The organism is Nocardioides daphniae (assembly GCF_004777465.1).
Classification (GTDB): domain Bacteria; phylum Actinomycetota; class Actinomycetes; order Propionibacteriales; family Nocardioidaceae; genus Nocardioides; species Nocardioides daphniae.
In genome coordinates, this window is record NZ_CP038462.1 from 1 (window position 1) to 54,745 (window position 54,745).

58 protein-coding genes, 3 tRNA genes and 4 pseudogenes (1 of these 65 cut by a window edge) are annotated in these 54,745 nt (G+C 69.4%); 48 read left to right on the forward strand and 17 right to left on the reverse strand.

What is annotated here, in order from left to right; genetic code table 11:
- Positions 1 to 84: 84 nt before the first annotated feature.
- From dnaA to E2C04_RS00075, 16 genes and pseudogenes are all read left to right on the forward strand, one after another.
- A pseudogene (gene dnaA, locus E2C04_RS00005) lies at positions 85 to 1,574 on the forward strand (chromosomal replication initiator protein DnaA).
- A gap of 464 nt (positions 1,575 to 2,038) precedes the next feature.
- On the forward strand, positions 2,039 to 3,163 hold the full coding sequence (gene dnaN, locus E2C04_RS00010; RefSeq protein WP_135831026.1) for a DNA polymerase III subunit beta: 1,125 nt from the start codon (positions 2,039 to 2,041) through the stop codon (positions 3,161 to 3,163).
- 38 nt (positions 3,164 to 3,201) lie between these two features.
- Complete coding sequence (gene gnd / locus E2C04_RS00015; RefSeq protein WP_135831027.1) at positions 3,202 to 4,197, forward strand: phosphogluconate dehydrogenase (NAD(+)-dependent, decarboxylating); 996 nt, start codon at positions 3,202 to 3,204, stop codon at positions 4,195 to 4,197.
- Positions 4,198 to 4,203: 6 nt separating this feature from the next.
- On the forward strand, positions 4,204 to 5,364 hold the full coding sequence (gene recF, locus E2C04_RS00020) for a DNA replication/repair protein RecF (RefSeq protein ID WP_135831028.1): 1,161 nt from the start codon (positions 4,204 to 4,206) through the stop codon (positions 5,362 to 5,364).
- Complete coding sequence (locus E2C04_RS00025) at positions 5,354 to 5,974, forward strand: DciA family protein (protein ID WP_135831029.1); 621 nt, start codon at positions 5,354 to 5,356, stop codon at positions 5,972 to 5,974. The genes recF and E2C04_RS00025 overlap by 11 nt, the downstream gene beginning before the upstream one ends.
- Positions 5,975 to 6,272: 298 nt before the next feature.
- Positions 6,273 to 8,408: a DNA topoisomerase (ATP-hydrolyzing) subunit B gene (gene gyrB / locus E2C04_RS00030; protein ID WP_170213475.1), complete on the forward strand. Its 2,136-nt coding sequence runs from the start codon at positions 6,273 to 6,275 to the stop codon at positions 8,406 to 8,408.
- A 51-nt stretch (positions 8,409 to 8,459) separates the two neighbouring features.
- Positions 8,460 to 11,128 (forward strand): annotated as a pseudogene (gene gyrA, locus E2C04_RS00035) (DNA gyrase subunit A).
- Positions 11,128 to 11,649, forward strand: coding sequence for a DUF3566 domain-containing protein (locus tag E2C04_RS00040; protein WP_135831030.1), 522 nt, complete (start codon positions 11,128 to 11,130; stop codon positions 11,647 to 11,649). Before gyrA ends, E2C04_RS00040 begins: the two are co-directional and overlap by 1 nt.
- An 87-nt stretch (positions 11,650 to 11,736) precedes the next feature.
- A tRNA-Ile gene (locus E2C04_RS00045) sits at positions 11,737 to 11,813 on the forward strand.
- Between the two features lie 32 nt (positions 11,814 to 11,845).
- Positions 11,846 to 11,971: a DLW-39 family protein gene (locus tag E2C04_RS18920; protein ID WP_229721394.1), complete on the forward strand. Its 126-nt coding sequence runs from the start codon at positions 11,846 to 11,848 to the stop codon at positions 11,969 to 11,971.
- 22 nt (positions 11,972 to 11,993) lie between these two features.
- Positions 11,994 to 12,066, forward strand: a tRNA-Ala gene (locus tag E2C04_RS00050).
- Between the two features lie 102 nt (positions 12,067 to 12,168).
- Entirely contained in the window at positions 12,169 to 12,606 is a 438-nt protein-coding gene (locus E2C04_RS00055; RefSeq protein WP_145965121.1) for a hypothetical protein, read from the forward strand.
- Positions 12,607 to 12,704: 98 nt separating this feature from the next.
- Entirely contained in the window at positions 12,705 to 13,253 is a 549-nt protein-coding gene (locus E2C04_RS00060; protein WP_135831032.1) for a hypothetical protein, read from the forward strand.
- Between the two features lie 10 nt (positions 13,254 to 13,263).
- The gene (locus tag E2C04_RS00065; protein WP_135831033.1) at positions 13,264 to 14,046 is read left to right on the forward strand and encodes an SURF1 family protein; all 783 of its coding nucleotides are present in this window, start codon (positions 13,264 to 13,266) and stop codon (positions 14,044 to 14,046) included.
- 119 nt (positions 14,047 to 14,165) lie between these two features.
- Positions 14,166 to 14,477, forward strand: a complete 312-nt coding sequence (locus E2C04_RS00070; RefSeq protein WP_135831034.1) for a DUF3817 domain-containing protein — start codon at positions 14,166 to 14,168, stop codon at positions 14,475 to 14,477.
- The gene (locus E2C04_RS00075) at positions 14,474 to 15,301 is read left to right on the forward strand and encodes a patatin-like phospholipase family protein (protein WP_135831035.1); all 828 of its coding nucleotides are present in this window, start codon (positions 14,474 to 14,476) and stop codon (positions 15,299 to 15,301) included. Before E2C04_RS00070 ends, E2C04_RS00075 begins: the two co-directional genes overlap by 4 nt.
- A 91-nt stretch (positions 15,302 to 15,392) precedes the next feature.
- On the opposite strand, the gene E2C04_RS00080 is transcribed toward E2C04_RS00075, so the two are convergent.
- Complete coding sequence (locus E2C04_RS00080) at positions 15,393 to 16,058, reverse strand: hypothetical protein (RefSeq protein WP_135831036.1); 666 nt, start codon at positions 16,056 to 16,058, stop codon at positions 15,393 to 15,395.
- Positions 16,059 to 16,198: 140 nt separating this feature from the next.
- Here E2C04_RS00080 and E2C04_RS00085 point away from each other — a divergent pair, with 140 nt between their 5' ends.
- The 4 genes and pseudogenes from E2C04_RS00085 to E2C04_RS18925 all read left to right on the forward strand — a co-directional run bounded on the left by E2C04_RS00085 (position 16,199) and on the right by E2C04_RS18925 (position 17,709).
- Positions 16,199 to 16,711, forward strand: coding sequence for a peptidylprolyl isomerase (locus tag E2C04_RS00085; protein WP_135831037.1), 513 nt, complete (start codon positions 16,199 to 16,201; stop codon positions 16,709 to 16,711).
- A 37-nt stretch (positions 16,712 to 16,748) separates the two neighbouring features.
- Positions 16,749 to 17,087 carry a B-box zinc finger protein gene (locus E2C04_RS18170; protein WP_135831038.1) on the forward strand — a complete coding sequence of 113 codons (339 nt, stop codon included), beginning with the start codon at positions 16,749 to 16,751 and terminating at the stop codon, positions 17,085 to 17,087.
- Between the two features lie 42 nt (positions 17,088 to 17,129).
- Positions 17,130 to 17,426 (forward strand): annotated as a pseudogene (locus E2C04_RS21715) (rhomboid family intramembrane serine protease); the annotation flags it as partial.
- A gap of 52 nt (positions 17,427 to 17,478) precedes the next feature.
- A complete protein-coding gene (locus tag E2C04_RS18925; protein WP_238694365.1) occupies positions 17,479 to 17,709 on the forward strand; it encodes a hypothetical protein in 231 nt (76 codons plus the stop codon).
- 412 nt (positions 17,710 to 18,121) lie between these two features.
- Here the strand turns inward: E2C04_RS18925 and E2C04_RS00100 are convergent, their stop codons facing one another.
- Positions 18,122 to 18,589, reverse strand: a complete 468-nt coding sequence (locus E2C04_RS00100) for a cell division protein CrgA (RefSeq protein WP_135831039.1) — start codon at positions 18,587 to 18,589, stop codon at positions 18,122 to 18,124.
- A 62-nt stretch (positions 18,590 to 18,651) separates the two neighbouring features.
- On the opposite strand from E2C04_RS00100, the gene E2C04_RS00105 reads away from it, so the two are divergent.
- The gene (locus E2C04_RS00105; protein WP_135831040.1) at positions 18,652 to 19,410 is read left to right on the forward strand and encodes a DUF881 domain-containing protein; all 759 of its coding nucleotides are present in this window, start codon (positions 18,652 to 18,654) and stop codon (positions 19,408 to 19,410) included.
- Positions 19,411 to 19,509: 99 nt separating this feature from the next.
- Here E2C04_RS00105 and pknB read toward each other — a convergent pair whose 3' ends face one another.
- From pknB to E2C04_RS00140, 8 genes are read right to left on the reverse strand one after another with little or no spacing between them, the layout of a single operon-like run.
- On the reverse strand, positions 19,510 to 21,276 hold the full coding sequence (pknB, locus tag E2C04_RS00110; protein ID WP_202977945.1) for a Stk1 family PASTA domain-containing Ser/Thr kinase: 1,767 nt from the start codon (positions 21,274 to 21,276) through the stop codon (positions 19,510 to 19,512).
- A 16-nt stretch (positions 21,277 to 21,292) separates the two neighbouring features.
- Positions 21,293 to 22,837 (reverse strand): protein kinase domain-containing protein, encoded by a 1,545-nt coding sequence (locus tag E2C04_RS00115; protein ID WP_135831042.1) that lies wholly within the window; start codon positions 22,835 to 22,837, stop codon positions 21,293 to 21,295.
- Complete coding sequence (locus E2C04_RS00120; protein WP_275106528.1) at positions 22,834 to 23,580, reverse strand: penicillin-binding transpeptidase domain-containing protein; 747 nt, start codon at positions 23,578 to 23,580, stop codon at positions 22,834 to 22,836. Before E2C04_RS00120 ends, E2C04_RS00115 begins: the two co-directional genes overlap by 4 nt.
- Positions 23,544 to 24,302 (reverse strand): penicillin-binding transpeptidase domain-containing protein, encoded by a 759-nt coding sequence (locus E2C04_RS20450; protein ID WP_275106529.1) that lies wholly within the window; start codon positions 24,300 to 24,302, stop codon positions 23,544 to 23,546. The genes E2C04_RS00120 and E2C04_RS20450 overlap by 37 nt, the downstream gene beginning before the upstream one ends.
- Positions 24,299 to 25,714 carry an FtsW/RodA/SpoVE family cell cycle protein gene (locus E2C04_RS00125; RefSeq protein ID WP_135831043.1) on the reverse strand — a complete coding sequence of 472 codons (1,416 nt, stop codon included), beginning with the start codon at positions 25,712 to 25,714 and terminating at the stop codon, positions 24,299 to 24,301. Before E2C04_RS00125 ends, E2C04_RS20450 begins: the two co-directional genes overlap by 4 nt.
- An 11-nt stretch (positions 25,715 to 25,725) precedes the next feature.
- The gene (locus tag E2C04_RS00130) at positions 25,726 to 27,039 is read right to left on the reverse strand and encodes a PP2C family protein-serine/threonine phosphatase (protein WP_229721391.1); all 1,314 of its coding nucleotides are present in this window, start codon (positions 27,037 to 27,039) and stop codon (positions 25,726 to 25,728) included.
- Between the two features lie 10 nt (positions 27,040 to 27,049).
- A complete protein-coding gene (locus E2C04_RS00135; RefSeq protein ID WP_135831044.1) occupies positions 27,050 to 27,523 on the reverse strand; it encodes an FHA domain-containing protein FhaB/FipA in 474 nt (157 codons plus the stop codon).
- 1 nt (position 27,524) lies between these two features.
- Positions 27,525 to 28,256: an FhaA domain-containing protein gene (locus E2C04_RS00140; RefSeq protein WP_135831045.1), complete on the reverse strand. Its 732-nt coding sequence runs from the start codon at positions 28,254 to 28,256 to the stop codon at positions 27,525 to 27,527.
- Between the two features lie 233 nt (positions 28,257 to 28,489).
- Between E2C04_RS00140 and E2C04_RS00145 the strand changes: the two genes are divergently transcribed.
- Together E2C04_RS00145 and E2C04_RS00150 are read left to right on the forward strand one after the other, a co-directional pair.
- Positions 28,490 to 28,573, forward strand: a tRNA-Leu gene (locus E2C04_RS00145).
- Positions 28,574 to 28,836: 263 nt separating this feature from the next.
- The gene (locus E2C04_RS00150) at positions 28,837 to 30,039 is read left to right on the forward strand and encodes a tyrosine-type recombinase/integrase (RefSeq protein ID WP_135831046.1); all 1,203 of its coding nucleotides are present in this window, start codon (positions 28,837 to 28,839) and stop codon (positions 30,037 to 30,039) included.
- Between the two features lie 69 nt (positions 30,040 to 30,108).
- On the opposite strand, the gene E2C04_RS21720 is transcribed toward E2C04_RS00150, so the two are convergent.
- Both E2C04_RS21720 and E2C04_RS17495 read right to left on the reverse strand, forming a co-directional pair.
- Positions 30,109 to 30,420 carry a helix-turn-helix domain-containing protein gene (locus E2C04_RS21720; protein ID WP_371870074.1) on the reverse strand — a complete coding sequence of 104 codons (312 nt, stop codon included), beginning with the start codon at positions 30,418 to 30,420 and terminating at the stop codon, positions 30,109 to 30,111.
- Positions 30,363 to 30,605 (reverse strand): hypothetical protein, encoded by a 243-nt coding sequence (locus E2C04_RS17495; protein WP_158630526.1) that lies wholly within the window; start codon positions 30,603 to 30,605, stop codon positions 30,363 to 30,365. The genes E2C04_RS21720 and E2C04_RS17495 overlap by 58 nt, the downstream gene beginning before the upstream one ends.
- A 202-nt stretch (positions 30,606 to 30,807) precedes the next feature.
- Here E2C04_RS17495 and E2C04_RS21725 point away from each other — a divergent pair, with 202 nt between their 5' ends.
- The 14 genes from E2C04_RS21725 (at position 30,808) to E2C04_RS00220 (ending at position 42,529) form a co-directional block, all read left to right on the forward strand.
- The gene (locus tag E2C04_RS21725; protein ID WP_135831048.1) at positions 30,808 to 31,254 is read left to right on the forward strand and encodes a helix-turn-helix domain-containing protein; all 447 of its coding nucleotides are present in this window, start codon (positions 30,808 to 30,810) and stop codon (positions 31,252 to 31,254) included.
- Between the two features lie 463 nt (positions 31,255 to 31,717).
- Positions 31,718 to 32,269 (forward strand): SAF domain-containing protein, encoded by a 552-nt coding sequence (locus E2C04_RS00165; RefSeq protein ID WP_158630527.1) that lies wholly within the window; start codon positions 31,718 to 31,720, stop codon positions 32,267 to 32,269.
- Positions 32,270 to 32,272: 3 nt separating this feature from the next.
- Positions 32,273 to 33,112: a MinD/ParA family ATP-binding protein gene (locus tag E2C04_RS00170; protein WP_135831049.1), complete on the forward strand. Its 840-nt coding sequence runs from the start codon at positions 32,273 to 32,275 to the stop codon at positions 33,110 to 33,112.
- Positions 33,109 to 34,140 (forward strand): hypothetical protein, encoded by a 1,032-nt coding sequence (locus E2C04_RS18930; RefSeq protein WP_238694366.1) that lies wholly within the window; start codon positions 33,109 to 33,111, stop codon positions 34,138 to 34,140. The genes E2C04_RS00170 and E2C04_RS18930 overlap by 4 nt, the downstream gene beginning before the upstream one ends.
- Positions 34,041 to 34,787: a CpaF/VirB11 family protein gene (locus tag E2C04_RS00175; RefSeq protein WP_238694367.1), complete on the forward strand. Its 747-nt coding sequence runs from the start codon at positions 34,041 to 34,043 to the stop codon at positions 34,785 to 34,787. The genes E2C04_RS18930 and E2C04_RS00175 overlap by 100 nt, the downstream gene beginning before the upstream one ends.
- A complete protein-coding gene (locus E2C04_RS00180) occupies positions 34,784 to 35,725 on the forward strand; it encodes a type II secretion system F family protein (RefSeq protein WP_135831051.1) in 942 nt (313 codons plus the stop codon). The genes E2C04_RS00175 and E2C04_RS00180 overlap by 4 nt, the downstream gene beginning before the upstream one ends.
- The gene (locus E2C04_RS00185; RefSeq protein ID WP_135831052.1) at positions 35,722 to 36,912 is read left to right on the forward strand and encodes a type II secretion system F family protein; all 1,191 of its coding nucleotides are present in this window, start codon (positions 35,722 to 35,724) and stop codon (positions 36,910 to 36,912) included. The genes E2C04_RS00180 and E2C04_RS00185 overlap by 4 nt, the downstream gene beginning before the upstream one ends.
- A gap of 62 nt (positions 36,913 to 36,974) precedes the next feature.
- Positions 36,975 to 37,325: a TadE family protein gene (locus E2C04_RS00190; protein ID WP_238694368.1), complete on the forward strand. Its 351-nt coding sequence runs from the start codon at positions 36,975 to 36,977 to the stop codon at positions 37,323 to 37,325.
- 4 nt (positions 37,326 to 37,329) lie between these two features.
- Complete coding sequence (locus E2C04_RS00195; protein ID WP_202977829.1) at positions 37,330 to 37,770, forward strand: TadE/TadG family type IV pilus assembly protein; 441 nt, start codon at positions 37,330 to 37,332, stop codon at positions 37,768 to 37,770.
- Positions 37,767 to 38,411, forward strand: coding sequence for a TadE/TadG family type IV pilus assembly protein (locus E2C04_RS00200; protein ID WP_229721390.1), 645 nt, complete (start codon positions 37,767 to 37,769; stop codon positions 38,409 to 38,411). The genes E2C04_RS00195 and E2C04_RS00200 overlap by 4 nt, the downstream gene beginning before the upstream one ends.
- Positions 38,408 to 40,102, forward strand: coding sequence for a LysM peptidoglycan-binding domain-containing protein (locus tag E2C04_RS00205; RefSeq protein ID WP_135831054.1), 1,695 nt, complete (start codon positions 38,408 to 38,410; stop codon positions 40,100 to 40,102). The genes E2C04_RS00200 and E2C04_RS00205 overlap by 4 nt, the downstream gene beginning before the upstream one ends.
- 17 nt (positions 40,103 to 40,119) lie before the next feature.
- Entirely contained in the window at positions 40,120 to 41,664 is a 1,545-nt protein-coding gene (locus E2C04_RS00210) for an AfsR/SARP family transcriptional regulator (protein ID WP_135831055.1), read from the forward strand.
- A gap of 23 nt (positions 41,665 to 41,687) precedes the next feature.
- Positions 41,688 to 41,963, forward strand: coding sequence for a hypothetical protein (locus E2C04_RS00215; protein ID WP_135831056.1), 276 nt, complete (start codon positions 41,688 to 41,690; stop codon positions 41,961 to 41,963).
- Positions 41,960 to 42,529, forward strand: a complete 570-nt coding sequence (locus E2C04_RS00220; RefSeq protein ID WP_135831057.1) for a hypothetical protein — start codon at positions 41,960 to 41,962, stop codon at positions 42,527 to 42,529. Before E2C04_RS00215 ends, E2C04_RS00220 begins: the two co-directional genes overlap by 4 nt.
- A gap of 337 nt (positions 42,530 to 42,866) precedes the next feature.
- Here the strand turns inward: E2C04_RS00220 and E2C04_RS20455 are convergent, their stop codons facing one another.
- On the reverse strand, positions 42,867 to 42,995 hold the full coding sequence (locus E2C04_RS20455; protein WP_275106530.1) for a hypothetical protein: 129 nt from the start codon (positions 42,993 to 42,995) through the stop codon (positions 42,867 to 42,869).
- A gap of 162 nt (positions 42,996 to 43,157) precedes the next feature.
- Between E2C04_RS20455 and E2C04_RS00225 the strand changes: the two genes are divergently transcribed.
- Positions 43,158 to 43,418 (forward strand): hypothetical protein, encoded by a 261-nt coding sequence (locus E2C04_RS00225; RefSeq protein ID WP_135831058.1) that lies wholly within the window; start codon positions 43,158 to 43,160, stop codon positions 43,416 to 43,418.
- A 400-nt stretch (positions 43,419 to 43,818) separates the two neighbouring features.
- Here E2C04_RS00225 and E2C04_RS00230 read toward each other — a convergent pair whose 3' ends face one another.
- Positions 43,819 to 44,286 carry a methyltransferase family protein gene (locus tag E2C04_RS00230; RefSeq protein WP_135831059.1) on the reverse strand — a complete coding sequence of 156 codons (468 nt, stop codon included), beginning with the start codon at positions 44,284 to 44,286 and terminating at the stop codon, positions 43,819 to 43,821.
- 81 nt (positions 44,287 to 44,367) lie between these two features.
- On the opposite strand from E2C04_RS00230, the gene E2C04_RS00235 reads away from it, so the two are divergent.
- The 6 genes and pseudogenes from E2C04_RS00235 (at position 44,368) to E2C04_RS00255 (ending at position 48,478) form a co-directional block, all read left to right on the forward strand.
- Positions 44,368 to 44,652 (forward strand): hypothetical protein, encoded by a 285-nt coding sequence (locus E2C04_RS00235; protein ID WP_135831060.1) that lies wholly within the window; start codon positions 44,368 to 44,370, stop codon positions 44,650 to 44,652.
- Positions 44,646 to 45,041, forward strand: coding sequence for a Cd(II)/Pb(II)-sensing metalloregulatory transcriptional regulator CmtR (gene cmtR / locus E2C04_RS00240; protein WP_135831061.1), 396 nt, complete (start codon positions 44,646 to 44,648; stop codon positions 45,039 to 45,041). The genes E2C04_RS00235 and cmtR overlap by 7 nt, the downstream gene beginning before the upstream one ends.
- Positions 45,042 to 45,070: 29 nt before the next feature.
- Positions 45,071 to 46,990, forward strand: coding sequence for a heavy metal translocating P-type ATPase (locus E2C04_RS00245; protein ID WP_238694369.1), 1,920 nt, complete (start codon positions 45,071 to 45,073; stop codon positions 46,988 to 46,990).
- Positions 46,991 to 47,452: 462 nt separating this feature from the next.
- Positions 47,453 to 47,575: pseudogene (locus E2C04_RS20460) on the forward strand (thioredoxin); the annotation flags it as partial.
- A 110-nt stretch (positions 47,576 to 47,685) separates the two neighbouring features.
- Positions 47,686 to 47,868: a DsbA family protein gene (locus E2C04_RS20465; protein ID WP_275106590.1), complete on the forward strand. Its 183-nt coding sequence runs from the start codon at positions 47,686 to 47,688 to the stop codon at positions 47,866 to 47,868.
- A gap of 4 nt (positions 47,869 to 47,872) precedes the next feature.
- Positions 47,873 to 48,478: a vitamin K epoxide reductase family protein gene (locus E2C04_RS00255; protein ID WP_229721388.1), complete on the forward strand. Its 606-nt coding sequence runs from the start codon at positions 47,873 to 47,875 to the stop codon at positions 48,476 to 48,478.
- A gap of 48 nt (positions 48,479 to 48,526) precedes the next feature.
- Here the strand turns inward: E2C04_RS00255 and E2C04_RS00260 are convergent, their stop codons facing one another.
- Positions 48,527 to 49,378, reverse strand: coding sequence for a cytochrome c biogenesis CcdA family protein (locus E2C04_RS00260; protein WP_135831063.1), 852 nt, complete (start codon positions 49,376 to 49,378; stop codon positions 48,527 to 48,529).
- A gap of 110 nt (positions 49,379 to 49,488) precedes the next feature.
- Here E2C04_RS00260 and E2C04_RS00265 point away from each other — a divergent pair, with 110 nt between their 5' ends.
- The 4 genes from E2C04_RS00265 (at position 49,489) to E2C04_RS00280 (ending at position 52,266) form a co-directional block, all read left to right on the forward strand.
- Positions 49,489 to 49,845 carry a BlaI/MecI/CopY family transcriptional regulator gene (locus E2C04_RS00265; RefSeq protein ID WP_135831064.1) on the forward strand — a complete coding sequence of 119 codons (357 nt, stop codon included), beginning with the start codon at positions 49,489 to 49,491 and terminating at the stop codon, positions 49,843 to 49,845.
- 59 nt (positions 49,846 to 49,904) lie between these two features.
- Entirely contained in the window at positions 49,905 to 50,291 is a 387-nt protein-coding gene (locus E2C04_RS00270; RefSeq protein ID WP_135831065.1) for an ArsR/SmtB family transcription factor, read from the forward strand.
- A 225-nt stretch (positions 50,292 to 50,516) separates the two neighbouring features.
- Complete coding sequence (locus tag E2C04_RS00275) at positions 50,517 to 51,263, forward strand: cation diffusion facilitator family transporter (protein WP_338088795.1); 747 nt, start codon at positions 50,517 to 50,519, stop codon at positions 51,261 to 51,263.
- 43 nt (positions 51,264 to 51,306) lie between these two features.
- On the forward strand, positions 51,307 to 52,266 hold the full coding sequence (locus E2C04_RS00280; protein ID WP_135831066.1) for a M56 family metallopeptidase: 960 nt from the start codon (positions 51,307 to 51,309) through the stop codon (positions 52,264 to 52,266).
- A 233-nt stretch (positions 52,267 to 52,499) separates the two neighbouring features.
- Here E2C04_RS00280 and E2C04_RS00285 read toward each other — a convergent pair whose 3' ends face one another.
- Both E2C04_RS00285 and E2C04_RS00290 read right to left on the reverse strand, forming a co-directional pair.
- The gene (locus E2C04_RS00285) at positions 52,500 to 54,548 is read right to left on the reverse strand and encodes a bifunctional copper resistance protein CopD/cytochrome c oxidase assembly protein (protein WP_135831067.1); all 2,049 of its coding nucleotides are present in this window, start codon (positions 54,546 to 54,548) and stop codon (positions 52,500 to 52,502) included.
- Positions 54,545 to 54,745, reverse strand: partial view of a copper resistance CopC family protein gene (locus tag E2C04_RS00290; protein WP_135831068.1) — the final stretch only. The gene runs 444 nt beyond the window's last position; the window shows 201 of its 645 coding nt (coding positions 445-645); its start codon lies off the right edge, out of view — the gene reads right to left on this strand; the stop codon is at positions 54,545 to 54,547. The genes E2C04_RS00285 and E2C04_RS00290 overlap by 4 nt, the downstream gene beginning before the upstream one ends.

The following is a 54,745-nucleotide window of genomic DNA, read 5'->3' on the forward strand; positions in this document are numbered from 1 at the left end:
ACAACCTGTGGATAAAGTTGTGGAAGTCAGTCAGCCAACCGTGACGTCCACGCTTCGGCACCAGCTCAGTGGGGGGATGAAGAAGTGGAGAACGACCCGGTGGACCTGAACACCGTGTGGAGGAGCGTCGTCGAGGCCCTCCAGCCCAACCAGCGGGCCTGGCTGAGGGCCAGTGAACCGGTCACCCTCCACGAGAACACCGCGATCATCGCGGTGCCCAACGACTTCACGCGTGGGCAGCTCGAGGGCCGCCTGCGGGCCCAGCTGGAGGAGACCCTGACCGAGCGCTTCGGTCGCGAGATCCGCATCGCGGTGACCGTCAACCCGGCGCTCGAGGAGGAGTCGGCCCCGCTGCCGACGATCGAGGAGTCGACGCACTTCGCCGACCCCGCCCCGGAGACGTTCGCCGGACCGCGTACGAGTGAGCCCGCCGCCGGTGAGCCGGTCTGGATGCCCTCGCACAACGTCGTCGAGCTGCCCCCGACCCCGGCGTACGACGAGCGCGAGCGCTACGCACCTGCCGGTGCGGCCTCGTCGCTCGAGACGCGGCTCAACCCCAAGTACACCTTCGAGACCTTCGTCATCGGCTCGTCCAACCGCTTCCCGCACGCGGCGGCCGTCGCGGTCGCCGAGGCGCCGGGCAAGGCGTACAACCCGCTCCTCGTCTACGGCGAGTCCGGCCTGGGCAAGACCCACCTGCTGCACGCGATCGGCCACTACGTGCGCTCGCTCTACTCGGGCGCCAAGGTGCGGTACGTCTCGTCGGAGGAGTTCACGAACGAGTTCATCAACGCGATCCGTGACGACCGCCAGGACCGCTTCAAGCGCAAGTACCGCGACGTCGACGTCCTGCTGATCGACGACATCCAGTTCCTCGAGGGCAAGACGCAGACGCAGGAGAGTTCTTCCACACCTTCAACACGCTGCACAACGCCAACAAGCAGATCGTGCTGACCTCCGACCGCCCGCCCAAGCTGCTCGAGGCGCTCGAGGACCGGCTCCGCAACCGCTTCGAGTGGGGGCTCATCACCGACGTCCAGGCGCCCGACCTCGAGACCCGCATCGCGATCCTGCGCAAGAAGGCCGCCATGGACCGGCTCACCGCGCCGCCGGACGTGCTGGAGTTCATCGCCTCGAAGATCCAGACCAACATCCGTGAGCTCGAGGGTGCGCTGATCCGTGTCACGGCCTTCGCCAACCTCAACCGCCAGGAGGTCGACATGACCCTGGCCGAGATCGTCCTCAAGGACCTGATCCCCGAGGGCGGCGAGCCGGAGATCACCTCTCCGCTGATCATCGCGCAGACCGCTGCCTACTTCGGTGTCTCGATCGACGACCTGTGCGGCCCGAGCCGCGGTCGCCACCTGGTCATGGCCCGTCAGATCTCGATGTACCTGTGCCGCGAGCTGACCTCGATGTCCCTGCCCCAGATCGGCAAGGAGTTCGGCCGCGACCACACCACGGTCATGTACGCCGACCGCAAGATCAACCAGCTCCTCGCCGAGCGCCGCGCGGTCTTCAACCAGGTCTCCGAGCTCACCAACCGCATCAAGATGCAGGCCCGCAGCAGCTGAGCAGCTGCCCACAGCCCCCTCCGCAGCACCACCGCGCAGCCCGCCCCCGGTCCTCGACGCCCGTCGAACGACACGGTCGGCGGGCTGTGAAATTTCTTGTGGTTCAAGCCCGTGATTCATCCACAGACCTGTGCACCACCAGGGGCCGGCACGGAGGAACTGCGCTCCGTCCACATGGGCCCTAGAGAGTGCCGGTCGTCCTCCACACTCCATGCACGGGGTGATCTCCGGGCTGACCTGCAGGAACGAGAGTTCTCCACAGTTTCAACAGGCCCTACGACAACAACTCATCTATCCATTGACTCGACCCAGTGAAAAACCACTCGGCCCACGATCTGGGGACAACGCCGAGAAGTGGTGCGTAACTACATGGATGTCATTCTGACCATTGCGACAACTGTCGCCACCGCATGGCAGGATTCCTGTCCAGTCACCGCGAACTACAAGATCCGGAGGAACGAAGAGTGAAGTTCCGCGTCGAACGCGACGTCTTCGCCGACGCCGTCGCGTGGGCTGCCCGCAGCCTGCCCGTGCGTCCCAGTGCTCCTGTCCTCGCACGCCTTCTCGTGGAGGCGAGCGAAGCAGGCCTGGTCCTCTCCGCGTTCGACTACGAGACCTCCGCCCGCGCCGAGCTCCGTGCCGACGTCAGCGCCGAGGGGCGTGTCCTGGTCAGCGGTCGCCTGCTGGCCGACATCTGCCGCAGCCTGCCCAACAAGCCGATCGACTTCGAGCTCAACGGCCCCAAGCTCGAGCTCAAGTGCGGTGCCGGTCGCTTCAGCCTCCAGACGATGCCCGTCGAGGAGTACCCCTCGCTCCCGACCGTCCCGCCGGCCAGCGGCGTGGTCGCCGGTGACGAGTTCGCCAGCGCGGTCTCCCAGGCCGTGACCGCCGCAGGCCGCGACGACATGCTGCCGGTCCTCACCGGTGTCCGGATCGAGATCGAGGGCGACCGCATGTCGCTGCTCGCCACCGACCGCTTCCGCCTCTCCCACCGTGAGCTGACCTGGCGCCCGGCCGCCACCGACGCCTCGCTGGCCGCCCTGGTCCCGGCCAAGGTGCTCAGCGACACCGCCAAGACGCTCAGCGGCGACGTGACGATCTCCATCTCCGCCTCGGGCGGCGAGGGCATCATCGGCTTCGAGGGCAACACCCCCGACGGCGTACGACGCACCACCACGCGCCTGCTCGACGGCGACTTCCCCAAGGTCCGCAGCCTCTTCCCGTCGGAGCACCTCACGGTCGCCACCGTCGACAAGGCCGAGCTGATCGACACCGTCAAGCGCGTCGCGCTGGTGGCCGAGCGCAACACGGCCGTCCAGATGAAGTTCGCCGACGGCGAGATCGTCCTCGACTCGCAGTCGGGTGACGAGGCCCAGGCGACCGAGGCGGTCAGCGCCGACATCAACGGTGACGAGATCGTCACGGGCTTCAACCCGACGTACCTGCTCGACGGCCTGAGCGCCATCAACGGCGAGAAGATCGACCTGGCCTTCACCCAGGCCACCAAGCCGGTGGTCATCTCGGCCACGGACGGCGGCGGGGAGAGCACCTTCCGCTACCTGCTGATGCCGAGGCGCCTGCTCTCCTGACCTGCACGCCCCACCTGCCACCCCCACGGAGGAACCTCATGGATCTCGGACTCGTCGGACTCGGCAAGATGGGCGGCAACATGCGCGAGCGCCTGCGCCGCGGTGGCCACACGGTCGTCGGGTTCGACCGCAACCCTGACGTCAGCGACGTCTCCAGCCTCGCCGAGCTGGTCGAGGCACTCCCCTCGCCCAAGGTCGTGTGGGTGATGGTGCCGGCCGGCGACGCCACCCGCGCCACCGTCCAGGAGCTCGCCGAGCTGCTCGGCCCCGGCGACGTCGTCGTCGACGGCGGCAACTCGCGCTGGACCGACGACCAGATCCACGCCGCCTTCCTCGCCGAGAAGCAGATCGGCTACGTCGACTGCGGCGTCTCCGGCGGCGTCTGGGGCCTGGAGAACGGCTACGCCCTGATGTACGGCGGCGAGGCCGCCGACGTCGAGAAGGTCCAGCCGGTCTTCGACACCCTCAAGCCCGAGGGCGACTTCGGCGCCGTCCACGCCGGCAAGGTCGGCGCCGGCCACTTCTCGAAGATGGTCCACAACGGCATCGAGTACGCGATCATGCAGTCGTACGCCGAGGGCTGGGAGCTGCTCGAGAAGGTCGACATGGTCGACAACGTCACCGAGGTCTTCCGCTCCTGGCGTGAGGGCACGGTGATCCGCTCCTGGCTGCTCGACCTGATGGTCAACGCGCTCGACGACGACCCGGGCCTGGAGTCGATCCGCGGCTACGCCGAGGACTCCGGCGAGGGCCGGTGGACCGTCGAGGCCGCGATCGACAACGCCGTCCCGGTCCCGGCGATCACGGCGGCCCTCTTCGCCCGCTTCGTCTCGCGCCAGGACGACTCCCCCGCGATGAAGGCGATCGCGGCGATGCGCAACCAGTTCGGTGGCCACGCCGTGCACACCCCGCCCCCGGCCGGCGGCGACGTCGCCGGTGACGGTGGTGCCTCGCAGACCGAGGCAGCGAAGCAGGCCGGCGCCGGTCAGGCCAACGGCGCCAGCGGCGCCGGCCCCACCACCGGGGAGAGCTAGGCCGCGTTGCACGTCCAGCACCTCCTGCTCCACAACTTCCGGTCGTACGAGGACGTCGACGTGCGCCTGGAGCCGGGCGTCACCGCCTTCATCGGCCGCAACGGGCAGGGCAAGACCAACCTCGTCGAGGCGGTCGACTACCTCTCCCGGCTGGGCTCCCACCGGGTCGCCACCGACGCCCCGCTGATCAAGGCGGGTGCCGAGCAGGCGCTGGTGCGTGCCGTGGTGGTCAAGGACGGACGCGCCGCGACGCTGGAGGTGGAGCTCAACCCGGGCCGGGCCAACCGGGCGCGGATCAACCGCTCCGCGCTCCCCCGGCCCCGCGACCTGCTCGGGCTGGTGCGCACGGTGGTCTTCTCCCCCGAGGACCTGACCCTGGTCAAGGGTGACCCCAGCGACCGTCGACGCTTCCTCGACGACCTGCTGGTGCTGCGTACGCCGCGGCTCGCCGGGGTCCGCTCCGACTTCGACCGCGTGCTCAAGCAGCGCAACTCGCTGCTGAAGTCGGCCGGCGCCGCACGACGCGGCGGCAGCGCCTCGGAGTCGGCGATGTCGACGCTCGCGGTCTGGGACTCCCACCTGGTCGAGCTCGGCACCGAGATCCTGCTGCACCGGATGGAGCTGGTCGACGGGCTCGCACCCTACGTCGGCAAGGCGTACGAGGCGGTGGCCCGCGGTGCGTCGCGCGACGACGCCCAGGTCGAGTACAAGTGTTCCTTCGAGCTGACCGGGGGCCCCGGCGAGCGCCCCGACCGGGAGACCGTGAGCCAGGTCTTCGCCCTCGAGCTGGAGGCGCGACGCCGCGACGAGCTCGACCGCGGCATCACCCTGGTCGGTCCGCACCGCGACGACCTCCTGCTCACCCTCGGCAACGACGAGCTGCGCCTGCCGGTGAAGGGGTACGCCTCGCACGGCGAGTCCTGGTCGTTCGCGCTGGCGCTGAAGATCGCTGCGTACGACCTGTTGCGCTCGGAGGGCGACGACCCGATCCTGATCCTGGACGACGTCTTCGCCGAGCTCGACTCCGGTCGCCGCCAGCAGCTCGCCGAGCTGGTGGCCGGTGCCGAGCAGGTGATGATCACCGCGGCGGTGGCCGAGGACGTGCCGGAGTCGCTGGCGGGCGTGCGGTTCAGCGTCGCGGAAGGGGAGGTGACCCGTGTCGACTGACGAGCCGCTGGAGGGCGTCGCATCCTCCCCCGCGCCGACCGACTCCCCTGCTGACTCCCCCGCCGACCCCCCTCCCGAGGAAGCCTCGACGGCCGACTCCCCCGCTGCCGACGGCCTCGACCTGGCCCTCGCGGCCGCTCGCGCGGCCAGCCGCGCCCCCGGCGCCCCGGCCAAGAAGCAGCGCCGCGGCGGCGACGGGACCTTCGCCGCCCGCCGCCGGGGCCGCAGCCGCTTCTCCGGCGCGCACCCCGACGACCGCGACCCACAGCCGCTGGGGTCCACGCTCGACCGCCTGGTCGCCAACCGGGGCTGGGACACCGACCTCAAGGTGCAGGGCGTGTTCGGACAGTGGGCGAGCCTCGTCGGCACGGAGGTCGCCGACCACTGCACGCCCGAGACGCTCACCGACGGCAAGCTCGTCGTACGCACCGACTCGACGGCGTGGGCGACCCAGCTGCGCCTCCTCGCCCCCACCCTCGTACGCCGGCTCAACCAGGAGCTGGGCCACGGCACCGTGCTGGTGATCGAGGTGCTGGGCCCGCACGGCCCGAGCTGGAAGAAGGGGCCCCGCTCCTCGGGTGGTCGCGGGCCCCGCGACACCTACGGCTGAGACCGATCGTCCGAACGACGCTGATCGCCTCTCTGCCGATCTGGGAGCCCCCGGACCATGTGGGGAGTCATTCCACCCCCTGTTCGTCGCGCAGATCAGCGATTGCAGGGCGCCTGAGAGGGTTCTCGACGCATTCGTGGGCGTCCACCGAGGGTTGATCTGTGGTTTTGTCGCCCGGAACCGCTAAACTGGTTGACGGGTCGCCCGCCTGCCCCGCGTACGCGTGTGGGCACCGGCCAGAGGCGGCCCTTGCACGTGTGTCGACTCCGACACCCGGACGAGTGGAAAAGGACCTGCGTTGAGCGCTGAGACCCCGGCCGAAGAAGTTCCCACGACCGAGGAGACCGCCCCCGCGGCCCAGGGCTCTGGGGACACGTCTGGTGACACGAAGGTGAGCGGCGACTACGACGCCTCCGCCATCCAGGTGCTCGAAGGCCTCGAGGCCGTCCGCAAGCGGCCCGGCATGTACATCGGCTCGACCGGTGTCCGCGGCCTGCACCACCTCATCTGGGAGATCGTCGACAACTCCGTCGACGAGGCGCTCGCCGGTCACTGCGACCGGATCGTGATGACGCTCAACCCCGACCGCTCCGTCACGGTGACCGACAACGGTCGCGGCATCCCGACCGGCACCGCGCCCGGCCAGGAGCTGCCCGCGGTCACGCTCGCCCTCACCGTCCTGCACGCCGGCGGCAAGTTCGGTGGTGGCGGCTACAAGGTCTCCGGTGGTCTGCACGGCGTCGGCGTCTCGGTCGTCAACGCGCTCTCCAGCAACCTCGTCGTCGAGGTGAAGAACCGCGGCCACCTGTGGCGCCAGTCGTTCACCGTCGGCGTCCCCGACGGCGAGCTCGAGCAGGTCCGCCCCCTCGAGGACGGCGAGGAGACCGGCACGTCGGTGACCTGGTGGGCCTCGGAGGACATCTTCGAGACCACCGACTACGACCTCGAGACCATCACCACCCGCATCCGCGAGATGGCCTTCCTCAACCGAGGGCTCGAGATCGTGGTGCGTGACCACCGCGAGAGCGCCGCCGAGCTGGCCGAGGTGATCGAGGACAACACCACCGAGGCCGACCGGGCCAAGGACGCGATCCACCGCGACGAGGTCGGCATCGAGCAGGTCTTCAAGTACGAGCGCGGCCTGGTCGACTACGTGGAATACCTCAACCGCCGCAAGGACAAGGCCAACGCCACCGTCATCGCCTTCGAGGCCGACTCGGCCGAGTTCGGCGCCAAGGGCGACGACCGGCACATGAGCCTCGAGGTCGCGATGCAGTGGAACTCATCCTTCGCGGAGTCGGTCCACACCTTCGCCAACACGATCAACACCCACGAGGGCGGCACCCACGAGGAGGGCTTCCGTGCAGCCCTCACCTCCCTGGTCAACAACTGGGGCGAGGAATGGGGCCTGATCAAGAAGAAGGAGGACAGGGTCTCGGGTGACGACATCCGCGAGGGCCTGACCGCCATCATCTCGATCAAGCTCGGCGAGCCGCAGTTCGAGGGCCAGACCAAGACCAAGCTCGGCAACACCGAGGCCAAGGGCTTCACCCAGCGCGTGGTCAACGACCAGCTCGGCGCCTGGCTCGAGCAGAACCCGGCCGAGGGCAAGGAGATCATCCGCAAGGCCCAGGCCGCGGCGTCCGCCCGCATCGCCGCCCGCAAGGCGCGCGACCTGGCCCGCAACCGCAAGGGCCTGCTCGGTGGCGGTGGCCTGCCCGGCAAGCTGGCCGACTGCCAGTCGACCAACGCGGCCGAGTGCGAGGTCTTCATCGTCGAGGGTGACTCCGCAGGCGGCTCCGCCAAGTCGGGGCGCGACCCCCGCATCCAGGCGATCCTGCCGATCCGCGGCAAGATCCTCAACGTCGAGAAGGCGCGCATCGACAAGGTCCTGGGCAATCAGGAGGTCCAGGCGATCATCTCGGCGCTCGGCACCGGCGTGCACGAGGAGTTCGACGTCGAGAAGCTGCGCTACCACAAGGTCGTGCTGATGGCGGACGCCGACGTCGACGGCCACCACATCAACACCCTGCTGCTCACGCTGCTCTTCCGCTTCATGAAGCCGCTCATCGAGCACGGCTACGTCTACATGGCGATGCCGCCGCTCTACCGCCTGCGCTGGAACAAGCCGGCCGAGCACGAGTTCGTCTACTCCGACGCCGAGCGTGACGCGCTCATGCGCGAGGGCCTGGAGAACGGCAAGAAGCTCCCCAAGGACAACCCCGTCCAGCGCTACAAGGGTCTCGGTGAGATGAACGCCGACGAGCTGTGGGAGACCACGATGGACCCCGACCAGCGCCTCCTCCAGAAGGTGACCCTGGACGACGCCGCCCGCGCCGACGAGATCTTCTCGATCCTCATGGGTGAGGACGTCGAGCAGCGACGGGCCTTCATCCAGCGCAACGCCAAGGACGTCCGATTCCTCGATATCTAGTTTTCTATCCCAGAACCTAGACATCGATAGAACGAATCAGAGAGAGCAATCGTGACTGAGACCCCGAACGGCGACAACGTCTACTCGCAGGACGCCATCGGCGGCAACCGCATCATGGAGGTCGACCTCCAGGAGTCGATGAAGGCCTCCTACATCGACTACGCGATGGCCGTCATCGTCGGCCGCGCGCTGCCCGACGTACGCGACGGTCTCAAGCCCGTCCACCGCCGCGTCCTCTACGCCATGTACGACGGCGGCTACCGCCCCGACCGCGGCTTCTCGAAGTGCTCGCGCGTCGTCGGTGACGTGATGGGTCAGTACCACCCGCACGGCGACACCGCGATCTACGACACCCTCGTACGCCTCGCGCAGCCGTGGGTGATGCGCGCGCCGCTGATCCACGGCCAGGGCAACTTCGGGTCGCCGGGCAACGACCCCGCGGCCGCCATGCGTTACACCGAGTGCCGGATGGCGCCGCTGGCGCTGGAGATGGTCCGGGACATCGACAAGGACACCGTCAACTTCCAGCCCAACTACGACGGTCGCTCCTCGGAGCCGACGATCCTGCCGGCCCGCTTCCCCAACTGTTGGTCAACGGCTCCGCCGGCATCGCGGTCGGCATGGCCACCAACATCCCGCCGCACAACCTGCGCGAGGTCGCCGAGGGCGCCGTGTGGGCGCTCGAGCACCCCGACGCCAGCCGCGAGGAGCTGCAGGACGCGCTCGTCGAGCGGATCAAGGGCCCCGACTTCCCCAACGCGGCGATGATCGTCGGACGCAACGGCATCGAGCAGGCCTACCGCACCGGCCGCGGCTCCATCCAGCAGCGTGCCGTCGTCGAGATCGACGAGGACGCCAAGGGCCGTACCTGCCTGGTCATCACCGAGCTGCCCTACATGGTCAACCCGGACAACCTGGCCCTGAAGATCGCTGAGCTCGCCGACTCCGGTCGCGTGCAGGGCATCTCCGACGTGCGTGACGACACCTCCTCGCGCACCGGTCAGCGTCTGGTCGTCGTGCTCAAGCGTGACGCCGTCGCCCGCGTCGTGCTCAACAACCTCTTCAAGCACACCGAGCTGCAGACCAACTTCTCGGCCAACATGCTGGCCCTGGTCGACGGCGTGCCGCGCACGCTCACGATCGACCAGTTCATCTCCAACTGGGTCACCCACCAGATCGAGGTCATCGTCCGGAGGACGAAGTTCCTGCTGGTCGCCGCCGAGGAGCGCGCGCACATCTACCGCGGCCTGGTGAAGGCCCTCGACATGCTCGACGAGGTCATCGCGCTCATCCGTCGCTCCCCCGAGGTCGACGACGCCCGCCGCGGCCTGATCGAGCTGCTCGACATCGACGAGGTCCAGGCCGAGGCCATCCTCACCATGCAGCTGCGTCGCCTGGCGGCGCTCGAGCGCCAGAAGATCATCGACGAGCTCGCCAAGATCGAGCTCGAGATCGCCGACCTGCTCGACATCCTCGCCGACGAGGCGCGTCAGCGCCGGATCATCGTCGAGGAGCTCACCGAGATCGTCGACAAGTTCGGTGAGGACCGTCGTACGCAGATCATCGCCGCCGACGGCGACCTCTCGATGGAGGACCTGATCCCCGACGAAGAACTCGTCGTCTCCATCACCCGCGGTGGCTACGCCAAGCGCACCCGCGCCGACCAGTACCGGACCCAGAAGCGCGGCGGCAAGGGCGTACGCGGTGCCTCGTTGCGCGGCGACGACGTCGTCGAGCACTTCATCGCGACGACCAACCACCACTGGTTGCTCTTCTTCACCTCGGCCGGTCGCGTCTACCGCACGAAGGCCTACAACCTGCCCGAGGCCGGCCGCGACGCCAAGGGCGGCCACGTCGCCGGCCTGCTGTCGTTCCAGCCGGACGAGAAGATCGCCCAGGTTCTGGCCATCCGCGACTACGAGCAGGCGCCCTACCTGGTGCTCGCCACCCGTCAGGGCCTGGTCAAGAAGACCCGCCTGGGCGACTACAACAGCCCGCGCCAGGCCGGCGTCATCGCGATCAACTTCCGCCACGACGACGACGAGCTGATCGGCGCCGAGCTGGTGCACCCCGACGACCACATCCTGCTGGTCTCCCGCAAGGGCCAGTCGGTGCGCTTCGAGGCCTCCGACGACCAGCTGCGGCCGATGGGTCGCGCGACCGGAGGTGTCACGGGCATGAAGTTCCGCGACGGCGACGCACTGCTGTCGATGTCGGTGATCCGAGCCAGCCAGGTGGCGGCGGAGGTCGTCGACGGCGAGGTCGTGCCGGGTGAGCCCACGCAGGCCGAGGTCGAGGGCGAGCAGGTCGAGGAGCTGCACGAGCAGTTCGTCTTCACGATCACCGACGGCGGCTTCGCCAAGCGCACCCCGATCCCCGAGTACCGCGTGCAGTCGCGTGGCGGCATCGGCATCAAGGCGATGAAGCTGGCCGACGAGGCGCGCGGCGTCCTGGTCGGTGCGTTCATCGTCGAGGAGGGCGACGAGGTCCTCTCGATCACCGAGGGTGGACAGGTCGTACGCAGCCCCATCGACGAGAACTTCCGGCCCACCGGGCGCTCCACGATGGGCGTGAAGTTCGTCTCCCCGAAGAAGGGGGACTCGGTGGCCGTGGTTGCCCGCTCGGTCGAGGCTCGCGATGATGCTGCGGACGAAGAGGCCCCTGACGAGGCAGACGCCGAGGCCGGGGCCGTCACCGAGACGACTGAGGATGATTCCTGATGGCCAAGAGCAACGGATCCACCTCCGCCGAGGACACCGCGGTCAGCCCCGGGTTCTCGACGCGGGTGAAGGAGACGCTGGCCAGGGCGAGTCGTGAGCACAGCGACACCGCCGCCATGGCGCCGACGACGCAGGCCGGCAAGCCTGCGCGTCGGGCCCGGCTGCGACTGACCCGCATCGACCCGATGTCGGTCATGAAGACGTCGTTCCTGCTGTCGGTCGCCTTCGGCGTGGTCACCTTCGTGGCCGTGCTGATCGTGTGGACGATCCTGGGCGCCGCCGGCCTGTGGGACGCGGTCAACGACACGGTCGCCACCGTCATCACCAGCGGTGACCAGGCCAGCACCTTCGACATCCGTGACTACGTCGGGATGGGTCGCGTCCTCGGCTTCACCCTGGTCGTCGCGGTCATCGACGTCATCCTGCTGACCGCGATCGCGACCCTGGGCGCGTTCCTCTACAACATGGCGGCAGCCCTGCTGGGCGGCATCGAGCTGACCCTCTCGGAGGACTCCCACTGACCCGTTTTGTCGTGAGGGTGAGGCGTCGGGTAACGTTTCCCCTCGGTTGTCACCTCGGTGGCAGCCTCGCTCGGTCTGACCGAGGGAGGGCCTATAGCTCAGACGGTTAGAGCGCTTCCCTGATAAGGAAGAGGTCACAGGTTCAAGTCCTGTTAGGCCCACCAGTTCTTGCACACACTGCCGGACAGGGGACGAGATGAAGAAGATCCTTCTGCTGGTCCTCGCCGCCGTAGCGGCTCTCTTCGCCAAGAAGAAGCTCGACCAGGGCAAGGCCGAACAGGCGCTCTGGGCGGAGGCGACCGACACCGTGGGCAAGGCCTGACCGACTCCTTCCGGAGTCATCCGGGGCCTTGGCGCAATTGGTAGCGCATCTGCTTTGCAAGCAGAGGGTTGGGGGTTCGAGTCCCCCAGGCTCCACTGAACAGGCTCGGAGGCTTCCCTCCGGGCCTGCTCTTCATGTGGCCGGCCGTTCGGGCTCTTCGCCGGCGGTGAGCACCGGCGTACGCCATCATGGCGCGCATGATGACCACCGCGCCGGCCGGCACCTCGTACAGCGTCACGCGGCGCTGGCTCCCGTGGCGGCGCAAGGCCAAGGACCTCGACATGACCGGAGACTTCCCCGGCGGTGACTTCGGCGGGGCCGACGACCTCCTGGGCGTCGTGCTCGTCGTCGTGCTGGTGCTCCTGCTGCTGCCGATCCTCGCGTTCGCACTGGTCGTTGCCCTCGAGGTGATGCTGCTCCTGCTGCTGCTCCCCTTCTACGTGGTCGCGCGCATGGTCCTCGGCGTCCACTGGGAGATCGAGGTCCGACTGCGCACGGGGCTCATCTGGCCGGTCGTGCACACCGAGAAGGTCCCCGGCTGGGGTGAGTCGGGGCTGCGGATCAACGAGCTGGCCACGGAGATCCGCGACGGCCGGGTCGTCATGCCGGCCACGGTCGAGGAACTGCGGAGTTGATGCGCGGACGCGCCGCCTGAGGCGCGTCTTCTCCACAGTTGCCGAGGGAACCCGCAGCCGCCCGGCGGCGTCCCATCTCCAGACCTCAGGAGGCTCCCGTGCTCTTACGCCTGCCGGCCGCGCTCGCGGCCCTCGCCCTGCTCCCCGCGCTTGCGCTGGCGGCCGCCGCGCCCGCGTCTGCGTCCTGCGCCGAGGCGGAGTCTCCGCCCGAGTCGAGGCCGATCATCTTCTCCGGCACCGCCGTGGAGAACCGCACCGGCTACACCCGCTTCGAGGTCGACCGGGTCTGGGCGGGCCCCGACCTGGCCGACGAGGTGTGGGTGCAGGGCGGCCAGGACCAGGCGTGGTGGCCGCTCAACCTCGTCCAGCAGGTCGAGAGCAGCGTCGACACCGACTTCGTCGTCGGCGAGGAGTACGTCGTCGGCGCCGGCGACGACTTCAGCACCAACCTCTGCTCCGTCACCGAGGCCGCCGGGCACGAGCCGCCGGCCGACGCGCGTACGCCCGTAGACGACGGAGCGCGAGGGGCCGACGTACCGCTGAGCCCGCTCGCCCAGACCGCGGTCGCCGGAGGCGTCGTCGCCGCCCTCGTGACCGGGGTCATGCTGCTGCTGAGGTGGCGCCGGCGCCACCCACGCCCCGCCTAGACTCGGGGACGTGCCCGCCCCCGTCCTGCTCCGCCCTGTGGCGATCGGGGCACACCTCTTCGCCCTCTTCTGCGTCGGCGTCGCGGTGACGCTCGGCTTCTGGCAGGTCGGCTCCTGGCAGTCGCAGCGCGACGAGGGCACCACCGACCGCTCCACGCAGGAGCCGGTCCCGCTCGACGAGGCACTCGGGCCCGACGACCCGTTCCCGCAGGCCGCCGTCTCGCTCCCGGTCACCGCGAGCGGCACCTGGCTGGGCGACTCGACCCTGTACGTCGAGGGGCGCGACCGCGGCGACGCCAGCGGCTACTGGGTGCTGACGCCGCTGGCCGTCGGGGACGCCACCGACGCGGCGACCGCTCCGGCCCTGCTGGTGGTCCGGGGCTGGGTCGCCTCCATCGACCCGCGGCCCCCGGTCCCGACCGGCACCGCCGAGGTCACCGCCTGGCTGCAGCCGCCCGAGGGCACGGCCGGCGTGACCGACTCCGACCGCTCCGACGACGTCATCCCTCAGGTGCGCCTGGCCGACGCGATCCAGCACGTCGACCAGGACCTCTACGGCGGCTTCGCGGTCGTCGACACCGACGCCGACAACACCAACGCCGGCGCCGAGGGCCTCGAGCCCGTCGGGGTGGAGGAGGTGCCGGAGGTCGCGGCCACCACCGGCCTGCGCAACCTGCTTTACGGGCTCGAGTGGTGGATCTTCGCCGGCTTCGCCGCCTTCATCTGGCTGCGCTGGTGCCGTGACGAGGTCGTCAACGCCCGTGAGCCCGACCCGGTTGCCGTCGACGGGTAGCCTCACCGTGTGAAGAAGGCTCTGACTCGTTACCGCGTGATGGCCTACGTGGTGGGCGTGCTGTTGATCGTGCTCTGCCTCATCGGCGTCCCGCTGTCGAACTTCGACGGCTCCCCGATGTGGTCGGTGACAAGATCCCGACCCCGAACTGGTTCGACGAGGGCAGCCGCGCCAACAACATCGGCGAGTTCATCACCAGCATCCTGGGCACCGCCCACGGCTGGCTCTACATGATCTTCCTGGTCTTCGCCTTCTCGCTGGCCCGCAAGGCGAAGTGGACGATGGCCTTCACCCTCGGCATCCTCGCCGCCGGCACCATCCCGGTCGTCTCTTTCTGGGCCGAGCACAAGGCCACGCAGCGCATCAAGCGCGACCACCCGGCCGACTTCGGTGCACGAAGTGCCGACCAGGTGGGACAGTTGCAGTCGTGAAGACTGCGTTCGTGCTGGGGGGCGGCGGCATCCTGGGTGCCGTCGAGGTCGGCATGCTGCGGGCGCTCCTCGAGCGCGGCATCACCCCCGACCTGGTGATCGGCACGAGCATCGGCGCCCTCAACGGCGCCATCGTCGCCCACGAGCCCACCCTGACGGCCGTCGACCGGATGACGACGCTGTGGCGCGGCACCGAGCTGGCCCGAGAGCTCTACGGCGACTCCCCGCTGCGGACGGTCAAGCGTGCGGTCTCCAGCGGCACCCACCTGGCCGACCCCGAGCCGATCCGCCGGCTGCTGCGCGCCGAGCTGGGCGACGCCGACTTCTCCGACCTCGCCGTGGAGTTCCAGGTCTGCGCCTCGAGCATCGAGCGCGCCGCCGAGCACTGGTTCATCGACGGTCCCGTCATCGACGCCGTGCTGGCCAGCGCCGCCGTGCCGGGACTCCTGCCGCCCGCCCGGGTCGGCGACGAGCACTACCTCGACGGCGGCATCGTCAACTCGATCCCGCTGGGTCGCGCCGCGGCGATGGGGGCCACCCGGATCTTCGTGCTCCAGGTCGGGCGCATCGACCGTCCGCTGACCGTGCCGAGCAAGCCGTGGGAGGTCGCCCGCGTCTCCTTCGAGATCGCGCGCCGGCACCGCTTCGTACGCGAGCTCGCCGAGCTGCCGCCCGAGGTCGAGGCGCACGTGCTCCCGGCCGCCGGGACGTCGCCGCGCGACGACTCGCTGCTCGCCTACCGCGACTTCTCGAGCGTCGAGGACAAGATCGAGGCCACCTACCTGGCCTCTCTGCTCCACCTGGAGCGCCTGGGCATCAGCTGACGCGCTGAGCCCGCACACCCAGTACGCAGTCGAGGCGGCACCCCTCCGGTCTCCCGGTGAGGTGCCGCCTCGGCGCGTGTGGAGGCGTACGTCAGACGCGCGGCCCGTCCGTGCCGTCCGCGTCCGGGTTGGTCACCGACGGCGACTCCGGGACGTCGACGACGTCAGCCGGGTTGTCGGGCGTGGTGACCGGGTGCGGGGCCTCGGTGGCGTCGGCGAGCGCCTCCGCGGGGTCAGCACCGGCGGGGTCGTCGGTCGCCGGGGCGGCAGCCGGGGTGGTCGACGCGGCCCGGGCGGGCGGCGGGGTGGGGGTGGCGGGCGTCGCAGCAGGCTGCCACTTGGCGGCCTCCTTCTGTCCGGTCAGCTTCTTGGCCACCACACCGGCGACGGCGGCGAGGCCGCCGAACAGGATGAACTTGCGCAGCTTGCTGCCCTTGGACTTCGGCTCCTTCGGGGTGAGCTCGGCTGCCTTGGCATCGGCGAACTCGTGCGCTGCACCCGCGGCTGCGGCTGCGGCACCGGCCGCCTGTGCGAGCCCGGCAGCGGTCCTGGCTTTGCCCTGCTCCACGAGGGGTGCGGCCTGGGCGAGGCCGGCAGCGGTCTTGGCCTTGCCCTGCTCGATGAGGGGTGCGGCCTGCTTGAGGCCCTCCTGCGCCAGCTCGGCCGCCTGCTCCAGCGCCGCCTCGACCTGCGGCTTCACCTGGTCGGCCACGTCATGTGCCTTCTCGATCAACGACTTCTGCTTGCGCAAACCCATCTCGATCCCTTCCTTCGGTTGGTGCGTCCATCTCACCACGCCACGCAAACGACCACCAGAGGCCACGGCGCGGGCGGGGCTGTCGGCCCTGCGTGGCAGGATCAGGGGGCAAGTTCCCACCACTGATCGAGAGGCGCCCCATGGCTGACCTGCAGGCCACCCTGAAGACCAACAAGGGTGACATTGTCATCAACCTGTTCCCCAACCACGCTCCCGAGACCGTGGACAACTTCGTCGGTCTGGCCGAGGGCACCAAGGAGTACAAGGACGACGCCGGTCGCTCGGGCGTCCCCTACTACGACGGCCTCGGCTTCCACCGCGTCATCGCCGACTTCATGATCCAGGGTGGTTGCCCGCTCGGCACCGGCACCGGAGGCCCCGGGTACACCTTCAAGGACGAGCCGCACCCTGAGCTGGTCTTCGACAAGCCCTACCTGCTCGCCATGGCCAACGCCGGCCCGGGCACCAACGGCTCGCAGTTCTTCATCACGCTGGCCCCGACCACGTGGCTCAACTTCAAGCACACCATCTTCGGTGAGGTCGCCGACCAGGCGTCGCGCGACGTCGTCGACGCCATCGGCTCGGCCCCGACCGGTCGCATGGACCGTCCGACCGAGCCCATGGTCATCGAGAGCGTCGAGATCACCCGCTGATCCAGCGCGCGGACGACGAGACGGCACGAGGAGACCTGTGAACGACCAGTCGGCCCAGCCTCCCGTCGATCCCACGCAGTCCTCGTCCGGGGTGCCGCAGTGCTACCGGCACCCCGGACGGGAGACCTACATCCGGTGCCAGCGCTGCGACCGGCCGATCTGCCCGGAGTGCATGCGCGACGCCGCCGTGGGATTCCAGTGCCCCAGCTGCGTCAGCGAGGGCGCCAAACAGACCCGTAGCGGCCTCACGCCCTTCGGGGGCCGGCGCTCGAGCAATCCCCAGACCACGACCATCGGGCTGATCGCGGTCAACGTGGCGGTCTGGGTCGCCGTCGTGGCCACCGGCGCGCCTCGTCGTGGCTCGCGGAGAAGCTGATGCTGACCCCCGTGGGTCGTTTGCATCAGCGGCGAGCAGGGGTTGTGGTTCCCCAACGCCACCGACTCCGCGCTCTGCTCCCAGGTCCCCGGCGCCACGTGGCACCCCGGCCTCTCCGACGGGGCGCTGTGGCAGGTTCTGACGCACGGCTTCACGCACGTCGACATCTGGCACATCGCGCTCAACGCGCTGGGCCTGTGGATCCTCGGCCCGCCGATCGAGCAGGTTCTCGGACGGTGGCGCTTCCTGGCCGTCTACCTGCTCTCGACGCTGGCGGCCGGGGCCACCGTCTTCGCCTTCGCCGACGAGCAGTCCTCGACCCTGGGTGCCTCGGGTGGCGTCTTCGGCCTCATGGGGGCGTTGCTGCTCATCTCCTGGCGTCGGTGGCGACATGCGCGGGCTGCTGATGCTGCTCGCCCTCAACGCCTTCATCACCCTCACCGTCCCCGGGATCTCCTGGCAGGGCCACCTCGGCGGGTTCGTGGGTGGCGCGCTCGCCACCGCCGCCATCGTGCTGGCACCGAAGGGCAAGAAGCGGTCGTCCTGGCAGTGGCTGGGGCTCGGCGTGCTGACCCTGCTGGTGGCGGTCGCCTTCGCTGCCCGCGGCCTGGCGCTGGCCTGACGGCGTACGCCCGTCGGTCGCTGCCGGGGCCACGGGGCGCCCGCGAACGACAGCTCGGCTCACCGCCCGAGAACCACGCGGACAACGCCAGAGAACCCGCCCCTCGGGGCGGGTTCTTGTGGTTCCGGGGAAGCCTGTGGAGGGAGCCTCCCGAAACGGCCACCGGAGCTCTTCAGCCTGTGGAGAACCAAGGCATTTCGGGCTGGAGGAGTCGGAAAATCATCCACAGATGGGGATGAGCCTGTGCATAACTACAGGGGTGTAATTCGTCCACAGAGTTCTCCCCAGTTGTGGAGAAGGGAGTGCCCCGCCACAGGGGTGCCCAAACCACACGAGGGGGTCCAGGACGCAGCGAGGGCCGCACCCGTCGGAACGGATGCGGCCCTCGCGAGGTGCGGGTGTGGAGGAGGTGTCACTCCCAGCGGGTGGCGAACGAGAAGCCCGCCGCCATGAAGCCGATGCCCACCAGCAGGTTGTAGTTCTGCAGGTCGTTGAAGACCCACATGTCGTAGATCTTGTCGCCGCTGAAGATGTAGAACGTGCAGATCCACAGCAGCCCGATCAGGAAGCAGCCGAGCATCCCGACGACCACGCCGCGGCCGCGGCCCAGCGGGGTGGAGGGGTGCGCGGAGACCATCAGACCGACGATGATCGCGCCGAAGCCGATCAGGTAGTTCCACTTGCCGAGGTCGCCGACGAACTTCGGCCCACCCGGCTTCTCCGCGGGGAAGACGGTCGGGTCGGGACGCACGCCCGCGTAGTAGTACGCGATCCAGGCGATTCCCGCCACCAGCAGCAGCACCGCGATCAGCAGCCGGACGGAGAACAGCTTCTCCTTGTGTTCGACCAGCGACTCGTTCTTGGCCTTGGGCTTGGACACCGCCGTGCTCCTCGTGGTGTGTGGTGAGACGTGTGTTGGTGGGCGCAGTTAGCGTAGTCGCCATGACGCACGGATCCCACGCTTCCCCCCCACGCCGGGCATGGCGTTGGGGGACGCCCGTGGTCTTCCTGCTCAGCGGGACGCTCTTCATGGTGAGTGCGCAGAACAGTGACGGTACCGACCTGCGCCCCACCCGCTACACCGACATGGCCTCGATCGTGGAGGCCGAGACCGAGGAGCTGGAGGAGCTGAACGCCCGCGCGGCCGAGCTCGACGCCGAGGTCAAGGCTCTCACGGCGTCGGTCGGGGACCGCAAGGCGCAGCGTACGAACGCCCGGGTCAAGACCATGGAGGACCCGGCCGGCTTCACCCCGCGGTCGGGTGCCGGCGTCACGGTGACCCTCGACGACGCCCCGGAGGAGGTCATCGCCACCGCGCAGACCAGCGACGAGGTCAACGAGATGGTCGTGCACCAGCAGGACATCCAGGCCGTGGTCAACGCGATGTGGCGCGGCGGCGCCGAGGCCGTGACGATCCAGGGCCAGCGCCTGATCTCCACCACCGGCATCAAGTGCAGCGGCAACACCGTGCAGCTGCAGGGACAGCCCTTCTCGCCGCCCTACGTGATCACTGCCGTCGGCGACCAGCTGGAGATCTACAACGAGATCCAGACCGACCGCGCCATCGGCATCTACCGCGAGGCGGTCGCCGACCCCGAGATCGCCGTGCGCTGGGACCTCCAGCTCGAGGACTGGGTCACTGCCCCCGCCTTCAGCGGTCCCGTCACCTTCCAGTACGCCGCCCCGCTGACGGACTCCTGACCAGACCCCGCAACAGCTGAACGACCCCTGACCGGACGTGCCGGGCAGGGGTCGAACCAGTTCAGGGCGGGTCGGGACCAGCTCTGGGTCAGGGCTGGGTCACGGCCGGGTCAGGCCCGGCGGCACGCCCGGCGGGGTGCCGTCGGGCGTCGGCGTCTGGCTGGGGGTCGGGGAGGTCGACGGGGGCGTCGGGGCCTCGTACGTGGAGACGAAGATCGTCACCGTCGTCTCCGACGGCGCCTCGCGGCCGGCGACCGGGCTCTGGCGGATGACCGTTCCCTTCGGCTCGGTCGTCTCACCCGTCTCGAACACGTCGACGGTGAAGCCCGCCTTGGTGAGTGCGTCCGTCGCCTCCTGCTGCGTCAGGCCGACGACGTCCGGGATCTTCTCGGGCCCGTCGGAGACGAACAGCGTGACCACGGTGCCCTCGGGCACCTCCTTGTAGGCGGCCGGGTCGGTGCGCACCACCTGGTTGACCGGCTCGTCGGACTCCGCCGTCTGGAAGCGCACCTCGAGGCCGCGGTCCTCCAGCACCTCGCGGGCCGACTTGCGGTCCTGGCCGATGAGGAAGGGCACCTCGACCATCGGGGCGCCGGTGGAGACCACGATGTTGACGGTGGATCCCGGGTCGACGTAGATCGCGCTCGGGTCCTGGCTGGTCACCTCGTCGGCCGGGGCGTCCTCGTTGGCCTCGTAGTCGACGCGGCCGACCTTGAGCTCGGCCTCGCCGATCGCCTCGCGCGCCTCGGCCTCGGTCATCCCGATCAGGTTCGGGACCCGCACCTGGTCGTCTGCACTCTCGAAGATCCGCGGCAGCACGAAGACGGCCGCGGTGATCAGGACGACCAGCAGGCCGAGGATCAGCAGGAAGAGGCCGCTGCGCTCACGACGGTTGTCCTTGGCCGCGGTCCGCGTCGCGGTCCGGTCGTCGCCCAGCGCTGCCTGGACGGCGGGCGTCGCCACGGCGGTCTGGCCGGTCGCCGGCGGCTGCGGGGTCGGCGCCACGAAGACGGCCTGCCCGGCCAGGTAGCGCTCGATGTCCTGGCGCATGGCCGCGGCGGACTGGTAGCGGTCCTCGACGCGCTTGGCCAGCGCCTTGAGCACGATCGCGTCGATCTCGGGCGGCAGGTCGGCGTCGATCTCTGACGGCGGGGTGACCGGCTCGCGCACGTGCTGGTAGGCCACCGAGACCGGGGACTCGCCCACGAACGGCGGACGGCCGGTCAGCAGCTCGTAGAGCAGGCAGCCGGTGGAGTAGACATCAGAGCGGGAGTCGACGGTCTCGCCGCGGGCCTGCTCGGGGGAGAGGTACTGCGCGGTGCCGACCACGGCCGCGGTCTGCGTCATCGTGGAGGAGGCGTCGGAGACGGCACGCGCGATGCCGAAGTCCATCACCTTCACGTCACCCGAGGGGGTGAGCATGACGTTGGCCGGCTTGATGTCGCGGTGGATGATCCCCGCGCGGTGGCTGTAGTCGAGCGCCGCCAGGACGCCGCTGGTGATCTCCAGCGCGCGCTCGGGCAGGATCTTGCGCCCCTCCCGCAGGATCTCGCGCAGGGTGCGCCCGGCGACGTACTCCATGACGATGTAGGGCTGGGCGACTCCGCCGTCGGCCGCGTCGCTCCACTCCTCGCCGGTGTCGTAGACGGAGACGATCGCGGGGTGGTTCAGGGAGGCCGACGACTGCGCCTCACGCCGGAAGCGGGCCTGGAAGGTCGCGTCGGAGGCCAGGTCGGTGCGCAACCTCTTGACCGCGACCGTGCGACCCAGGCGGGTGTCGACACCCTTGCGGACCTCGGCCATGCCGCCGCGACCCAGCAGCTCGCCGAGTTCGTAGCGGCCGCCGACCGTCGTCGGCTCGGACATGCTCATCACAGGCCTTTCAGGACTGGGGGGCCGGAGTCAGGCCCTCGTCCGCGGGGGGCGTGTCGCCCTCCGTCGGGGTGGGGGTCGGAGTCGGTGTGGGGGTCGGCGTCGGTGTCGGCGTCGGTGTGGGGGTGGGCGTCGGTGTCGGCGTCGGTGTGGGGGTGGGCGTCGGGGTCGGCTCCGGCTCGGGAGCGGCGCCCCAGTAGGAGACGGTCACCCGGTCACCGCGCTCCAGCGTGCCGGAGGGGTTCACGTCGATGACCTCGCCGGCGCGCTCGTCACCGGGGTTGTCGCGCTCGTCGCGGGTGACCCGCAGACCCTGGGACTGGAGGGCCGCGATCACGGACTCGACCTCGCGCCCGATGTAGTCGTCCGGGTCGATCTCGACCCGCTCCGGCTCGTCGGTCCGGTCGACGGTCGGGCTCTGCGTCGGCGTCTCGGGCGTCGCCGGCGGCTCGGTGTCGTCGCTGGCCTGCCACCACAGGAAGCCGCCGACCAGCAGGGCCACGAGCAGCAGCACCACGATCGCGGCGATCGCACCGCCGCCCGACTTCTTGCCGTCACGCCGCGGCGGCGGGTTGCCGGCCGTCGGCATCGCCCCGGTGGGGGTGGGGGTCAGCGCGGTGGCCGGCACGGCCTGCGTCGCAGGCATGACGGTGGTCGCCTCGGTGGGCCACGGCCCGGGCACGGCGGCCTGCGCGGCGGTCTGGGGCGGGAGGGCGACGGCGTACGTCGCCGGGTCGCGCAGGGCGGCCGCGAACTCGGAGCCGTCGGCGAACCGGTCCTCGGGCCTCTTCGACAGGGCCCGGCGTACGACCGCGGCCAGGTCGGCGGGCACGCTCGCCGGCAGCTCGGGCACGGGCGCCCGCAAGTGGGCCAGCGCGGTCGCGACCGGGGAGTCGGCCTCGAAGGGGCGCCGGCCGGCCAGGCACTCGAAGGCCACCACGCCGAGCGAGTAGACGTCGGAGGCCGCGGTCGCGCGCCCACCTTCCGCCTGCTCGGGGGAGAGGTACTGCGGGGTGCCCATCACCTGACCGGTCTGGGTCAGCGCCACCGCCTCGGCCGCCCGGGCGATCCCGAAGTCGGTGACCTTGACCTGGCGCTGCGGCGTGACCAGCAGGTTGGCCGGCTTCACGTCGCGGTGCACGATGCCGGCGCGGTGCGCGGCACCGAGGGCGTCGCCGACCTGGGCGAGCAGGTCACGCACGGCCTCGGGGGCCATCGGGGAGCTGGGCCGGATCAGGTTCGACAGCGGCTGCCCGTCGACCAGCTCCATCACCAGGAAGGGGCGCGGCGGTCCGCCGTCGGGGTTGTTGGCCTCGCCCACGTCGAAGACCGCGGCGATGCCGGGGTGCGACAGGGCCGCGGCGTGCTGCGCCTCGGACTCGAAGCGGTGCCGGAACATCGCGTCGTCGGCGTACTCGGCCTTGAGCAGCTTGACCGCGACCTCGCGACCGAGGGAGGAGTCGGTGGCGCGCCAGACCTCACCCATGCCGCCGGTGGCGATCCGGGAGTCGAGGACGTAGCGCCCGCCGGGGCCGACGCTGCTGAGCGTGCTCATCGGGAGATCACCGCCTCCATCACTGCCTTCGCGATCGGGCCGCCGAGGCGACCACCGGCGACCTCGCCGCGGGGGATGTCTGCGCTCTGGATCATGACGGCCACAGCGACCTCGGGGTCGTTGGCGGGGGCGAAGGAGACGAACCACGCGTAGGGCGGGACGTCGTCGATGCCGGACTGGGCGGTGCCGGTCTTGCCGGCCACCTTGACGCCGGGGATGGCGGCCGGGCTGGCGGTGCCGTTGTCGACGGTGGCGACCAGCAGGTCGGTGAGCTCACGGGCGGTGCGTGCGGAGACCGCGCGGCTGAGCTGCTCGGGGTCGGTGGTGTCGAGGACCTGGAGCTGGGGCGTACGCAGCTCGTCGACGAGGTAGGGCTTCATCACCTTGCCGCCGTGGGCGATGCCGCCGGCGACCATCGCCATCTGCAGCGGCGTGGCGGCCACCTCGAACTGGCCGAGGCCGCTCTGGCCGGTCTGCGCGGCGTCCATCTCCTTGGGGAAGACCGAGACGGCCTGTGGCACGTCGGAGAGGTACTCCTGGTTGAAGCCGAAGCGCTCGGCGCGCTCCTGCATCTCGTCGGCTCCCACCTCGACGGCGAGCGCCGCGAAGGTGGTGTTGCAGGAGTTCTGCATGGCCTGGCGGAAGCTGACCTTCTTGTCGCCGCACGAGCGGCCCTCGTTGTCGATCCGGCCGGACTCGCCACGCGTCAGCGGCAGCTGGTAGGAGTCGCCGCCGGGCACCATCGAGTCGGCGTTGTACTTCTCCGACTCGATCGCCGCGCGCGCGCGGTGACCAGCTTGAAGGTCGAGCCGGGCGGCAGGCGCATGCCGGTCGCACGGTTGATCAGCGGCTCGGCGTCGTCGGCCTCGAGGCGCTCCTGCTCCTTGATGATCTCGCCGAAGCGGTGCGAGGCCAGCTTGTTGGGGTCGTACGTCGGCAGCGAGACCGAGGCGAGGATCTTGCCGGTCGCCGGCTCGATCGCGACCACGGCCCCTTCGACGTTGCCCGGCAGCGCCGCGAGGCCGTCGTACGCCGCCTGCTGGGCCGCCTGGTTGATCGTCAGCTGCACGTTGCCGCCCTTGGGGGCGCGGTTGCTGAGCATGTCGATGACGCGGTTGACGAAGAGGCGCGAGTCCTGGCCGGAGAGCAGGTCGTTCTGGGTGCGCTCCAGGGCCGTCGTGCCGAACCAGTTGAAGCGGCCGGTGAGGTGGGCGTACAGCTTGGGGCGCGGGTACTCGCGCTGGAACTCGTACTGGTCGTCGGTGGGCACCGACTGCGCCACCGGCTGGCGGCCGACGAGGATCGCGCCGCGCTCGCGGGAGAAGTTGTCGGCGATGACGCGGTGGTTGTTGCCGTTCTCCGCGAGGGAGTCGGCCTTGAAGACCTGGAGCCAGGTGACGTTGACCAGGAGCAGCAGGAAGAGACCCAGGCAGAAGATGGAGATCATCCGGATCGGCTTGTTCATCGCAGTCTCACCACCTGGGTGGTCTCGTTCTGGTCCTCGTCGGTGTCGGGGGTCAGCTCCGGCGGTGGCTTGCGGGCGTGGTCGGAGACCCGGGCCACCAGGGCGACGATCACCCAGTTGGCGATCAGCGACGAGCCTCCGTAGGAGACGAACGGCGTGGTCAGACCGGTCAGCGGGATCAGGGCGGTGACGCCACCGACCACCACGAAGGTCTGCAGGGCGATGACCGAGCCCAGGCCGACGGCGAGCAGCTTGCCGAAGCCGTCACGGCAGATCAGGGCCGTGCGCAGCGAGCGCTCCACGATCAGGCCGTAGCAGAGGATGACGGCCATGACCGCGGTCAGGCCGAGCTCCTCACCGATCGCGGCGAGGATGAAGTCGGACTCCACGACCGGGATGCGCCACGGCATGCCGTCGCCGAAGCCGCGCCCGATCAGGCCGCCCCAGCCCATGCCGAAGAGGCCCTCGACGAGCTGGCCGGACCCCGGGGTGGCGTCGATGTAGGCCATCGGGTCCTGCCAGATCCTTACGCGGTTGCGCACGTGCCCGAAGAAGAAGTACGCGAGCGTCGCGCCGACGGCGAAGAGCAGGCTGCCGATGATCAGCCAGCCCGGGCGCTCGGTGGCGACGTAGAGCAGCACCAGGAAGAGGCCGAAGAAGAGGAGGGCCGAGCCCAGGTCGCGCTGCACGGCGAGGATGCCGAGGCTGATCAGCCACATCAGCAGGATCGGGCCGAGGTCGCGGCCACGCGGCAGGTCGATGAAGAGGATCCGGCGACCGGCGAGGGCGAGCGCGTCGCGGTGGCGCACCAGGTAGCCGGCGAAGGCGACGACCAGGAGGACCTTGGCGACCTCACCGGGCTGGAAGGTCATGCCGGCGACCTTGATCCAGATCTTCGCGCCGTAGTTGCTGAAGCCCAGGCCGGGGACCATGGGCAGGAGCAGCAGCACCACCGCGGCCAGCGCCGAGGTGTAGGTGAAGCGCTGCAGGAGGCGGTGGTCGCGCACCAGCCAGAGCGTGCCCACGAAGAGGGCGACGCCGAGCGTCATCCAGATCAGCTGCTGCTGGGCCAGGCCGCCGATCTCCTTGCCGCGGGCGAGGTCGATCCGGTAGATGACCGCGAGCCCCAGCCCGTTGAGCGCGGCCACCACCGGCAGCAGCACGGGGTCGGCGTACGGCGCCAGGAAGCGGAGCGCAATGTGCGCGGCGAGCAGCAGCGCGGTCAGCCAGCCGCCGTATCCGACGATGTTGACCGGGACCTCGCCGTTGACGCCAACGCCGACCGCGGCGTACGCGCCGAGGCCGACGGCCAGGGCGAGGATCAGCAGGAAGAGCTCGGCCCCGCGGCGGCTGCGGTGGACGAAGCCCATCAGCGAGCCGGACGTGGTGGCGGAGTGGGTCAGCTGTGCCATGTCTCTTCCCGTCACTCCCCGAACTGCTGGGCAGCGAGGTTGTCGACGGTGGTGCGGGCGGCGTCGAGGTCGGCGGCGTCGATGCCCTCGCGGACCAGGTCGGCGTCGTAGTCGGAGAGCCCGTCGACGACGACGTCGGTGGTCTCGTAGGGGTGGAAGAGCTCGAAGCCGCCGGGCAGCGTGGTGTCGACGCCGCGGAAGATCGTCACGACGCCGTCGTGCTCACCCACGAAGAACTGCTGCTGCGACCACGACCAGGCGGCGACGCCGACCACCCAGGCGACGCCCGAGAGCGTGAGCACGATCAGCAGGGTGCGCAACCAGGTGAAGCGGCGCGGCGGGCGCGGGGCGTAGCGGGCGGCCTCGGGGTCGAGCGGGTCGGTGGCGATCGCGCCGTCGGCGCCCTCGGGCAGGGAGGTGGCCGTGCGCGAGGTGCGTGCCTTGACCGTCGCCTCGCCGAGCGGGGCTCCGGCCGTACGCGGCAGGTCGGCCGCCGCTCCCACGAGCAGCGGGTCGGCCTGGGCCGGGGCGTCGGTGGCGCGTACGACGTCGGCGACGACGCAGGTCACGTTGTCGGTGCTGCCGGCCTCGAGGCTGGCGCGGACGAGCTCGACGGTCGCGAAGTCGGGGGTGCCCTGGCCGAGGATGGCGCCGAGGCGCTCGTCGTCGAGGACGCCGCTGGCGCCGTCGGAGCAGAAGAGCAGCCGGTCGCCGGGGTTGAGGGCCAGGGTGAAGAGGTCGGGCGCGGGGTCGCGCACGCCGTCGAGCGCCTTGAGGATCAGGTTGCGGTGCGGGTGGACCCGCGCCTCGGCGTCGGTGATCCGGCCCTCGTCGACGAGGCCCTGGACGAAGGTGTGGTCGTGGGTGAGCTGGCGCAGCTCGCCGTCCCGCAGCAGGTAGGCCCGCGAGTCGCCGACGTGGCCGAGGCCGAGCTGACGGCCGTCGAAGAGGCCGACGGTGGCGGTGGTGCTGGTGCCGTCGAGGCTCTGGTCGTCCTCGGCGAGCTCGGCGATCCGGTCGTGGGCGCGGTGCAGGGCGCCGGCGAGCCGCTCGAGGAGGTCGTCGGAGGAGGGCTCGTCGAGGCGGCGGAGCACCTGGACGGCGGTGGAGGAGGCGATGTCGCCGCGGGCGGCGCCGCCGACGCCGTCGCAGACGAGCAGCAGCCACGGGCCGGCGTAGCCGGAGTCCTGGTTGTCCTTGCGGACCCGGCCGACGTCGGAGAGGGCCGACCACTGCAACCGGAGCATCGGAGCGCCACCCTCGGGGCCGTCCGCGTCGGGGCGGACGACGGGCCTGAGAGCGGTGTCGGTGTCGAGCTCGGTCACGGGTGTGCCCTTACTTCCGGAGCTCGAGGAGCGTCTTGCCGATCCTGACCTGGGTGCCGACGCTGACCGCGAGCGGCTCGGTCAGGCGGGTGGAGCCGACGTACGTGCCGTTGGTGGAGCCGAGGTCCTCGACGTACCACTGGTCGCCGGAGAGGGCGATGCGCGCGTGGCGGGTGGAGACGTAGTCGTCGTCGAGGCGGATGGCGGCGTCGGAGCCGCGACCGATCAGGACCGGCTCGCCGTTGAGCTCGGCGCGCTCACCGTTGTTGGCGCCCTCGACGACCAGGACGTGGGTGGGTGAGCCCCGGCGGCGCGGCGCCTTGGCGGGCTTGGCCTTCGCACGCGGGCCGCCACGGGCGGCGCGCGGCTCGGGCACGCGGGCACCGAACATGTCGGAGCGCACCACTGAGATCGCGGCGAGCACGAAGATCCACAGCACCGCCAGGTAGGCGAAGCGGATCAGGAAGAGGGTCAGCTCGGACACGTCAGCTCCTCCCCGCGCCGGGCCCCGAGTGCTCGTCGGTGAAGAGGACGCGGATGTCGGTGCTGCCGATGCGCACGGTGGAGCCGTTGCCCAGGCGGGCGCGGTCGACGCGCTGCCCGTCGACCAGCATGCCGTTGGTGGAGCCCAGGTCGGTCACGGTGACGTAGGGACCGTCGCCGCGCTCGGTGCAGTCGAACTCGACGTGGCGGCGGCTGACGCCCGGGTCGTTGATGCGTACGTCGGACTCGGTGCCGCGGCCGACGACGACGCCGGGCGGCAGGAGCGGGTGCTGGGTGCCGTTGATCTCGAGCACGGCGCGCGGCTTGCGGGCACGCAGGCGGTGCTCCTCGCCACCGGTGACGCTGGCGCGGGCGGAGCTTCGGACGCGCATCTGCCCGGTGGGGAGGTCGGAGGCCTGCTCGAAGGAGATCTCGATCGGACCGGGGAAGACGTAGCCCTGGGCCTCGGCGTGCTCCTCGAGCTGCTCGGCCAGGTCGCGCGCCATCGCGTTGTCGTAGGGAGCGAGGCGCTCCAGGTCGCCGTCGGCCAGCTCGACGTGGAACTCGTTGGGCACCAGGCGTCGGTCGCGGCTCAGGATCTGCGAGTTGTTGTCGACCTCGCGCTGGAGCGCGGCCGAGATCTCGACCGGCTGCACGGCGCTGCGAAAGGCGCGGGCGAAGGCGCCGGAGATGAGGTTCTCCAGGCGCTGCTCGAATCGTTGCAGGGCGCCCACGCGACCTCCTTCTCCTCTGTGTGGCGGTCGGACAAGGGCTGCACGACCTGTGGCGATGCTATCGGGGTGGGGTGACGAACCTCCGTTCCCACGGCGCCGACCGTGTGAAACCTGCGTGCGGGGAGTGTGGGCGTACGCCGTTGTGCACGGCTCGTGGCGGTCCTGCCGTTGGCGTGCGTCGTTCCCGGTTTGGGCTGTGGCGACGCCGTGGGATATGTTTCATCTCGCTTCACGCGCGAGTGGCGGAATAGGCAGACGCGCACGGTTCAGGTCCGTGTGTCCGAAAGGACGTGGGGGTTCAACTCCCCCCTCGCGCACGTGAGGAGCCCCGGGGATGACCTGGGGCTTTACTCATTTCCGGAGTTAGCCTGATCGCCCAAGGGCGCACGAAGGGTGCACCAGCCTCTACTCGGAGAGGTTTGGACATGGCATACATAGAGAAGCGACACCGTACAGACGGCGGGATCTCGGCGCGCGTGAAGTGGCGTCTGGGAGGCACCGAGACGGTGCGATACAGCTCGAGGTCTTCAGTGCCGGGACCGACGCACAGAACCTCGCACGGGCCGACGGCTTCAAGAAGATGGTGGACGCTGCTGGCCAGCGGTGGCCGGCCGGCTGGGTAAAGGGCGAGGGATTCGTCCGACCGGCCAGCGAGGCGGACCCCCTAACCGAGCCCCCGCGGTTCGTTGACATCGGCGAGGAATACGTCCGCCAGATCGTCGACCTCTCGCCCGGCCAGCGCAAGCGCTACCTGGGCCACCTCCGCGTGCTGGAAGAGACCAGGATCCGAGGATCACTGATCTTCACAAAGCCGGTGACCGCAATCACCGAGGCAGACCTCAAGGATTGGTTGATCGACTGGGACCGGTCACTCAAGACGAAGGCGAACTATCACGGCCTGATCTACGGAGTCTTCGGATACGCCGTCAAGCGCGGTTGGCTGCCTGCGAACCCTGCCGTCGGGACGGCACCACGGATGTCCAGGGTGAAGCAGTCAAGACCTGAGCTGCGCTTCCTCACCGAACGAGAACTGCAACGTGCTGTCGATCTGGCCGGACCATACGCCGACCTACTGACCGTCGCCGTGGGCACCGGCATGCGGTTCGGCGAACTCGGAGCTCTCTGGGTCTCCGACGTGGACCTCGAGCGTCGCACGATCCGAATCAACAAGGCGTGGAAGCGCAATGGAGAGGACGACGCAACTGACGTGCCCGGGTGGCTCGCCAAGCTGTTGAAGGCCAAGCACACGATGCGCGATCACCACCTCGGCGTACCAAAGACCACGAAGTCGCGCCGGACGATCACCATCTCGCCTGCGCTCGTCGCCGTCTTGCGCAAGCGGATCAGAGGCAAGGCAGCTGACGACTTCGTCTTCGTGTCGAACGCTGGATACCCGCTGCACAACGGGGACTTCAGCACGCACGTGTGGCGAAAGCTGATGACGGCCCTCGAAGCCGAGGGCATCAGTCGATTCAGGTTTCACGACCTGCGGCACACCCACGTCGCGTGGTTGATCGCTGGCGGTGCACCATTGCCCCACATCCAGGCACGGTTGGGGCATGAGTCGATCACGACGACGATCGACACTTACGGCCATCTGCTTCCCGCCGGTGACGAACTCATCTCCGGCATCATCGACACTGCGCTGACCGGAGGGACAATCCGCCCCAGCTCTGGGTCGTCCACGGGAACGAAGGCGAAGGGAAAGAAGTCCAAGAAGCGCGCCAAGGCGGCTTCGGGCCAGGGCTTGTCGCCTTTGGCCGAGAAGAGCGTCGGGACTTGAGGCCGACCCGCTGTGGTTCACCGGACCCGAGCTTGCACAGGCTGGCGCCGCCGCGGGACCGCACACGGATCAGAGCTTTGAGCGGCGACGGTTGGATCCCGGCGGCCGGACGACAGTCAGCGCGTGGGGTGAGGCGGAGACTGGCTGCTCTCCCGCCTCGATCAGTTCGTCGAGGTGCTCTGGGCGAAAACGGACATGTTTGCCGATTCGTGTGCATCGCACCCTCCGCTCCCGAACAGCATCCGCGACCCACCTCGTCGGAACGTTGAGATAGGTAGCCGCCTCCTCGATGGTGAACAGCGGACGCCAGCTCGATGCCTCGCTCACAGCCGTCCTCCGGTTTCTCGAACGTCCATGACGACGGTCGACGGAGCGGTCCATCGCCGCACCTCGTCGACCGTCGTATAGAGCCGCCCATTGCCGTTGAACCTCCAGAATCGCGGGCCAGACCCTCGTGATTGCCAGGCATGCACCGTCGCCTGCGGCAGTCGAGCAAGACTGCAGAACTCGTCGATGGTCAGCAGCGCGCTGCCATTCCAGTCGGCAGGGATTTCGATGGGCTGCACGAGGAACGCTCCTCTCAATGTCCGGACGGTCTCCTAAGTCCGTGCAGCTCCTCGGGGCGATCAAATCCGGCCAAACTTGCTTGAAGAACGACACCGCCGGGTACGTCGGTCGCATCGCAGCTCCCCATCGTGCGTTGGTCGTCTGAGGCGCTTCCGACGAGCAGACACGCGCTACGACAGTGGGCGGTAGAGTTCGCCGCTGATGGTCTCCGCCCTTGACCCCTCAGAACTGCGCGCTGCTCGCGAGAAGGCGGGCCTGACTCAGCACGAGTTGGCACGTCTCGTTGGTGCTGCTGGCGGGGAGCGAGTATCGCGCTGGGAGCTCGGCACGTCCGTTCCCCGGCCGGACTTCCTCGTCAGACTCGCAAGGGCCCTCGATATCCCGACCCTTCGTCTCATTCACATTGACGGCGAGATGCCCGACCTCAGGGCACTTCGTCTTCAGGCTGGGCTAACGGTGCCGAGGCTGGCCGCGGCCGTAAACGTGGCTGTGCCTACCTACTACGCGTGGGAACAGGGTCGCTGGGCTCGGCTCCCTGCGTCCAAGCAGCTCGACAAACTCGCCCTCGCGCTGGGGCAGCCCCTTGATGTCGTTGACGCCGCCTTTCATGAGGCTCAACGTCAGCGCGCGCGGGGAACGGAGAAGTAGCCGCAGGCCGGAGTTCCGACGCGGTAGGGCACACGCCCCAGGTTTTGACGGATATCCACAAGGAAAAGTCCTTCCGGGAGAGCCGGATGATTTGTGGTCCCATGGATCCGGACGTTCGGTGCGCGAAGAGCAGGTCAGTCCCATCGGGGGGACTGACCGCGCAACCGCTTCCGGTCAGGACTCGGGCGATGACATCTCGGAACTGGTCACCTGTGGACAGCAGTCAAGTCGATAGAAATGCACTAGTGTGTTTATGTCGAGTTGGGTTGCTGTTGACCGTTCCGGGCCCGTCTTGACACGTAGGTGATCGAGACAGGAGAGGACTCGGGAACCCATGTCGATGAACATCACTCAACAGCACTCGGCCGAGGCGCCCGCGAACAGCTCAGGGACGCCGCCCGTTAACCACTTCCCACGGCTCCGACGACGCCGCAGGCGTTGGGTGTTCGCAGTCTGTGCAGCATTGGTCGCTGCCGGAGCGCTGGGCACTGCATTCGCCTTCACCTCGGTCAACGACACCCACGAGGTCCTCGTCGTCGCCAACGACATCAAGCGCGGCGAGACCATCGACGCCGGTGACCTCGCCGTCGTCCGAGTCAGCGTCGACCCCGCGCTGACCCCGGTCCCCGGCAGCCAGAAGGCCCAGCTGGAGGGCAGCCGCGCGGCGGTCGACCTGTGGGCCGGCACCCTGCTCACCGAGCAGGCCGTCACCGACAGCCTGGTGCCGGGGCAGGGGGAGTCCCTGGTGGGCATCAGCCTCACTCCCGCCCAGATGCCCTCGGAGCCCCTCTACAGCGGCGACATCGTCAGGATCGTCACCACGCCCGGCGACCAAGGCGAGGTGACCGACAAGGAGCCGGTGACGATCGAGGCCACCGTGGTCGGTGTTAGCCGCGTCGAGGAGACGGGGGAGACCGTCGTCGACGTCTCGGTGCCCGAGCGCGAGGCCGCCGACCTGGCCGCCCGCGCCGCCACCGGACGCGTCGCGCTCGTCCTGGACGCCCGGGAGCGCTGAGCCATGGCGCTGATCGTCCTGGCCTCCGCGAGCGGCTCGCCCGGCGTCTCCACCACCGCGCTCGGGCTTACCCTCAACTGGCACAGCCCCGTCCTCCTGATCGACGCCGACCCGACCGGATCGTCCGCGGTGTTCGCCGGCTACTTCCACGGAACCCAGGAGCCAACCGGCGGGCTGATCAACCTCGCCCTGTCCCTGCGCGAGGGGACGCTGGCCGACACCCTGCCGCGCGAGACGCTGCTGCTGGACCCTGAGGCGCCGGCCGAGCGGTCGGCGTGGTTCCTGCCCGGCATCCGGGCCCACGAGCAGGCCCCCAGCCTGCTGCCCCTGTGGGATCCGCTCATCGAGCAGCTGCGGGCGCTGGAGCGCAACGGCCAAGACGTCATCGTCGACGCCGGCCGGCTCGGCCTCGCCGGATGGCCCCAGCCGCTCATCGCCGCCGCCGACCTCACCCTGCTCGTCACCCGCAACTGTCTGCCGGCACTCGCCGGCGCGACCAGCTGGGCCAAGACCCTGCGGGCCCAGTTCGCCGCGGTCGGTGGCCTCTCCCGCCTCGGAGTCCTCCTCGTCGACGAGGACCGCCGCTGGCCCACGGTGCCCACCGGAGCCCGAGTCCGGCCCTACACCGCACGCCACATCGCCAAGGCCCTGCAGATCCCCGTGGTCTCCTCGGTCGACTGGGAGCCCGAAGCCGCGGAGGTCTACTCCCACGGCGCCCGCAAGCCCCGCAAGTTCGAGTCCTCCGGCCTGCTGCGCGGCTACCGGGCCAGCGCCGCGGCCATCCAGTCCATCCTCGCCGCCAACCAGGCCGCCCTCGCCCCCACGAACGGAGGCCGAGCATGAGCATCAACGGCACCAACGGACACCAGCCCAGGACCAACGGCCGCGACCCGCTGCGCGCCGATGAGTGGCTCGAGGCACGTCACGCCGCGACCAGCGACCGCACCTCACCGTTCGCCCGCGGCCGCAGCACCCAGCCGCCTCCGCCGACGCCGCCCGCGGAGGACCACGACCCGACCTCGCTGCCGATCTTCGCCTCCGCCTGGACCAGCGAGGAGCAGCTGCCGGGGCGGGCTCGCTCCGAGTTCAGCCTGCGCCCTCTCGTCGCGCCCGCACCGGAGGAGCCCCACGACCTCCGGGCCGCGGCCGGCGACGTCGAACTGGACTGGGAGCTGATCGCGCAGTACCGCGCCGAGATCTCCTCGCGCCTGACCGCCCGGCTCGACAAGGAAGGCGGCCGCGTCACCGAGGAGGACCGCGAGCAGATGGGCCTCGACGTGATCGAGGAGCTCATCAAGTCCGAGGCCGAGACGCTCGTCTCCACCGGCCGCCCGGCGTGGACCAAGGACCAGGAGAAGGCACTCAAGACCGCCCTCAAGGCCGCGCTGTTCGGCCTGGGCCGGCTGCAACCGCTGGTCGAGCGCACGGACGTGGAGAACATCATCGTCATCGCCCGCGGCCCGGTGGTCTCGGTGTGGCTCGAGCTGGTCGACGGCACCCTGGTCGAGAACGACCCGATCGCCGACTCCGAGGATGAGCTGCGCGAGTTCCTCGCCGACCTCGGCTCTCGGCAGAACCGGCCCTTCACCGAGGCCCGTCCGCACCTGGACCTGCGGCTGCCCGGGGGAGCGCGGCTCGCGGCCGGCTCTTGGGTGATGGCTCACACCTCGGTCGTGATCCGCGCCACGGCATGCGCGAGGTGTCGATGGACGAGATGGTCTACGACCGCAAGGCCTGCGGCGCGGTCCTGGCCGACTTCCTCGCCGCCTGCGTGCGAGCCGGTAAGAGCATCGTCGTCTCCGGTGTCCAGGGCTCCGGCAAGACCACCTGGGTCCGCGCCCTGTGCTCGTGCATCCCGCCGTGGGAGATGATCGGCACCTTCGAGACCGAGTTCGAGCTGCACCTGCACGAGCTGGTCGACCGGCACAAGATCGTCCACGCCTGGGAGCACCGGCCCGGCTCCGGTGAGGTCGGCCTCGACGGCCGCCAGGCCGGTGAGTTCAGCCTCGAGGAGGCCATCCACCACTCCTTCCGGTTCAACCTCGCCCGCCAGATCGTCGGCGAGGTCCGCGGCCCGGAGGTCTGGAACATGCTCAAGGCCATGGAGTCCGGCCCGGGCTCCATCAGCACCACCCACGCCCGCAGCGCCGAGCACACCATCGAGAAGCTCGTCTCCTGCGCGATGGAGAAGGGACCGCAGGTCACCCGCGAGCTGGCGATCAGCAAGCTGGCCGCCGCGATCGACATCGTGATGTACCTGCGCTCGGAGGTCGTCCCCAACGACGACGGCACCTTCCGCAAGCAGCGGCGGGTCGAGGAGGTCCTGGTCGTCCAGCCCAGCATCGACGCCGCCCGTGGGTACGCGACCACCCCGATCTTCGCGCCCAACAAGCTCGGCCACGCAGTGGCCACCGGGAAGCTCGACAACTTCCTCGCCCAGGAGCTGGTCCGCCACGGGTTCGACCTCGAGGCGTACACGGCCGAGTCCCAGGCCAACCCGGGGGTGGCCACGTCATGAGCACCACATCGTCGGCGTTCCTGCCCGCCGTCTTCGGCGCCTGCATCGTCATCGGCCTGATCGGCATGGTCTATGCGCTGATCCCGGCGCCGCCCAAGCCGGCCCGGGCCGCCCGGACAGTCACCCCGTTCGGTCGGCTGGGCAGCAGGTTCGGCCGGCTCGACCGACGTACTCGGCTGCTGATGATCGGCGGCGCCGTGACCGGTCTCCTGGTGGCGCTGGTGACCGGCTGGGTGATCGCGATCGTGCTCGTCCCGGCCGCGATCATCGGTATCCCGCTGCTGCTGACGCCGCCGCCGGCAGCCGCGAGCATCGAGAAGCTCGAGGCGCTCGAGGAGTGGACCCGGTCCCTGTCGGGCAAGCTGACCGCCGGCCAGTCGCTGCGCTCGGCGCTCATCAAGTCCCTGCAGTCGACGCCGGAGCCGATCGAGCGCGAGGTCGGGCTGATGGTCTCGCGGCTGTGGAACAACACCTCGTCCACCGAGGACGTGCTGCGCGCCTTCGCCGAGGATCTCAGCGACTCCACCGGCGACGTCGTGGCCAGCCAGCTGATCCTCGCCGCCAGCGGCCGCGGTCAGGCCGGTCTGTCGAAGGCCCTCGACGCCCTCGCCGAGACCGTCGCGGCCGACGTGCGCGCACGTCGCCAGATCGCCGCCGACCAGGCCAAGCCCCGCACCACCGCACGCACCGTCACCGTGATCACCCTCGGTGTGCTTGGCATCCTCGCCTTCACCGGCGACTACATCGAGCCGTACGGCACCCCGCTGGGTCAGGTCGTGCTCGCGGTTCTGCTGGCGGCCTACGTGGCGACGCTGCTGTGGATGCGCCGGATGGCCGTCGCCAAGCCGCTCCCGCGATTCCTCGACCTCGACGCCCGCACCGCGCACCGCGCCGCCCAGCGCACAGCATCGGGCACGAAGGAAGGAGCGCTCGCATGACCGGCCTGCAGGTTGCGCTCGCCAGCGGCACGCTCCTCGGGCTGGCCCTCGCCCTGCTCGTGTGGCGTCTCGCTCCGTCGGACCCTGACCTGGTCGACGCGCTGGACCGTCTCTCGCCCGACCACGTCGTGCCGCGCCGCTCCGCCGGCCTCGACGACGCCGGCGGCGACGCCGGATCGGCCGTCGACCGGATCGGCCTGTGGGCGATGAAGAACCTGCCCGGGGGAGCCTGGGCGCACACGCCGCGCAAGGACCTGGCCATCCTGCAGATCAGCGAGGCCCGGTTCTACGGCGAGAAGGTCGTCTGGGCGATGCTAGGCCTGATCATGCCGCCGCTGCTGGCCGGGTTCTTCACGATGATCGGTCTCCCGCTGCCGTTCGCGATCCCCACGCTCGGCTCGCTGGCCCTGGCCGCCCTGTTCTGGTTCATGCCCAACTACAACGCCACCGACGAGGCCAAGAAGGCGCGCATCGAGTTCAACCGCGCCCTCGGCGCCTACATCGACATGGTCGCCACCGGCGTCCGCGACGGCTCCAGCGGCCAGCAGGCGCTGCGCTCGGCCGCCGAGGTCGGCGACACCTGGGTGTTCAAGCGGATCGAGAGCGAGCTGCGCCGCGCCCGCTACATGACGCGCGCACCGTGGGACTCCCTGCACGGCCTGGCGGACGAGCTCGGCGTCCCTGAGCTCGACGACCTCGCCGACATCATGCAGCAGTCCGGCCAGGACGGAGCGCAGATCTACAACAACCTCCGCGCCCGGGCCGCTGCCCTCCGCTCGGCGATGCTCAGCGCCGAGCTCGGCAAGGCCAACGCGGCCTCCGAGCGCATGTACATCCCTGCCAGCCTGCTAGGCATCGTCTTCATGGCGATCCTCGTCACCCCTCGATGCTCCGATTCGCCACCTGACGCCCCTAACACCGACCCCACCCACGGCAGGGTCGCCCAAGACCGCCAACCGAACAACCAAGGAAGGAACAACCCGATGTTGAAGCTCTTCATCGCCCTCCAACTCGCGGTGCTCACCGTGCGCGCTTCTCTCGAGGACCGCGTCACCAGGCACCGCGACGAGCGCGGCTCCGTCACGATTCAGGAGGTGCTCTGGGCAGTGGCGGCCATCGCCATCGTCGGCATCGTCGTCGCCGCCATCAGGGCCTTCGTGACCAGCGAGTCCGGCAAGATCAAGTAGGCCGGAGCCAGTTCGTCATGTCCGCCACCTCTCAGCGCCGTCGCCGGGACGAGCGCGGGTCAGTGACCATCCAGATGGTCTTCTTGATCCCCGCGCTCTTCCTGCTGATGTTCCTCGGCCTCCAGGGCGCGCTGTACTACCACGCGAAGCAGGTAGCGCTCGCGGCCGCGCAGGAGGGCGCCCGCGAGGCGGGCAGCGAGACCGGCACCCGAGAGTCCGGTCTGGCAACGGCGAACACCTTCCTCAACCACGCCGGCGGCTCCGACGTGATGACGTCGACCAGTGTCTCGGGGTCACGGACCACGACCACCGCCACGATCACGGTCACGGGCAAGTCCCTGAGCGTGATTCCGGGGTGGCACGTCACCGTCTCCCAGAGCGCCAGCGTGCCGGTCGAGAGGCTCACCGAATGACCAGGTGGACCAGGTGGCGGCGCCGGCGCCGGACGAGCGCGGATCGGTGGCGATCGAGGCCGCGATCGGCGTCCCGGCCTTCGGCCTGTTCATCGCGATGGTCATCCTCGGCGGCCGCGTGGAGATCGCCAAGCAGTCGGTGGAGGCAGCCGCCTACGAAGCAGCTCGAGCCGCCTCGATCGAGCGGACCCAGAGCGAGGCGATCAGCTCCGGCAAGTCCGCGGCCACCAGCAGCCTGCACGACCAGGGCCTGCAGTGCGCGACCACCAACGTCACGGTCAACGCCGCGGCATTCAACGCGCCACTGGGCACCACCGCGCAAGTGACCGCCACGGTGACCTGCAAGGTCGACGTGTCAGACCTGGCCATCCCCGGTGTGCCGGGGACCAGGACGATCACCGCGACCGCCAGCAGTCCCGTCGACGCCTACCGGGAGCGCCGATGACGCGCCGTGTCGACCATCCCCAGGAAGGCGATGCCGTGCCTACTGACGACATCAGGGCGGCTCTGCGGCAGCTCGGCATCGGCCCAACGGACGAGATGATCAACGTCCTGGAGGAACGGCCTCAGGGAACCGTGCTTCCCGACGGCTACGTGCCAGGGCTCACGGCGGTACGCGTGGACACCTCGTCACTTGCCGACCCGTCCGCGGGGGATGGTCGCTTGAGGACCTCGCGCGATGAGCGCGGCTCCATCAGCGTGTGGTTCGCCACCGCGTCCTTCGCGATGATCATTCTCGTCGGGATGGCAGTCGACCTCGGCGGCAAGGTCCACACCCAGCAACAGGCCCGCAGCGCCGCCGCTCAGGCAGCGCGCACCGGCGCCCAGGAGGTCCAGGGCTCGACCGCGGTGCGTGGCGAGGACCTCCGCGTCGACATCAACGCCGCCAAGGCGGCTGCGATGGACTACCTCCACGCCGCCGGCGTGGAAGGGAACGCGCGCGTCGTCGACGGCGACACCCTGATCGTCACCACCACCGACACCTACACCAGCAAGTTCCTCGGGATCATCGGCCTGGACACCATGCAGGTCACCGGGGAGGCGTCCGCGCGGCTCATCCGCGCCGAAGGAGGCATCGAAAGATGACCACGCCCACCCACCCCACTCTGGGCCAGCGGCTCACCGGCCTCGCGGCCTCGGTCGCCGTGCTCGGCATCCTCGTCGGGCTCCCTGCCCTGTTCCTCGCCATCGGGGCCAGCCCGGTTCCCGACCAGGCCCCGACCCTGGACAGCATCAAGAACGCGCTCCTGGCGCCCGACGACGGCACGCTCGTGCTCGGCCTGTTCAAGGTGATCGGCTGGGCCGCGTGGGCCTTCATGGCGCTCAGCCTCGTCGTCGAGGCCATCGCGCGGCTTCGCAACATCCAGGCCCCCCAGCTGCCGGGCCTCCGGCTGCCGCAGGCCGGCGCCCGCAACCTGATCGGGCTCGCGGCCCTGCTGTTCATCGCCGCACCCATCACTGCCCAGGCAGCCACCGCCGCTCCAGCCAACGCTGCCGCCCCGGCCGCGGTGGGTCACGTCCACGCCGCCGCCGTCGACCAGGCCCCCGTGCAGCAGGACGTCAAGGTCGAGGTGAAGCAGGAGCGCCAGGCGCCCAAGACCGTCGATCACGCCGTGAAGCCGGGGGAGAGCCTCTGGTCGATCGCCGAGGACCACTTCGGCGACGGAGCCAGGTACAAGGAGATCGCCGAGCTCAACCGCGACCTGCTCGGCGCGCAGCCGAGCTTCCTCGAGCCCGGCTGGGTGCTCAAGCTGCCCGCGCCTCAGGTCAAGGACGCCCCCGCACACCAGTACGGCGTCCAGTCGGGAGACACCCTCAGCGAGATCGCGCAGGAGCAGCTCGGTGACGCCGATCGGTGGCCGGAGATCTACCAGGCCTCCACCGGCCTCGCCCAGCCCGGCGGAGTGCAGCTGACCGACCCCGACGTCATCGACGTCGGCTGGACCCTCAACATCCCCGGTGCCGACAACCAGCAGCAGCCGCGTGAGGTCGGGTCCGAAGACCCCGCCAGCCCCGAGGGCCAGCAGCCCGTCGACCCGCCGGCCGAGGAGAAGCCGCCGGTCGTCCAGGAGCCCGACGTGCCGGAGGTCCCCGAGACTGCGGCACCTGAGACTGAGGCACCCGAGGTCGCGCCGCCCCAGGCCGAGGAGCTGGCAGCCGCCGAGGTCGACCAGGTCGACGACAGCGAGGACTCGGTCCTCGAGGCACCCTGGGTCCTCGCCGGTCTCACCGGCGGGGGCGTGCTGCTGTCCGGGGCCCTGCTGATGGCACTGCGCTCACGCCGTCGCGCCGCGTTCCGCAACCGGCCGCCCGGCCGCGCGATCGCCGCCCCGTCGCCGGAGCTCGCGCCGGTGGAGATGACCCTGAACGCCACCGGCGCCGCCGCGGTCGCCACCGTGGAGTTCGCCGACGAGGCGCTGCGTCGCCTCGCGGCCGCCGTCGGCGCCCAGGGCACCACGATGCCGCCGCTCGCGGCGGTGGAGCTCGGGCACGGCAAGCTGACCCTGCACCTCAGCGCGCCGGCCACCGTCCCCGTGCCCTGGGTGGGCAGCCCCGACCAGACCCACTGGCACGTCACCACGGACACCGACGTCGACCAGCTCGGTCCCGACACCGGCAACGTCGAGCCGCCCTACCCGCTGCTGGCCACCATCGGGATGAGCGACACCGGCGAGACGTGGCTGCTGAACTGCGAGGAGCTGTCCACCCTCACCATCAGCGGAGACCCCACCTACGGCCGCGACTTCGCCCGCCACCTCCCGCCCAGCTGGCCGTGAACCCCTGGTCGCGGCGGGTGCAGGTCGACTGCATCGGCGTGGCCGAGGAGACCGTCGCCATGGACGAGCGGATCAGCTTCTACCCGACCGCAGCAGCCGGGTCGCCGGCAACCGCGGAGATCCTCGCGGCCGCGGTCACCACCGTCGACCGGGCCAAGCGCCACGACACCGACGTGTCCACGGCCCGCACCGGCAGCGTCGACGACGACACCTGGCCCGCCCGGATGCTCCTGGTCGACGCCGCCGCCGGAGACCCCGAGGACCTCGAGCAGCTGCTGCAGCTGGTCACCGACCACGTCGGACAGTCGGCAACCTCCATCGTCGTCGCAGGCGAACGCCCCAACACCCCGGGCGCGGTGCTGCACATGACCAACACTGGCCGCGTCGTCCTCGAGCACGCCAGCCTCAACCTCATCGCCGTCGGCCTCACCAGCGACGAAGCCCGCGGCTGCGCCCTGGTCTACGCACAGAGCGAGGTCGCCGAGGACGTCCCCGTGCCGGTCGACGAGACCGCCATCGACGGCTGGGAGGCCTACACCGACCAGTCTGGGGCACTGCGCCGCGAGTACACCCTGCCCCGCAACACCCCCGCCGACGCCGTCGACGAGCCCCTGTCGTCCCTCCTCGAGCGCGACGACGAGGACTACATCCGGCAGAGCGCGATCGTCCAGGAGGACCTCGAGACGCTCGCACCGAAGGTCCCCGAGCACGTCCGCGCGGAGGTCGAGCAGAGCGACCCGACCCTCGACCAGGACATCACCGACTGGTTCTCCACCGACTGCGCCCGTCCCCGGCTCAGCCTGCTCGGCCCGGTCACCGCTCGTACCCACGGCAAGGCCCTGGCCAAGCGCAAGCCCTATTTCACCGAGCTCCTCGCCTACCTCGCCCTGCACCGCAAGCACGGCGCCACCCGCGAGGAGATCGGCGAGGCCTTCGGCATCACCCCCGGCAAGGTGCGCGACTACACCAACACCGTCCGCGAGTGGCTGGGCACCAACCCCAGCACCGCCGATGCCCACCTGCCTCACGCCGACAAGGCGCCCGCGACCAAGCTCCGCGGCGTCAACGTCTACCAGGTCGACGACGGCCTCCTGGTCGACCTCCACCTCTTCCTCCGACTGCGCAAGCGCGGGCAGGCCCGTGGCGGCGCCGAAGGCGTGACTGACCTGTGCACGGCCCTCGAGCTCGTCGGCGAAGCCAAGCCGTTCAGCCAGCTCCGTGAAGAGGGATGGTCCTGGCTCGTCAACGAGCCCGACCGCGTCGACCTCATGGCGTCCGGCTGGATCGCTGACGTCGCCCTCATCGTCGTCACAGAGGCCCTCGCCGCCGGAGACCTGGTCAAGGCCCGCTCCGCCGCCTACGTAGCCAACCGGGCCGACCCCGACGGCGAGAGCACCCGCCTGTGCCTGGCACACGTCATGAAGGCCGAGGGCGACCAGCTCGAGGCCGACCGGATCCTCCGCGAGGAGATCTGCAACCGGTCCGACGACGGCGACGCCCCGTTGGAACTGTCGGAGCGTACGAAGACCATCATCAGTACCCACGGCTGGCTCGCGAGCTGACTCGGGAAGGGAGCACCCAGCACATGACCACGTTCGACCAGGAGATCACGCGGCACTACGTCTCGGCCGGGATCGACGGGCCCGACCTCGACGCCCGACGGGTCGCCCGCGCCACCTTTGTACGCGACACCGTCCGCGCGCTTTACAACGCGGACAAGAAGTTCGGCATCGACCCAGCCGACAACGGCTCGCTGGCCGAGCTCGTCGACGCCGCCGAAGAACACCTCAAGCACATCGCAACCGACGTCAGCCAGCGATCGGTCATGGCCCCGCCCAACCCCAGAGGAGACACCGCATGAGGAAGCACCACTCCGTACTCGGGGGAGTGGCCCTCACCCTGGCCCTGACCCTCACGGGCTGCTCGGACGACGGCAGCGACGATCCCGACGCCACCGCCACGCCCACCGCGACGCCGAGCGAGACGCCCACCAGTGCCTCACCTACGCCGGAGACACCGGAGGAGAAGGCCGCAGCCCAGCTGGAGGCCTACCTCGACGTGCGCGATGACGCGTTCCGCGCCGCCACGATCGAGTTCAAGCGACTCAACAAGGTGGCAACGGGCCGGGAGTTCCTCAACGTTCAGCAGAACGTGTCCGGGATCGAGCGCTCTGGCAGCAAAGTAACCGGAGAGTACGTGCACACCCTTGGTGAGCCCCGCCAGCGCACCGCCGATCTGATCTTGATCATCGACTGTGAGGACCGCGCCGGTGTGAAGCGGACGAAGGATGGCAACCCGGTCCCAGAGCAGAAGGACCCGGAGGGCAACCCGTTGCGGAATCCGGTTCCGATTGAGTACGAGTTGGTGATAGAGAAGGGCCGGTGGCTCGTCGACAGCTCCGATGTGTTGTGGGACGAGCCGTGCTAGCACGGGCGCTGGCCACGATCCTCGCGACGGCCGCATTGGTGATGGTGGGCTCGTCCTCGCCTGCCGCAGCGGCCGGTGGGGAGAACTGCTGGTATGAAACCGACCCGAACACTGGGGAAGTAAAACTCGTCTGTGAGGACGAGACCACCGACCCCGGCACCGACCCCACAGGCGACGGCTCGTCAACGTGCACATACGCAGGCAACGAGATCCCGTGCACCGGTCCGGAGGGCTCGGTCTGGAGCAGCAAGTACAAATGCTGGGTCGGGGCGCGAGGACCGGACGACATGGTGCCGCCTCCGGGTCAGACCGCGGAAGATGGCTGGTGGCACGTCTGCTACTTCCCGCCGCCGGGGTCGTCGTGGGAGTACATGTGGATCGAGACCGGCGAAGTCGGGATCGACCCGGTGGTGCTCGCCCAGCGGGCGATCGCCTCGATGGATCTCGATCCGATCAGCATCGGCATCGTCCGGAGTCCGGGGCCAACCGCGCCGGCCTGGTCGGTCTTCCGGTATGGATGTGGGTAGACAGACCGACCGATGACACCTTCGGCCCGATCACCGCTTCCGCTAGTGAGGGGTCGGTTTCGGTCAGCGCGACCGCCAGCGTCTCGAGCATTGTGTGGGATATGGGCGACGGCAACAGGGTGACGTGCACTGGCAAGGGCACCCCCTACGCCGATCACTTCGGCAAGCAGGCCTCGTCCACGTGCGGGCATCGCTACGCGAAGATGTCGAGCGACCAGCCCGACGGTGCGTACCAGGTCACCGCGACCAGTCACTGGGTGGTTGAGTGGACCGGTGGCGGGCAGTCTGGGACCATCGAGTTCGACCTGACCACTGATCCTCTGCCGATCCGCATCGGTGAAGCTCAGGTGCTAACCCAGTGACGCGGGTGCGTTTCGGCGTCACCGTGTAGTCGGATCACCTCGTCACGAGGCCGGTCCCGTCCTATGGGCAGGGCGTGACCTGTTCTAGCCGAACGAGCGCCGGACAGCGCTTCGCGTGAGTCAAGCACTCGCGACGTCCTCCGGATAGGGGCTGGGCGTTGAGAAGCCCCAAGCGTCTCGGGTCACCTGGGGCTTGTCGGGAGTAGAGCACGGCTCGGTCCTTCCCGCATGCGAATCAGGAAAGGCGTGCCTCGGCGACGGGAGACCGAGGTACGAAGAGGACAGGTGCTCGGAGAGCACCTGAGCCGTTGCCCGCCGGAACTAACCGACCAGAGTGGTCCCGGACCTCGGAGGGGGCTCATGGCCTCCTGGGCGGCTCGGCATCGCGTCCGCAGGCGTCTCAATCGGCGTTGTCGCAACGATGGGATATGCCGATCCATCGGGGGACTTTGGTGCGGTACTGGCGGTAGTCGTCGCCGAATCGCTGTTGGAGCGCACTCTCCTCGACGGGGATCTGGCGGTAGTTGATCCAGGTGATGAAAGCGACGAGGGGAAGGAGGGCCCGAAGGGTTGGTCGGCGGACGGCGTTGGCAAGGAGAAGCCCGGCCATCCCGAGATACATCGGGTTGCGGGTGTGGGCGTTGATGCCGGTGGTGACGAGGCTGGTCGGGTCAGCCTGGTCGCGGGGGTCGACGGTGGTCTGGTGCCGGCGAAACTCGAGGACGGGTGCTGCCAGCGCAGCCGAGGCGCCTGCCCCGAGGACCGTGGCAAGCAACCGTGAGGTCCGGGTCGTCGGCGTGCCCTCGGCCAGGAGCCGCTGTAGGCCAGCGGCAGTTAGCATCAGGGCGAGCGGTGGTGGGTTCTTCATCGGTGTCCAGCCTCAGCTCGGACAAGCTAGGCCGCACCGTCGAGGTAGACGCCCTCTGCTGTTGCGTGTGGCTTGAGGGCTGTGGCGATCGCCTCCGAGCCGCGGGCTGTCTGCTCGGAGTCGTCCACCGAAGCCCGCGTTCATCTGCTCATAGCGGTCGGTCTCCTCGACCCAGAAGCGCCCAACCTCGCCGTCCCATACCTCGCGCATGAGCGCGTTGCCGCCGAGGACATGATGGTCGTGGTCATGGTCGAGGTCCTCGTCGTGGTGTGGAGCATGCCCGCCGGCCGCGGGCTCGGATGCGCGTTCTTCGTCCACCGTGTCCTCCTATTGGTCAGCTGTCAATGTATAGTCATCGCATGCTGACTATAGCGCCACGTGTGGATGCGATGAATCGTCTGGGTCGGGCGATGGCCGATCCGACCCGCTCCAGGATCTTGCTGTCTCTGCTGCATTCTCCGGGCTATCCGGCCCAACTGGCGCGAGAGCTGGGGCTGTCGCGCACGAACGTGTCGAACCACCTCTCCTGCCTGCGGGGTTGCGGGATCGTCGTGGCGAACCCGGAGGGCAGGCAGACCCGCTACGACATCGCCGATCCGCACCTGACCCGTGCGCTAGGCGCGTTGGTGGATGTGGTGCTCGCTGTCGACGACGGTGCCCCGTGCACCGACGAGGATTGCGACGTGCCGTTGTGCTGCGGCCCCGGGTCCGCGTCCTCTCCTGCGCACGTGTCTGACCAGGAGGTAGAGGCGTGAGCCAGGAATGCTGCGGCCCAAACGAGTCAGTGGTCGAGGTTCCCGTTCGTGTGCGTGTCCCTGTACCGCTGCCTCTGGACGATGCCTGCTGCGGACCATCCATTGCCGGCGCCCGCGGTCACGGACATGGCGCCGGGACCGAGCACGAAGAGCATGACGAGTTGGTCCCGTGGTGGCGTGACCGCGGGCTGGCCCTGCCCGTCGCCTCGGGTCTGCTGTGGGTCACTGGTCTGCTCTTGGAGTGGGCGGACCAGGAGACCGCGGCGCTGATCGCGCACGCGCTGGGCCTGGCAGCCGGCGCCTGGACGTTTGCTCCGAACGCGCTGCGCCGCCTGTTCGTTGGGCGTGGTCGTGCCCGACTGGGTGTGGGGCTGTTGATGACGATTGCCGCGACAGGGGCGGTGCTGCTGGGTCATGTGGGCGAGGCCGCGGCGTTGGCGTTCTTGTTCTCGATCGCCGAGACGCTCGAGGACCGGGCGATGGATCGTGCCCAACGGGGCCTGCGGGCACTGCTGTCGTTGATCCCCGAGACCGCTCGGGTGTCGCGCCTGAGCGGTGAGGAAGTGATCCCGGCAGCGGACGTGCGCGAGCTCGACATCCTCGTCGTGGGCGCGGGGGAGCGGGTCGCCACCGACGGCGTGGTCGTCACCGGCCGCTCCTGGCTGGACACCTCGGCGATCACCGGGGAGTCGATCCCGGTCGAGGTCGGTCCCGGCGCCGCGGTGTTGGCCGGATCAGTCAACGGGTCGGGCACCCTGCGGTTCGAGGCCACCTCCAACGGGCGGGACAACTCGCTGACCAAGATCGTGCATCTGGTCGAGCAGGCCCACGCCACCAAGGGCGAACGAGCCCGGCTGGCCGACCGGATCGCCCGCCCGCTGGTGCCCCTGGTCCTGATCGCCGCCGCGCTGACTGCCGGATTCGGGTTCCTGATCGGGGACCCGGGCACCTGGGTCGAGCGCGCCCTGGTCGTCCTGGTCGCTGCCTCGCCCTGTGCGCTGGCGATCGCGGTCCCGGTCACGGTGATCTCCGCGATCGGCTCGGCCAGCAAGCTCGGCGTGGTGATCAAGTCCGGAGCCGCCTTCGAGCAGTTGGGCACCATCCGCACCGTCGCCTTCGACAAGACCGGCACCCTGACCCGCAACCAACCGCAGGTCGTCGCGGTGGAGCCGGCTGCCGGCCAAACGCACGACAGCGTGCTCGCCTTGGCAGCGGCGCTCGAGGCGACCAGCACCCACCCGCTGGCGGAGGCCATCACCGCAGCCGCGACGAGTGGGCCAGAGGCATCCGAGGTTCAGGAGCTGCCCGGCCACGGCCTGACCGGCATCGTCGACGGCCGTCAAGTGCGGGTGGGGAGCCCGCGCTGGGTCGACCCGAAGGACCTGGGGGAGCGGGCAACGGCGATGGCGGGTGAGGGCATGAGCATCATCGTGGTCGATGTCGATGGCCAGATCGCGGGCGTGATCGGCATCCGTGACGAGCTGCGGCTCGAAGCAGCCGAGGCCATCGCCACTCTGCACGGCCAGGGCATCGACACGCTCATGCTCACCGGCGACAACGCGCAGACCGCCCAAGCGATCGCGACTCGGGCCGGAATCAAGTCGGTGCGCGCTGAGCAGCTGCCAGCCGACAAGGCCGACCACATCCGCAGCTCAGCGGAGCAGTGGCCCACCGCGATGATCGGTGACGGCATCAACGACGCCCCCGCCCTGGCCTGCCACGGTCGGGATCGCGATGGGCGTTACTGGCTCGGCCGCGGCGGTGGAGTCCGCGGATGTCGCCTTCACTGGCACCGACCTGCGGCTGATCCCCGACGCCTTGGCTCATGCTCGCCGCGGGCGGAAGATCATGACCGGCAACATCGCTCTGGCGCTGGCCATCATCGTGGTCCTGTTCCCGCTCGCGCTCTTTGGCGTGCTCGGACTCGCGGCGGTCGTGCTGGTCCATGAGGTCGCCGAGGTCGTCGTGATCGGCAACGGCCTCCGCGCGGCAAAGACCACCGCCATGCCTCCGACGTCGAGGACAAGTGCTGCCTCGGAGGCAGTCGAAGTGGTGCCCGCCTAGTTCCCCGCGGGCTCGAGAAGCGCCAGACCTGCCGTCGCGGCGGTCCGCGTTCCCACCACCTATCTACGATGATGCCTAGTAGATTTGAGGAAGAGGAAGTCCCGCGTGAAGCCACAGTTCAAGGTCTCTTTGCTCGTCGCCGGCGCGTTCGCCGTCGTGCTGGGCGTCCTGCTCGTCCTCAGCGGCCGTGAGGGGGGCGAGGCAGGTGCCGATGCACCGGGTGGGGCGAGCGACAGTCGCTTGGTCCGTGACGACAGTCGGATCGTCGGAGAGAGGGGCAGCAGCGACGTCGTGTGGTGGAGTTCTTGGACTTCGAGTGCGAGGCGTGTGGGGCAGCGTTCCCGATCGTGGAGGATCTGCGTGAGAAGTACGGCGACCAGGTGACCTTCGTCGCGCGTTACTTCCCGCTCCCGGGCCACTTCAATGCCGAGCGGGCCGCACGGGCGGTCGAGTCCGCTGCCCGGCAGGGGAAGTTCGTGGAGATGTACGTGAAGATGTACGAGACCCAGGCCTCTTGGGAGAGCAGAGGGTTCCGCTCGACGACTTGTTCCGTCAGTTCGCCGACGAGCTCGGGCTCGACATGGTCCAGTACGACGCCGACTACTCTTCCGACGAGGTCGCGCAGCGGGTTCAAAAGGATGTCGACGATGGCACGGCGCTGGGGGTGCAGGGAACGCCGACGTTCTTCCTCGACGGCGAGCGCCTTGAACCCACCTCCGTCCAGGACTTCGAGGACGCGATCATCGAGGCCCTGGCGGAGTGACCAGGTGACCACGCCGATCCGATCGGGATCGGATCGGGCGCTGGCGGGGCTGCTGGTGGTCGGCGGGCTGATCGGCTTCGTGGCCTCGTTCGTGCTGGTCCTGGAGAAGCTGGCGCTCCTCGCGGACGCTGCGTACACGCCGACGTGCAGCCTCAATCCGGTGCTGAACTGCGGTTCGATCATGAAGACCGACCAGGCCGAGCTGTTCGGCTTCCCCAACCCGCTGATCGGCGTCGCGGCCTTCCCGGTCCTGACGGGTGCCGGGGTTGCGCTCGTGGCTGGCCTGCGCCCGCCTCGCTGGTACTGGTGGGGGCTCCAGTCCGGCGTCACCCTCGGCGCGGCCTTCGTCGGATGGCTCATCTTCCAAAGCCTGTATCGCATCGGTGCGTTGTGCCCCTACTGCATGATCGTGTGGGCCGTCGTGATCCCGGTGTTCTGGTACGTCACGCTGCGCAACGCCGAACGCGGCCTCTTCGGTTCCGCGGTTGCGACATCGCGCGTGGTCGGAGTCCTGCGCGAGTGGCATCTGCTGGGCCTCACCCTCCTCGTGCTGGTGGTCGTGACGCTCATCGCCGAGCAGTTCTGGTACTACTGGCAGACGCTGGTCTGACTGCCGCGAGGGCAGAGTCGCAGCAGCCGGGTGCATAGCGGGAGCTGCTCAGATGGGCGTCTGCCAGTTGGCGACGACCCCTTGAAGGCGGGTCATCAGGTCCAGCCAGATGCCACTGACCTGAAGAGCTCCGAGGGTGACCATGGCCAGTCCTCCGAGCATCATGATGGTCGGGGCGTGGCGGCGTGCCCATTGGAGGCGGCCCATCACCTTGGTGACGGAGAACGCCGCGACGATGAAGGGGATGCCGAGGCCGATGCTGTAGGCGAACGACAGCAGCGCGCCCCGTTCGGCGCCAGCAGAGGTCGTCGCAAGGGTGAGGACCGCGGCGAGAGTCGGGCCGATACAAGGGGTCCAGCCGAGGCCGAACATGACTCCCAGCATCGGTGCACCAGCAAGACCTAGGCGAGGCTTGTGAGTCGGGCGGAAAGACCGGCTGGCGAAGGGGATGCGCCACAGCAGGCCGCTGAACACGAGGCCGAAGATGATCGTGGCGACACCGAGAATGCGCACCAGGGTCTCCTGATGGGTGATCAGGAGGCTTCCCAGCGCGCCGAACAGCAGTCCGTAGCTGGTGAACACCGCGGCGAACCCCAGGACGAAGAGAACCGCACCCAGCACCACGCGACGGTCGCCCCGGGAGCCCGACTTGATCGAACGGGTCTTGGTGACGACGGCGTCTGCGCCGGCCGTACCGTCCTGGTCGGCGACATCGAGCTGCCGGGAGGCCTGCTGTGAGGCGTGTGTGTGCTCGGCGCCGGACAGGCCGGCGACATAGGAGAGGTAGCCGGGCACGAGGGGGAGACAGCAAGGGGAGAGGAATGAGACCAGGCCGGCGCCGACGGCCAAGACGGTGGCCAGCACGAACGGGCCGTCCATGACAATGTCGGTGATGTTCATGAGGGTCGGAAGCTCGTTCGGTCGAGGTGGCCGCGCTTGCAGCGCCAGAACTACTATCGACCATAGGATACAAGGGTGATGATGCTGTCTCGTCGAGAGGAGCAAGGCTGATGAAAGGTCTCGGGGACCTCGAGGCACAGGTCATGGATGTCCTGTGGAGCACCGATGTGCCGATCTCCGTGCGTCAGGTGCTCGACCGCCTGCCGAAGGAGAGGCACCGCGCCTACACCACGGTGATGACGGTGCTGGACAACCTGCACCGCAAGGACTTCGTGGCTCGCGAGCGAGTCGGTCGAGCCTGGCACTACAGGCCGGCGCAATCTCGAGAAGCGCACGTGGCCGGCCTGCTTGACGACGCGTTGGGCACGGGCAACGACAGGACAGCGGCCCTCCTCCACTTCTTCGAGCAACTACCTCCCGATGAGTCAGCGGCACTACGAGCAATGCTCGACCGCTCGCCCGAGTGACCGGGCCTCTGCGACCGCCACCTTGACTCGCTGTGACCGTATATCGCTATCATCGCCGCATGACGATGGAAACACCCGGCGCCGAGTTGCTCGCCCCCGCGGTCGCGGGAATCGACGAGGCAGGGGCCGCGCTTGCAGCTGCCTGTCTGTACCGGGCCATGGGCGACCCCTCCCGCGTCGCGATTCTCAGGCATCTGTTGCTGGGCGAGCACAACGTTGCCGAGCTCACTTCCCACCTCGGACTCGCACAATCCACCGTCTCCAAGCACCTCGCCTGCTTGCGCGACTGTGGGCTGGTCCAGTCACGTCCCGTCAGGCGCTCCTCGGTGTTCACGCTGACCCATCCGGCGGCGGTGGTGAAGGTGTTCGCCGCCACCGAGGAGCTCCTCGCTGCCACTGGCGACGCTGTCGTGCTCTGTACCCGCACAGGAACTGAGGCGTCGTGATGAGCGACGCGATGACTTGCCGCCCGGCGAGCGCGGATCTGGATGTGCTGCTCGGAGAGGTGGAGCTCTGATGGGCGCCGGTCACGGACACGGGCACGGCAGCGCGTCTGGGCGACACCGGTGGCGGCTAGCAGTCGCGTTCGGACTCGTCGCCTCGTTCTTCGGCGTCGAGCTCGTCGTCGGTTGTGGTCGGGGTCGTTGGCATTGCTCTCCGATGCAGGACACATGGCGGCCGACGTTGTAGCTCTGGGCGCGGCACTGGCAGCGACACGGATCGCGACCATGAAGGATCGCACCGGCCGCAAGACGTTCGGTTCCTACCGTGCCGAGGTGTTCGCTTCCGGGCTGACCGTCCTGCTCATGCTCGGCGCGGGCGCCTACGTCGCGATCGAGGGCATCGGCCGGATCGGTGAGCCGGTCGAACTCCAGACCGGTGCCGTCATGCTCGTCGGTGCGATCGGCCTGCTCATCAACGTCATCGCGCTGATGCTGCTGCGAGGTGGCGCCGGCGAGAGCCTCAACGTGAAGGGCGCCTACCTGGAAGTCGTCGCCGACACGCTCGGATCAGTCGGGGTCATCGCGGCCGGAGTGATGGTCGCGCTCACCAATGATGGTTGGTGGGACACCGCCATCGCGATGGCGATCGCCCTCTTCGTGGTGGTACGAGCCGTCATGCTGGGCCGCGAGGTCCTGACCGTCCTGGGACAGCACGCCCCTGCCGGCATGGACCCGGCCGAGGTCGAATCGGTGCTCACCGCCGTCAACGGCGTCGCCGAGGTCCACGACCTCCACTTGTGGACGCTGACCTCGGGGATGAACGTGGCCACTGCCCACCTCGTCGCGGCACCGGGTGCGAGCCCGGACGTGGTCCTGGGAGACGCACGGGCAGCGCTACGGCAGTCCTACGGCGTCGAACACGCCACCTTGCAGGTGGAGTCCGACGCCACTGCCTGTAGCGAGTTGTCATGGTGACACGTTGTGTTCCAGCAAGCGGCTGGTCTGGGGAGTGGCTGGGATGATCGCCGCGATCTGCCTCGTGGCCTTCGCCGGCCTGCTGATCCTCGTTGCTGGCCGGACCCTGCCCGGCGCTTCGTGGACCCGACGCTCCCCCCGCCTGGGTGTGGTCGCTTGGCAGACCGCAACCCTTGCGGTGCCGGTCTCGGTGCTGCTCGCCGGCGTGGCGCTCGCCTTGCCGTACTTCTCCACCGCCAGTGGTGACCTGGCCGGTTTGCTGGGCGCCTGCGAGTTCATGCTGCGACAGCACTACGAGACGCCGGGCGGTGCTCTGGTGCACCTCTTCGGCATCGCTGGCGCAGCGGCGCTCGCAATCCGGATCAGTCATGTACTGGTAACTCAATTGGTCTCCATCCGCCGTGACCGCCAACGCCAACGCCAACGCATCGCGCTGGTGGGCCGAGAGGGCTGCGCTGCGGATGTCCGCGTCGTCGAGGACCACCGTCCAGCTGTCTTCTGCATTCCTGGCCGTCGTCCCGACATCGTGATGACCACGGCTGCCGTCGCCTTGCTCTCTGACCGTCAGCGCGAGGTCGCCCTGGCGCACGAGCGCGCCCACCTCGCTGGCCGGCACGACCTCGCTCTGATCATGGCGACTGTGTTGCGCAGAGCGATGCCGCGGATCCAGTTCTTCGTGCTCGCCGAGACCGAGATCGCCACCTTGGTCGAGATGCACGCAGACGATCGCGCCACGATCAGGGGCGATCGTCGAGAGCTCGCGGCCGCGCTCGTTGCCCTCGCCCAAGGCCAACGCCCCGCAGGGTCTCTGGCCGTCAACGGGGCATGTGCTGTTCAGCGCGTGAGCCGCCTACTCGGCACGCGACGAGCCCTGCCGATCACTCAGCGATGCTCCATCAGCCTCATCGCCGCAGGGGTCGTCCTGGCTCCGCTGGTGATCGCCGTCGCCCCTGCGATCGAGACCGCCCTCCTGGACTACTGCGGGTTGGGGTTCCACGCATGACCGAAACGTCAGATGACCAGTTTCTCGGCCGCCGCCTCGCTCCGTGATGGCGACTGCTTTCAAGCCGGCGTCAGGGCGGATCAGACCAGTGGTCCCCTCAGTGGGTACTGCTGGTAGCGCCAACCAACCGGCTGGGTAGCAGCCGAGGATCCCCGGACTTCAGTCAGGGTCGGATGTCAACCGACTGCCGACGATCAGCGGTGGCGTCCAACGCAGAATGCCCCGTCACCGTGTCACCTGTCGTGCCCCTCGTTCGTTGACGACCGGCCGAGCCCTTGGAGGAACTCGTTGTATCGGGCCAACTCTTGTCCGTTGTCGCGATCCGCCTGCCTGTCCAGACGCTTTGCCTCGCGGTGGTCGTCACGGACCCAAGCCCATACGACGGCGACGGCGAGGATCACCAAGGGGTACTCGCCGAGCACCCATCCGAGTGAGGCGCCCACGTACTGATCGTCGGCCGGGCTCGGCCCCCAGGGCCGGTCTAGAGCGGTGAACCAGTCGCCGGCCAGCAGTTCGGTGGCGCCCATCAAGGCAACGGCGAACAGCGCGTGGAAGCCGAACACGACCATGATCAACAGGACCCGCAGCGGGTAGATCGGCCGCCGGGGTCCGGGATCGACACCGCAGACCACGTTCGCGAACAGGTAGCCGGTGAGGAGGAAGTGAGCCGTCATGAGGAGGTGCATGGTGTGGCCGCGCAGCGATTGTTCGAAGAGCGAGGAGTAGTAGAAGGCGATCATGCCGACGACGAACAGGATCCCGGCAACGATGGGATGCCCGAGGATCCGCAACGGCCAGGAATGCACAATCAGCAGGAGCCACTCCCGAGGACCGCGTGAGCCGTCAACGCGTCGCACAACCGCGCGCAGCGCGAGTGTGACGGGCGCGCCCAGCACGAAGAAAGTCGGTACGGCGGTAGCGACCGTCATGTGCTGGATCATGTGCATGCTGAACAGGACGTCGCCGTAGGCGCCAGGTGGTCCGCTTGTGGCCCAGAGCAGCCCGAGACACCCGACGAGCCACGCAATCATGCGCCCCCGTGACCAGCGGTCGCCACGTCTGCTCAGACGCCGTACGCCCGCGACGTAGACGAGCGCGGCGGCGACGGCAATCGGCGCCCAGAACGAGTCGATGCGCCACTCGGTGAACCACTGGGCGAACCCGAGTTCGGGGGGCATCGAATGCCCCAACAACGCCTCGGTCGGCGTCGGCTCATCCGCAGCCTCGATGCCCGGGGGAGGGGTCCTACTCAGAGCTGTGCCTGCTCCAGCTGCCAGCGCCATGAACGCGACCTCGAGCGCCGCCAACCGGGTGAACAGCGTCCGGGCTGAGCTCTGGTCGGCCTCCTCGGCGAGCCTCCCGACCACGCGTGTGCGCTGCCACCAGCCCAAGGCGCCGAGAAGGCCGAAGGCGGCGACCTTGACGCCCAGCAGCAGCCCGTAGCTACTGGCCAGGTCGCTGACGCGAGGAACGCGCAGCAAGGCAGCGAGGACCCCGGAGATCGCGACTGCGACGAAGCACCATCCGGCCAGACGGGAGTAGCGGGCGACGAGGACGGGCAGGTCGGTGTCCGGGTGTCGTCGGATCCAGAGGGCGGCCACGAGGCAGCCGATCCAGAGGCCGATGCCCACCAGGTGCAGGAACTGGATGTTGACGGCCAGGTCGTGGTTCGCGTCGGCGGCTGCGTGCCCGGTCAGAGCGACCGCCCACAGGGCGGCAAGAGTCAGCACCGCCGCGAGGGCGAGTCCGGTGACGGTGCGCGCCGCGAGCGCGATGAAGGTCGCGACACCGGCCAGCACGATGTTCCAGCCGAGGTAGCTGCCTTGCTCGATCTCGGTTGCGAAGAAGCGGAGCTGCTCGGTGGTTGCGGTCTGCGGCTCCTGGCCCGAGATGTCGGCGTAGGAGAGGACGAACTCCATGACCGCCGACCACAGCCACACCGAGCCGGAGATGACCGCCATGGCGGCGAGCCGGAGTTGGACCTTGCTCACCAGACCGCTCTTGCGCGTCGCGACCATGCAGGTTGCCACGACGAGCGCACCGAGCGTCAGGAAGGTTGCCGAGTCGCGCACGGCCCGGGTTGCGGGAAGGCCCCAGCGGGTGAGTGCCCCCGGGTCGGGCAGACCTGGGGCGGGTGCGCCTGCGATCCCGCCGGTCAGGGCGAGCAGGGCGACGGCCGACACGGCGGTTGCCAGGACGACGATCAGGAGGAAGAGGCTGCCCCCACGCCGTGGCGAGGCAGCTCCCGGTGAGCTGGTCTCGGAGTCGGGCTGGGTGGTCACTCCGCGTCGCTTCGTCGCTTCAGGAACACGAGCGCGGCGACGGTGACCACGAGCGCGATCGAACCGAGGACGAGGGTGGAGGTCCAGGAGGAGTCGCTGGAGGAGGTCCGTGGGTTCTCAGCGCTGGACGACCCAGAGCCGGTGCTTGAGGGCGGCCCCGCCTCGGTCGTGACCGGCGGCAGCGAGCTGTCCGTCGA

What these genes read in the sequence shown, in the direction of transcription:
- gnd (WP_135831027.1), top strand. Translation starts at nt 3,202, where the DNA reads ATGGATCTCGGACTCGTCGGACTCGGCAAGATGGGCGGCAACATGCGC.
- E2C04_RS00040 (WP_135831030.1), top strand. Translation starts at nt 11,128, where the DNA reads ATGGCCAAGAGCAACGGATCCACCTCCGCCGAGGACACCGCGGTCAGC.
- E2C04_RS18920 (WP_229721394.1), top strand. Translation starts at nt 11,846, where the DNA reads ATGAAGAAGATCCTTCTGCTGGTCCTCGCCGCCGTAGCGGCTCTCTTC.
- E2C04_RS00055 (WP_145965121.1), top strand. Translation starts at nt 12,169, where the DNA reads ATGATGACCACCGCGCCGGCCGGCACCTCGTACAGCGTCACGCGGCGC.
- E2C04_RS00080 (WP_135831036.1), bottom strand. Translation starts at nt 16,058, where the DNA reads ATGGGTTTGCGCAAGCAGAAGTCGTTGATCGAGAAGGCACATGACGTG.
- E2C04_RS00085 (WP_135831037.1), top strand. Translation starts at nt 16,199, where the DNA reads ATGGCTGACCTGCAGGCCACCCTGAAGACCAACAAGGGTGACATTGTC.
- E2C04_RS18925 (WP_238694365.1), top strand. Translation starts at nt 17,479, where the DNA reads ATGCGCGGGCTGCTGATGCTGCTCGCCCTCAACGCCTTCATCACCCTC.
- E2C04_RS00105 (WP_135831040.1), top strand. Translation starts at nt 18,652, where the DNA reads ATGACGCACGGATCCCACGCTTCCCCCCCACGCCGGGCATGGCGTTGG.
- pknB (WP_202977945.1), bottom strand. Translation starts at nt 21,276, where the DNA reads ATGTCCGAGCCGACGACGGTCGGCGGCCGCTACGAACTCGGCGAGCTG.
- E2C04_RS00115 (WP_135831042.1), bottom strand. Translation starts at nt 22,837, where the DNA reads ATGAGCACGCTCAGCAGCGTCGGCCCCGGCGGGCGCTACGTCCTCGAC.
- E2C04_RS00120 (WP_275106528.1), bottom strand. Translation starts at nt 23,580, where the DNA reads ATGGTGCCCGGCGGCGACTCCTACCAGCTGCCGCTGACGCGTGGCGAG.
- E2C04_RS20450 (WP_275106529.1), bottom strand. Translation starts at nt 24,302, where the DNA reads ATGAACAAGCCGATCCGGATGATCTCCATCTTCTGCCTGGGTCTCTTC.
- E2C04_RS00125 (WP_135831043.1), bottom strand. Translation starts at nt 25,714, where the DNA reads ATGGCACAGCTGACCCACTCCGCCACCACGTCCGGCTCGCTGATGGGC.
- E2C04_RS00150 (WP_135831046.1), top strand. Translation starts at nt 28,837, where the DNA reads ATGGTGGACGCTGCTGGCCAGCGGTGGCCGGCCGGCTGGGTAAAGGGC.
- E2C04_RS21720 (WP_371870074.1), bottom strand. Translation starts at nt 30,420, where the DNA reads ATGGACCGCTCCGTCGACCGTCGTCATGGACGTTCGAGAAACCGGAGG.
- E2C04_RS21725 (WP_135831048.1), top strand. Translation starts at nt 30,808, where the DNA reads ATGGTCTCCGCCCTTGACCCCTCAGAACTGCGCGCTGCTCGCGAGAAG.
- E2C04_RS00170 (WP_135831049.1), top strand. Translation starts at nt 32,273, where the DNA reads ATGGCGCTGATCGTCCTGGCCTCCGCGAGCGGCTCGCCCGGCGTCTCC.
- E2C04_RS18930 (WP_238694366.1), top strand. Translation starts at nt 33,109, where the DNA reads ATGAGCATCAACGGCACCAACGGACACCAGCCCAGGACCAACGGCCGC.
- E2C04_RS00180 (WP_135831051.1), top strand. Translation starts at nt 34,784, where the DNA reads ATGAGCACCACATCGTCGGCGTTCCTGCCCGCCGTCTTCGGCGCCTGC.
- E2C04_RS00185 (WP_135831052.1), top strand. Translation starts at nt 35,722, where the DNA reads ATGACCGGCCTGCAGGTTGCGCTCGCCAGCGGCACGCTCCTCGGGCTG.
- E2C04_RS00200 (WP_229721390.1), top strand. Translation starts at nt 37,767, where the DNA reads ATGACGCGCCGTGTCGACCATCCCCAGGAAGGCGATGCCGTGCCTACT.
- E2C04_RS00205 (WP_135831054.1), top strand. Translation starts at nt 38,408, where the DNA reads ATGACCACGCCCACCCACCCCACTCTGGGCCAGCGGCTCACCGGCCTC.
- E2C04_RS00215 (WP_135831056.1), top strand. Translation starts at nt 41,688, where the DNA reads ATGACCACGTTCGACCAGGAGATCACGCGGCACTACGTCTCGGCCGGG.
- E2C04_RS00220 (WP_135831057.1), top strand. Translation starts at nt 41,960, where the DNA reads ATGAGGAAGCACCACTCCGTACTCGGGGGAGTGGCCCTCACCCTGGCC.
- E2C04_RS20455 (WP_275106530.1), bottom strand. Translation starts at nt 42,995, where the DNA reads ATGCCGATGCTGATCGGATCGAGATCCATCGAGGCGATCGCCCGCTGG.
- E2C04_RS00225 (WP_135831058.1), top strand. Translation starts at nt 43,158, where the DNA reads ATGGGCGACGGCAACAGGGTGACGTGCACTGGCAAGGGCACCCCCTAC.
- E2C04_RS00230 (WP_135831059.1), bottom strand. Translation starts at nt 44,286, where the DNA reads ATGAAGAACCCACCACCGCTCGCCCTGATGCTAACTGCCGCTGGCCTA.
- cmtR (WP_135831061.1), top strand. Translation starts at nt 44,646, where the DNA reads ATGCTGACTATAGCGCCACGTGTGGATGCGATGAATCGTCTGGGTCGG.
- E2C04_RS20465 (WP_275106590.1), top strand. Translation starts at nt 47,686, where the DNA reads ATGGTCCAGTACGACGCCGACTACTCTTCCGACGAGGTCGCGCAGCGG.
- E2C04_RS00260 (WP_135831063.1), bottom strand. Translation starts at nt 49,378, where the DNA reads ATGAACATCACCGACATTGTCATGGACGGCCCGTTCGTGCTGGCCACC.
- E2C04_RS00265 (WP_135831064.1), top strand. Translation starts at nt 49,489, where the DNA reads ATGAAAGGTCTCGGGGACCTCGAGGCACAGGTCATGGATGTCCTGTGG.
- E2C04_RS00270 (WP_135831065.1), top strand. Translation starts at nt 49,905, where the DNA reads ATGACGATGGAAACACCCGGCGCCGAGTTGCTCGCCCCCGCGGTCGCG.
- E2C04_RS00275 (WP_338088795.1), top strand. Translation starts at nt 50,517, where the DNA reads ATGGCGGCCGACGTTGTAGCTCTGGGCGCGGCACTGGCAGCGACACGG.
- E2C04_RS00280 (WP_135831066.1), top strand. Translation starts at nt 51,307, where the DNA reads ATGATCGCCGCGATCTGCCTCGTGGCCTTCGCCGGCCTGCTGATCCTC.